This window comes from Caballeronia glebae, assembly GCF_001545035.1.
In the GTDB taxonomy this organism is placed as follows: domain Bacteria; phylum Pseudomonadota; class Gammaproteobacteria; order Burkholderiales; family Burkholderiaceae; genus Caballeronia; species Caballeronia glebae.
The window spans coordinates 114,801-172,471 of the sequence record NZ_FCOJ02000008.1; the positions used below are offsets into that span (position 1 = coordinate 114,801).

At 62.7% G+C, this 57,671-nt stretch carries 42 protein-coding genes, 1 tRNA gene, 1 pseudogene and 2 riboswitches (2 of these 46 cut by a window edge); of the genes and pseudogenes, 30 read left to right on the forward strand and 14 right to left on the reverse strand.

Features of this window, described 5'->3' with window-relative positions; genetic code table 11:
- From AWB82_RS07895 to AWB82_RS07960, 14 genes are all read left to right on the forward strand, one after another.
- Positions 1-767, forward strand: partial view of a ParA family protein gene (locus AWB82_RS07895; RefSeq protein WP_086966592.1) — the 3' portion only. The gene continues 13 nt to the left of window position 1, outside the view; only the last 767 of its 780 coding nucleotides appear in the window; its start codon lies beyond the left edge, outside the window; it ends in the stop codon at positions 765-767.
- A gap of 44 nt (positions 768-811) precedes the next feature.
- Entirely contained in the window at positions 812-1,714 is a 903-nt protein-coding gene (locus AWB82_RS07900; RefSeq protein ID WP_086966593.1) for a ParB/RepB/Spo0J family partition protein, read from the forward strand.
- Between the two features lie 12 nt (positions 1,715-1,726).
- Complete coding sequence (locus AWB82_RS07905) at positions 1,727-2,863, forward strand: SLC13 family permease (RefSeq protein WP_086966594.1); 1,137 nt, start codon at positions 1,727-1,729, stop codon at positions 2,861-2,863.
- 211 nt (positions 2,864-3,074) lie between these two features.
- Complete coding sequence (locus AWB82_RS07910; RefSeq protein WP_086966595.1) at positions 3,075-3,620, forward strand: ATP synthase subunit I; 546 nt, start codon at positions 3,075-3,077, stop codon at positions 3,618-3,620.
- Positions 3,621-3,797: 177 nt separating this feature from the next.
- A complete protein-coding gene (gene atpB / locus AWB82_RS07915; RefSeq protein WP_086966596.1) occupies positions 3,798-4,649 on the forward strand; it encodes a F0F1 ATP synthase subunit A in 852 nt (283 codons plus the stop codon).
- 89 nt (positions 4,650-4,738) lie between these two features.
- Entirely contained in the window at positions 4,739-5,008 is a 270-nt protein-coding gene (atpE, locus tag AWB82_RS07920) for a F0F1 ATP synthase subunit C (protein WP_007180033.1), read from the forward strand.
- Between the two features lie 133 nt (positions 5,009-5,141).
- On the forward strand, positions 5,142-5,612 hold the full coding sequence (locus AWB82_RS07925; RefSeq protein ID WP_086966597.1) for a F0F1 ATP synthase subunit B: 471 nt from the start codon (positions 5,142-5,144) through the stop codon (positions 5,610-5,612).
- A 2-nt stretch (positions 5,613-5,614) separates the two neighbouring features.
- Positions 5,615-6,157, forward strand: a complete 543-nt coding sequence (locus AWB82_RS07930; protein ID WP_086966598.1) for a F0F1 ATP synthase subunit delta — start codon at positions 5,615-5,617, stop codon at positions 6,155-6,157.
- Between the two features lie 68 nt (positions 6,158-6,225).
- Positions 6,226-7,767 (forward strand): F0F1 ATP synthase subunit alpha, encoded by a 1,542-nt coding sequence (gene atpA / locus AWB82_RS07935; protein ID WP_086966599.1) that lies wholly within the window; start codon positions 6,226-6,228, stop codon positions 7,765-7,767.
- A 64-nt stretch (positions 7,768-7,831) separates the two neighbouring features.
- A complete protein-coding gene (gene atpG, locus AWB82_RS07940) occupies positions 7,832-8,716 on the forward strand; it encodes a F0F1 ATP synthase subunit gamma (protein WP_086966600.1) in 885 nt (294 codons plus the stop codon).
- A gap of 44 nt (positions 8,717-8,760) precedes the next feature.
- Positions 8,761-10,155 (forward strand): F0F1 ATP synthase subunit beta, encoded by a 1,395-nt coding sequence (atpD, locus tag AWB82_RS07945; RefSeq protein WP_086966601.1) that lies wholly within the window; start codon positions 8,761-8,763, stop codon positions 10,153-10,155.
- A 78-nt stretch (positions 10,156-10,233) separates the two neighbouring features.
- Positions 10,234-10,659 carry a F0F1 ATP synthase subunit epsilon gene (locus AWB82_RS07950; protein ID WP_086966602.1) on the forward strand — a complete coding sequence of 142 codons (426 nt, stop codon included), beginning with the start codon at positions 10,234-10,236 and terminating at the stop codon, positions 10,657-10,659.
- A 281-nt stretch (positions 10,660-10,940) separates the two neighbouring features.
- Positions 10,941-12,671: an AMP-binding protein gene (locus AWB82_RS07955; protein WP_086966603.1), complete on the forward strand. Its 1,731-nt coding sequence runs from the start codon at positions 10,941-10,943 to the stop codon at positions 12,669-12,671.
- 620 nt (positions 12,672-13,291) lie between these two features.
- Complete coding sequence (locus tag AWB82_RS07960; protein ID WP_086966604.1) at positions 13,292-14,239, forward strand: alpha/beta hydrolase; 948 nt, start codon at positions 13,292-13,294, stop codon at positions 14,237-14,239.
- Positions 14,240-14,242: 3 nt separating this feature from the next.
- Here the strand turns inward: AWB82_RS07960 and AWB82_RS07965 are convergent, their stop codons facing one another.
- Entirely contained in the window at positions 14,243-15,040 is a 798-nt protein-coding gene (locus AWB82_RS07965; protein ID WP_096031423.1) for a transporter substrate-binding domain-containing protein, read from the reverse strand.
- 224 nt (positions 15,041-15,264) lie between these two features.
- Here AWB82_RS07965 and hemE point away from each other — a divergent pair, with 224 nt between their 5' ends.
- The 4 genes from hemE to AWB82_RS07990 all read left to right on the forward strand — a co-directional run bounded on the left by hemE (position 15,265) and on the right by AWB82_RS07990 (position 24,719).
- Positions 15,265-16,362 carry a uroporphyrinogen decarboxylase gene (gene hemE / locus AWB82_RS07970; RefSeq protein ID WP_086966605.1) on the forward strand — a complete coding sequence of 366 codons (1,098 nt, stop codon included), beginning with the start codon at positions 15,265-15,267 and terminating at the stop codon, positions 16,360-16,362.
- 461 nt (positions 16,363-16,823) lie between these two features.
- Positions 16,824-19,070, forward strand: coding sequence for a primosomal protein N' (locus AWB82_RS07980; RefSeq protein ID WP_086966607.1), 2,247 nt, complete (start codon positions 16,824-16,826; stop codon positions 19,068-19,070).
- A 470-nt stretch (positions 19,071-19,540) separates the two neighbouring features.
- Positions 19,541-23,473 (forward strand): trifunctional transcriptional regulator/proline dehydrogenase/L-glutamate gamma-semialdehyde dehydrogenase, encoded by a 3,933-nt coding sequence (putA, locus tag AWB82_RS07985; RefSeq protein WP_086966608.1) that lies wholly within the window; start codon positions 19,541-19,543, stop codon positions 23,471-23,473.
- Positions 23,474-23,573: 100 nt separating this feature from the next.
- Complete coding sequence (locus AWB82_RS07990; protein WP_086966609.1) at positions 23,574-24,719, forward strand: branched-chain amino acid ABC transporter substrate-binding protein; 1,146 nt, start codon at positions 23,574-23,576, stop codon at positions 24,717-24,719.
- Positions 24,720-24,767: 48 nt separating this feature from the next.
- Here AWB82_RS07990 and AWB82_RS07995 read toward each other — a convergent pair whose 3' ends face one another.
- The 3 genes from AWB82_RS07995 to AWB82_RS08005 form a co-directional block, all read right to left on the reverse strand.
- Positions 24,768-25,289 carry a cytochrome b/b6 domain-containing protein gene (locus tag AWB82_RS07995; protein ID WP_235023211.1) on the reverse strand — a complete coding sequence of 174 codons (522 nt, stop codon included), beginning with the start codon at positions 25,287-25,289 and terminating at the stop codon, positions 24,768-24,770.
- A 25-nt stretch (positions 25,290-25,314) separates the two neighbouring features.
- Entirely contained in the window at positions 25,315-25,578 is a 264-nt protein-coding gene (locus AWB82_RS08000) for a PepSY domain-containing protein (protein ID WP_086966611.1), read from the reverse strand.
- A 78-nt stretch (positions 25,579-25,656) separates the two neighbouring features.
- Positions 25,657-27,348 carry a thiamine pyrophosphate-binding protein gene (locus AWB82_RS08005; protein WP_086966612.1) on the reverse strand — a complete coding sequence of 564 codons (1,692 nt, stop codon included), beginning with the start codon at positions 27,346-27,348 and terminating at the stop codon, positions 25,657-25,659.
- A 308-nt stretch (positions 27,349-27,656) separates the two neighbouring features.
- Here AWB82_RS08005 and flhF point away from each other — a divergent pair, with 308 nt between their 5' ends.
- Genes flhF through AWB82_RS08020 form a run of 3 tightly spaced genes read left to right on the forward strand, consistent with a single transcriptional unit; the run spans position 27,657 to position 31,086 of the window.
- The gene (gene flhF / locus AWB82_RS08010; protein ID WP_086966613.1) at positions 27,657-29,426 is read left to right on the forward strand and encodes a flagellar biosynthesis protein FlhF; all 1,770 of its coding nucleotides are present in this window, start codon (positions 27,657-27,659) and stop codon (positions 29,424-29,426) included.
- Positions 29,419-30,336 carry a MinD/ParA family ATP-binding protein gene (locus AWB82_RS08015; protein WP_086966614.1) on the forward strand — a complete coding sequence of 306 codons (918 nt, stop codon included), beginning with the start codon at positions 29,419-29,421 and terminating at the stop codon, positions 30,334-30,336. The genes flhF and AWB82_RS08015 overlap by 8 nt, the downstream gene beginning before the upstream one ends.
- Positions 30,337-30,354: 18 nt before the next feature.
- A complete protein-coding gene (locus AWB82_RS08020) occupies positions 30,355-31,086 on the forward strand; it encodes an RNA polymerase sigma factor FliA (RefSeq protein ID WP_086966615.1) in 732 nt (243 codons plus the stop codon).
- Between the two features lie 18 nt (positions 31,087-31,104).
- Here AWB82_RS08020 and AWB82_RS08025 read toward each other — a convergent pair whose 3' ends face one another.
- Positions 31,105-32,199 carry a GGDEF domain-containing protein gene (locus AWB82_RS08025; RefSeq protein ID WP_086966616.1) on the reverse strand — a complete coding sequence of 365 codons (1,095 nt, stop codon included), beginning with the start codon at positions 32,197-32,199 and terminating at the stop codon, positions 31,105-31,107.
- A gap of 222 nt (positions 32,200-32,421) precedes the next feature.
- Between AWB82_RS08025 and AWB82_RS08030 the strand changes: the two genes are divergently transcribed.
- Positions 32,422-33,423, forward strand: coding sequence for an aromatic ring-hydroxylating oxygenase subunit alpha (locus AWB82_RS08030; protein ID WP_235023212.1), 1,002 nt, complete (start codon positions 32,422-32,424; stop codon positions 33,421-33,423).
- Positions 33,424-33,464: 41 nt separating this feature from the next.
- Here the strand turns inward: AWB82_RS08030 and AWB82_RS08035 are convergent, their stop codons facing one another.
- The 7 genes and pseudogenes from AWB82_RS08035 to AWB82_RS08060 form a co-directional block, all read right to left on the reverse strand.
- Entirely contained in the window at positions 33,465-34,181 is a 717-nt protein-coding gene (locus tag AWB82_RS08035) for a M48 family metallopeptidase (RefSeq protein ID WP_086966618.1), read from the reverse strand.
- Entirely contained in the window at positions 34,181-37,303 is a 3,123-nt protein-coding gene (locus AWB82_RS08040) for a type I restriction endonuclease subunit R (protein WP_086966619.1), read from the reverse strand. The genes AWB82_RS08035 and AWB82_RS08040 overlap by 1 nt, the downstream gene beginning before the upstream one ends.
- Positions 37,300-39,171, reverse strand: a complete 1,872-nt coding sequence (locus AWB82_RS08045) for a DUF262 domain-containing protein (protein ID WP_086966620.1) — start codon at positions 39,169-39,171, stop codon at positions 37,300-37,302. The genes AWB82_RS08040 and AWB82_RS08045 overlap by 4 nt, the downstream gene beginning before the upstream one ends.
- Before the next feature lie 9 nt (positions 39,172-39,180).
- Positions 39,181-40,425, reverse strand: coding sequence for a restriction endonuclease subunit S (locus AWB82_RS08050; RefSeq protein WP_086966621.1), 1,245 nt, complete (start codon positions 40,423-40,425; stop codon positions 39,181-39,183).
- The gene (locus tag AWB82_RS08055) at positions 40,416-42,506 is read right to left on the reverse strand and encodes an N-6 DNA methylase (RefSeq protein WP_235023213.1); all 2,091 of its coding nucleotides are present in this window, start codon (positions 42,504-42,506) and stop codon (positions 40,416-40,418) included. Before AWB82_RS08055 ends, AWB82_RS08050 begins: the two co-directional genes overlap by 10 nt.
- Before the next feature lie 247 nt (positions 42,507-42,753).
- Positions 42,754-42,843 (reverse strand): annotated as a pseudogene (locus AWB82_RS39135) (hypothetical protein); the annotation flags it as partial.
- A 565-nt stretch (positions 42,844-43,408) separates the two neighbouring features.
- Positions 43,409-43,484: transfer RNA gene (locus AWB82_RS08060), tRNA-Arg, on the reverse strand.
- A 314-nt stretch (positions 43,485-43,798) separates the two neighbouring features.
- On the opposite strand from AWB82_RS08060, the gene AWB82_RS08065 reads away from it, so the two are divergent.
- A complete protein-coding gene (locus AWB82_RS08065) occupies positions 43,799-44,698 on the forward strand; it encodes a c-type cytochrome (protein WP_086966622.1) in 900 nt (299 codons plus the stop codon).
- Between the two features lie 76 nt (positions 44,699-44,774).
- On the opposite strand, the gene AWB82_RS08070 is transcribed toward AWB82_RS08065, so the two are convergent.
- Positions 44,775-46,862: a UvrD-helicase domain-containing protein gene (locus tag AWB82_RS08070; RefSeq protein WP_086966623.1), complete on the reverse strand. Its 2,088-nt coding sequence runs from the start codon at positions 46,860-46,862 to the stop codon at positions 44,775-44,777.
- Between the two features lie 144 nt (positions 46,863-47,006).
- Here AWB82_RS08070 and AWB82_RS08075 point away from each other — a divergent pair, with 144 nt between their 5' ends.
- The 7 genes from AWB82_RS08075 (at position 47,007) to AWB82_RS08105 (ending at position 56,588) form a co-directional block, all read left to right on the forward strand.
- Entirely contained in the window at positions 47,007-48,047 is a 1,041-nt protein-coding gene (locus AWB82_RS08075) for an oxidoreductase (RefSeq protein ID WP_086966624.1), read from the forward strand.
- Between the two features lie 26 nt (positions 48,048-48,073).
- The gene (locus tag AWB82_RS08080) at positions 48,074-48,928 is read left to right on the forward strand and encodes a hypothetical protein (protein WP_086966625.1); all 855 of its coding nucleotides are present in this window, start codon (positions 48,074-48,076) and stop codon (positions 48,926-48,928) included.
- 87 nt (positions 48,929-49,015) lie between these two features.
- Positions 49,016-49,119, forward strand: a riboswitch (glycine riboswitch).
- Between the two features lie 11 nt (positions 49,120-49,130).
- Positions 49,131-49,270, forward strand: a riboswitch (glycine riboswitch).
- 117 nt (positions 49,271-49,387) lie between these two features.
- A complete protein-coding gene (gene gcvT, locus AWB82_RS08085; RefSeq protein WP_086966626.1) occupies positions 49,388-50,518 on the forward strand; it encodes a glycine cleavage system aminomethyltransferase GcvT in 1,131 nt (376 codons plus the stop codon).
- A gap of 62 nt (positions 50,519-50,580) precedes the next feature.
- Positions 50,581-50,961, forward strand: coding sequence for a glycine cleavage system protein GcvH (gene gcvH / locus AWB82_RS08090; RefSeq protein ID WP_086966627.1), 381 nt, complete (start codon positions 50,581-50,583; stop codon positions 50,959-50,961).
- A 55-nt stretch (positions 50,962-51,016) separates the two neighbouring features.
- A complete protein-coding gene (gene gcvP / locus AWB82_RS08095) occupies positions 51,017-53,947 on the forward strand; it encodes an aminomethyl-transferring glycine dehydrogenase (protein ID WP_086966628.1) in 2,931 nt (976 codons plus the stop codon).
- A gap of 183 nt (positions 53,948-54,130) precedes the next feature.
- On the forward strand, positions 54,131-55,177 hold the full coding sequence (locus tag AWB82_RS08100; RefSeq protein ID WP_235023217.1) for an alginate lyase family protein: 1,047 nt from the start codon (positions 54,131-54,133) through the stop codon (positions 55,175-55,177).
- Between the two features lie 22 nt (positions 55,178-55,199).
- A complete protein-coding gene (locus AWB82_RS08105) occupies positions 55,200-56,588 on the forward strand; it encodes an L-serine ammonia-lyase (RefSeq protein WP_086966630.1) in 1,389 nt (462 codons plus the stop codon).
- A 27-nt stretch (positions 56,589-56,615) separates the two neighbouring features.
- Here AWB82_RS08105 and flhA read toward each other — a convergent pair whose 3' ends face one another.
- Positions 56,616-57,671, reverse strand: partial view of a flagellar biosynthesis protein FlhA gene (gene flhA, locus AWB82_RS08110; protein WP_086966631.1) — the 3' portion only. The gene runs 1,050 nt beyond the window's last position; 1,056 of the gene's 2,106 nt are visible here — the last part of the coding sequence; the start codon falls outside the window, past its right edge; the stop codon is at positions 56,616-56,618.

Genomic DNA, 57,671 nt, shown 5'->3' on the forward strand with positions numbered 1-57,671 from the left:
TCTGCGTCGCAAATCAGAAGGGCGGCGTTGGAAAGACCACGACAGCGGTCAATCTCGCGGCGAGCCTCGCGGGGCTGGGTCAGCGCGTGCTGCTGATCGACCTTGATCCGCAGGGCAACGCGACGATGGGTAGCGGCATCGACAAGTCAGCGTGCGAGAACACCGTCTACGAAGTGCTCGTCGATGGCGTGACACTGCGCGAGGCGCGCACGCGTCCGGAGGCGCTCGGTTACGACGTGCTGCCGGCCAACCGCGAACTCGCGGGGGCAGAGGTCGAACTCGTGGGTGTGGAGAACCGCGAGCGCATCCTTCGTGCCGCCATCGCCGAAGTAGTCGATGACTATGACTTTGTGCTGATCGATTGCCCGCCGGCGCTTTCGCTGCTGACGCTCAACGCGTTGTGCGCGGCGCACGGCGTGGTAATTCCGATGCAGTGCGAATACTTCGCGCTGGAAGGGCTCTCGGACCTCGTCAACACGATCAAGCAGGTTCACGCGAATCTGAATCGCGACTTGAAAGTCATCGGCCTGCTGCGCGTCATGTTCGATCCTCGGATCACGTTACAACAACAAGTGTCGGATCAATTGAAAGAGCACTTCGGCAGCAAATTGTTCGATGTGGTGATCCCGCGCAACGTGCGTCTTGCCGAGGCGCCGAGCTACGGGCTGCCGGGCGTCGTGTTCGACAAGTCGTCGCGCGGTGCCCAGGCATATATCCAGTTCGGCACGGAAATGATCGAGCGTGTGCGCGCGCTCGACGTCAACTAAGCAAACCCACTCGATGCGGCAGGAACGCCGATGGAGGAACCGAAATGAGCGCTGTAATGAAGAAGAAGGGTTTGGGCCGAGGCCTGGATGCATTGCTCGGCGGCAGCGTCGACATTACGGAAGCCGTGCGCGGTGAGGGCGCACCCTCGGTGTTGCCGCTCGACAAGTTGCAGGCCGGCAAGTATCAGCCGCGCACGCGCATGGACGAGGGCGCACTTCAGGAACTCGCGGCGAGCATCCGCGCGCAAGGGCTGATGCAACCGATCCTCGTGCGCTCCGTCGGCGGCGATCGCTATGAAATCATCGCGGGCGAGCGACGTTTCCGCGCCGCGCGCCTCGCCGGTCTCGACGAAGTTCCGGTACTCGTCAAGAACGTGCCGGATCAGGCCGCGGCCGCGATGGCGCTGATCGAAAATATCCAGCGGGAGGACCTGAATCCGCTGGAAGAGGCACAGGGCATCCAGCGCCTGCTCGACGAGTTCAGTTTCACGCACGAACAGGCAGCCGAGGCAGTCGGCCGCTCGCGCAGCGCCGTGTCGAACCTACTGCGTCTTTTGAACCTCGCCACGCCCGTCCAGACGATGCTCCTCGCCGGCGACCTCGACATGGGCCACGCACGCGCGCTGCTCGCCGTCGACGCGGCTACCCAGATCCAGCTGGCCAATCACGTCGTCAATCGCCGCTTGTCGGTGCGTGAAACGGAGCGTCTCGTCGCGGCGACGACCAAGGAAGCGCCTGCGACAAAAGCGCGCGCCGCAAACGACGGCGGACGTGATACGCGTCGTCTGGAAGAAGAGCTGTCGGATCTGCTTTCGGCCAACGTGAAGATCAAGCTGGGCGGAAGAGGGCGCGGCAAAGTCACCATCGATTTCGGCGATCTCGACTCGCTCGAAGGCATTCTGACGAAGCTGCGCGGCAGCATCGAAATGCCGACTCCCACGGTCTGATTCACGCGCATCTTGTCCGAATTCGACGTTAAACGCACACGCTCCGACTTTCTCGCGCGTATCTGGAGAGCCGTCTCGAAAGAGCCGGTTCTCGCGATCCTCGTCTTCGCGTTCGTCGTGCTCCAGATCGCCCATCCACGGCCTTGGATGTCGCTGCCCGGTCTCGTCGACTGGCAGACAGTGCTCACGCTCGCCGGTCTCCTGATCCTGACCAAAGCCATCGAATTGTCAGGATTCCTGATGTGGGCCGCGCATCGGCTAGTGCACCACATTCACGGCGAGCGCACCCTGGCGCTGCTGCTCGTGGCGCTCGCCGCGGGTCTCTCGACCGTGCTGACCAACGACGTCGCGCTTTTTGCCGTCGTGCCGCTCGCCTTGTCGTTGCACAAACTCGCGCCCTTGCCGATCAAACGACTCGTCATCGTGATCGCGCTCGCGGTCAACGCAGGCTCGATTCTCACGCCGCTCGGCAATCCCCAGAACCTGTTCCTCTGGCAGACGAGCGGCGTCGGCTTCCCGGCCTTCGTGTGGGCGATGCTGCCGCTGTGCGCCGCGTTGATGGCGCTGCTCGGCATTGTCACGTTCGCCATGTTCCGTGCCGAGCCGCTCGATTTGTCCGGCGATGCCGACGAGCATCGCGTCGATCGCGTGCTGTGCGGCGTGAGCGTGCTCGCATTCGCGGCGTTCGTGGCGCTCGCCGATGCGCATCATGCCGGCCCCGCGCTCGCCGTCCTCGCGCTCGTCTTCTTGTTATGGCGCCGTGAGGTCGTCTTCAAGATTGACTGGCTTTTGCTGCTCATCTTCGTGATGATGTTCATCGTGCTGCGCAGCGCGGCTGCGTTGCCGTCGATTCACGCCGGCATTGCTCATATCGGCGTCGGCACACCGATGCGCGCGTATGCGGCGGGCGCCTTGCTGTCGCAGGCGATCAGCAACGTGCCGGCGGCCATCGTGCTTGCGGAATTCTCCAAAGACTGGCGTGCGCTCGCGTTCGGCGTGAGCGTGGGTGGTTTCGGCATCGCGATCGGCTCGCTGGCGAATCTCATCGCCGTCCGGCTCTCGGGTGAAAAGGGCATGTGGATGCCATTTCACATGGTGTCGATCCCATTCTGGATCGTGGCAATGGCAATCGGTTGGGCGCTTATTTGACGCTCGGCCGGGGCTCCGGCATCGGCTGAAAATCTCCTTGCAATTGCAAGGAAAGTCTCGCTTTTGAGACCGATTTTTAAGGTTCGTTTCCGTGGTTTTTGACGCGCCTAAACTATTGAATCTGTGACAACAATCGCTTACAATCGCCCGGATTTATCAGCTAGGCCACCTCGAAAGCGCAGCGAAAGCGCAGGGTGATTTTCCCGGACTTTTGGTGGAAGGTGGGAACACGGTGCGAGAGGAAAATCGAGCGCCGGACGCTCACGCAACCGGCGATGAAAACGCCCCCGGAAATCAGCCGCGCCGTTCGTCGAGCGAGTCGTGGGATGCCGAAGCGCAAGATAACAATATCGTTCCGCTCACGCGGGACCAGGCACAAAAGCTGTTTGGGCCCGAGGTGAGTCGTCCATCGCGTGTCACGCCGTTCAAGGTGGTGGCAGCGCAAATGGTTTTGTCCCTGGGTGCGACGCTACTGTGGTGGCTGTTCTACAAGCCGCCGGGCGATGCTGCGCTGTCCGCATTTCTGGGGGGAGCAATCTGCTGGGTGCCGAGCGCCTTGTTCGCCTCGCGTCTGAAGGCAAAGAGCGGCGCGGAGACGATCATGAGTTGGATGATCGGCGAGGCGCTCAAGATGGGAGCGACGATCGCCATGTTCGTGGCGGTCGCGTACTGGTACAAGAGCGCGTTGTGGTTGCCGCTGCTCGTCACGTACATCGTCGCTCTGAAGACTTACTGGGTTGCAATGGCGCTTCGGTGACGATTCTTGACGTCACAGGTAAGTGCCCGCAGCGCGGGTTGTAAGTAGCATCACATATGAACAGGTGCGGACCGTGTACCGCACCCGGACCTCTCGACCCGGAGCCGCAACGCGAAGCGGTGGCTCGGAGACGACAGGCAGCGAAAGATTTTTGACAATTTGGGTGGCTTTAACGATATGGCAGCTAGCGAAGGAACGCACGCTCTGGATCCGTCCGAGTACATTGCGCACCACTTGCAGAATCTTTCCACGCACGCGCAGACGTCGATTTTCGACATCCACGTCTGGAATCTCGACACGTTGTTCTGGTCGATCGTGTGCGGTCTTGTAACCATCCTCATTCTCGGCCTTGCGGCGCGCAAGGCGACGTCCGGCGTGCCCGGCCGTTTCCAGTGCGCCATCGAGATGCTGGTCGAAATGGTCGAAGACCAGTCGAAGTCGATGATCCACGGCAGCCGCCGCTTCATTGCTCCGCTGGCGCTGACCGTGTTCGTCTGGGTCGCCCTGATGAACGCGCTCGACTTCATCCCCGTGGATCTGCCGGGCCGCGTGATCGGCTGGCTGGGTCTTTCGGAAGTCATTCCGCATCATCGCATCGTGCCGACGGCCGACCTGAACGGTACGCTCGGCATCGCGCTCGGCGTGTTCGCGCTGATGATCTACTACAACATCAAGATCAAGGGCGCTGGCGGCTTCGTGCACGAGCTGCTGTCGGCTCCGTTCGGCGCGCATCCGCTGCTGTGGATTCCGAACCTCGCGCTGAACATCATCGAGTTCGTCGCCAAGACGGTTTCGCTCGGCATGCGGCTTTTCGGCAACATGTACGCCGGCGAACTGCTGTTCCTCCTGATCGCCCTTCTGGGCAGCATGTGGACGTTCGGTGCGGACGCTTCCGTGCTCGGTTTCCTCGGTCATGTGGTCGCGGGCACGGTTTGGGCGATCTTCCACATTCTGATCGTGCTGTTGCAGGCGTTCATTTTCATGATGCTGACGCTGGTGTACCTCGGCCAGGCGCATGACACACACTGACGCGTGACGGCACGTTCCGGAATCGTTCAGGTTTTAGGTTTTCGTTTTTTATAAATCCAGTTCCAAAGTCTTTAATCAAAGGAGTGATCATGCAAGCTTTCATCGCCAACATCCAGGGTCTGACCGCCATCGGTATCGGCATCATCATCGGCCTGGGTGCAATCGGCGCCTGTATCGGTATCGGTCTGATGGGCGGCAAGTACATTGAAGCATGCGCCCGCCAGCCGGAACTGATGAACCCGCTGCAGACCAAGATGTTCCTGCTGGCTGGTCTGATCGACGCGGCGTTCCTGATCGGCGTTGGTGTGGCAATGCTGTTTGCGTTTGCGAACCCGCTGCTCTCGAAGCTCGCAGGCTGAGGTTCCTCGGAACTGTGCGTCTGACTTTTAAAGACGCCTGAACGGAACGGGTGAGGCGCTGATCGAGCTCAACAAGCCGATGAGCGCCTTTTAACCGTTTCACCTCCGATCAAGCAACGTTTAAGGAAACACCGTGAATCTCAACGCAACCCTGTTTGCGCAAATGGTCGTGTTTCTGATCCTCGCGTGGTTCACGATGAAGTTCGTGTGGCCGCCGTTGATCAACGCCCTCGACGAGCGCTCGAAAAAGATTGCCGATGGCCTCGCCGCCGCCGACAAGGGCAAAGCGGAACTCGAAGCAGCGCACAAGCGTGTCGACCAGGAACTCGCGCAAGCGCGCAACGACGGCCAGCAACGCATCGCCGACGCCGAGAAGCGCGCCGCCGCAGTCGCAGAAGAAATCAAGGCCAACGCCCAGGCCGAAGCCGCGCGCATCGTCGCGCAAGCCAAGGCGGACGCCGACCAGCAAGTCGTGAAGGCTCGCGAAACGCTGCGTGGCGAAGTCGCGGCGCTGGCTGTGAAAGGCGCTGAGCAGATTCTGAAGCGCGAAGTCGATCAGAAGGCTCATGCCGATCTGCTGAATCAACTCAAAACCGAGCTCTGATCATGGCCGAACTTGCAACCATCGCTCGTCCTTACGCAGAAGCGCTGTTCCGCGTAGCCGAAACCGGCGATCTCGCGGGCTGGTCCACCTTCGTCGAGGAGTTGGCACAGGTTGCGCGTCTGCCCGAAGTGGAAACGGTCGCTTCGAGCCCGAAGGTGAGCCGCCAGCAAATCGTCGATCTCCTGCTCGTCGCAGTGAAATCGCCGCTCGCGCAGAGTAATGCTCAGGCGAAGAACTTTGTCGGCATGCTTGTCGAGAATCATCGACTCTCGCTGCTGCCGGAAATCGCCGTCCAGTTCGACGAATTGAAGAACGCCCGTGAAGGTGCTGCCGATGTTCACATCGTGAGCGCATTCCCCCTCGAAGGCGAACAGTTGAACGACCTCGTTGCTAGCCTCGAACGCAAGTTCCAGCGCAAGCTGAAAGCGGACGTCGAAGTCGATCAGTCGCTGATCGGCGGCGTTCGCGTGACGGTTGGCGACGAAGTGCTCGATACCTCGGTCCGCGCGCGCCTCGCCAGCATGCAGACGGCTCTGACCGCCTAAACGTTTATTAGGCGATCAACCCGTGTCTCTAGCTGGCACGCAACAGAATTGACTATCAGGAGCGAATAATGCAACTCAATCCCTCTGAGATCAGCGAGCTGATCAAGAGCAGGATCCAGGGCCTTGAAGCGAGCGCGGACGTTCGCAACCAGGGCACCGTGATCTCCGTGACCGACGGTATCGTGCGTATTCACGGCCTGTCGGACGTGATGCAGGGCGAAATGCTCGAATTCCCGGGCAACACCTTCGGCCTCGCGCTGAACCTCGAACGTGACTCGGTCGGCGCCGTTATTCTCGGTGAGTACGAGCACATTTCGGAAGGCGACATCGTCAAGACGACGGGCCGCATTCTCGAAGTGCCGGTCGGTCCGGAACTCATCGGCCGTGTGGTCGATGCGCTCGGCAATCCGATCGACGGCAAGGGCCCGATCAACGCAAAAGCAACCGACGCAATCGAAAAGATCGCTCCGGGCGTGATCTGGCGTAAGTCGGTGTCGCAGCCGGTGCAAACGGGTCTGAAGTCGATCGACTCGATGGTGCCGATCGGCCGTGGCCAGCGCGAGCTGATCATCGGCGACCGTCAGTGCGGCAAGACCGCGGTGGCCGTCGACGCGATCATCAACCAGAAGGGCAAGGACCTGTTCTGTATCTACGTCGCGATTGGCCAGAAGGCTTCGTCGATCATGAACGTGGTGCGCAAGCTCGAAGAAACCGGCGCGATGGCGTACACCATCGTCGTGGCGGCTTCGGCTTCGGAATCGGCCGCGATGCAATACCTCGCGCCGTATGCCGGCTGCTCGATGGGCGAATACTTCCGCGACCGCGGGCAAGATGCGCTGATCGTTTATGACGACTTGACCAAGCAAGCGTGGGCGTATCGCCAGATCTCGCTGCTGCTGCGCCGCCCGCCGGGCCGCGAAGCGTATCCGGGTGACGTGTTCTATCTGCACTCGCGTCTGCTGGAGCGCGCGGCTCGCGTCTCGGAAGAGTACGTCGAGAAGTTCACCAACGGCGAAGTGAAGGGCAAGAGCGGCTCGCTGACGGCGCTGCCGGTCATCGAAACGCAAGCCGGCGACGTGACCGCATTCGTTCCGACGAACGTGATCTCGATTACCGACGGCCAGATCTTCCTGGAAACCGACCTGTTCAACGCCGGTATCCGCCCTGCTATCAACGCGGGCGTGTCGGTGTCGCGCGTGGGCGGTGCGGCTCAGACCAAGGTCATCAAGAAGCTGTCGGGCGGTATCCGTACCGACCTGGCGCAGTATCGTGAACTGGCTGCGTTCGCGCAGTTCGCGTCGGACCTCGACGAAGCCACCCGCAAGCAGCTGGAGCGCGGCCGCCGCGTGACGGAACTGCTGAAGCAGCCGCAATATCAGCCGCTGCAAGTGTGGGAACTGGCTGTCGCGCTGTTCGCGGCCAACAACGGCTATCTGGACGATCTCGAAGTTTCGCAAGTGCTGGCGTTCGAAAAGGGCTTGCGCGAATTCCTGAAGGCCAGCCACGGCGATCTGATTAAGCGCATCGAAGACAACAAAGACTTGTCGAAGGACGACGAAGGCGCACTGCATGCCGCGCTGAAGGACTTCAAGAAGTCGGGCGCTTATTGATCGGGATAGAGAAGTAACGCGCGATGTCATCGGGCATCGCGCGGCTTCGATCAAGGAGTAAGCAATGGCTGGAATGAAGGAAATTCGCGGCAAGATCAAGAGCGTGCAGAACACGCGCAAGATCACGAAAGCGATGGAAATGGTCGCCGCATCGAAGATGCGCCGTGCCCAGGAACGCATGCGTTCCGCCCGTCCGTATGCCGATAAGGTCCGCGCGATCGCATCGCACATGAGCAAGGCGAACCCGGAGTATCGCCATCCGTTCATGGTCGAGAACAAGGGCGCGAAGACGGCCGGCCTGATCCTTGTCACGACCGACAAGGGTCTGTGCGGCGGCATGAACACGAACATCCTGCGTGCGTCGCTCGTCAAGATCAAGGAACTCGATCAGAGCGGTGTCCAGCTCGAGGCTTCGGCGATCGGCGGCAAGGGGCTCGGCTTCCTGACTCGCCTGAAGGCCAAGGTCGTGTCGCAAGTCACGCAATTGGGCGACACGCCGCATCTGGAAAAGCTGATCGGCGCGATCAAGGTGCAGCTCGACCTGTATTCGGAAGGCAAGATCAACGCGGTGTACCTCGCGTACACGCGCTTCATCAACACGATGAAGCAGGAAGCGGTGATCGAGCAGTTGCTGCCGCTGTCGGTGGATGATTTCGACGCGAAGGACGAAGACGGCGTTACTCCGAAGACCTCGTGGGATTACATCTACGAGCCGGACGCGCAAAGCGTGGTGGACGAGCTTCTCGTTCGCTACGTCGAAGCGCTCGTCTATCAGGCGGTCGCGGAAAACATGGCGTCGGAGCAATCCGCGCGCATGGTCGCGATGAAAGCCGCGTCGGACAACGCGAAGACCGTGATCAACGAACTGCAGCTCGTGTACAACAAGAGCCGCCAGGCCGCGATTACGAAGGAATTGTCGGAAATCGTCGGCGGCGCCGCAGCGGTCTGATTTTGCTGACCGCGTGAAAGAACACAGTATCTAAAGGAAATGCGATGAGTACTACTGCTTTGGTAGAAGGCAAGATCGTACAGTGCATCGGCGCCGTTATCGACGTGGAATTCCCGCGTGCGCAAATGCCGAAGATCTACGACGCGCTCATTCTGGAAGGCTCGGAACTGACGCTGGAAGTCCAGCAACAGTTGGGCGACGGCGTGGTGCGTACCATCTGTCTGGGTGCGTCCGACGGTCTGCGCCGCGGCACGATTGTCAAGAACACGGCCAAGCCCATCAGCGTGCCGGTCGGCAAGCCGACGCTCGGCCGCATCATGGACGTGCTCGGCCGTCCGATCGACGAAGCGGGCCCGATCGAATCGGAAACGTTGCGCTCGATCCACCAGAAAGCGCCGGCGTTCGAAGACCTGTCGCCGTCGACCGAACTGCTCGAAACGGGCATCAAGGTTATCGACCTGATCTGCCCGTTTGCAAAGGGCGGCAAGGTCGGTCTGTTCGGCGGTGCGGGCGTGGGCAAGACCGTGAACATGATGGAACTCATCAACAACATCGCGAAGGAGCACGGCGGTTACTCCGTGTTCGCCGGTGTGGGTGAGCGTACCCGTGAAGGGAACGACTTCTACCACGAAATGAAGGACTCGAACGTTCTCGACAAGGTCGCGCTGGTGTACGGCCAGATGAACGAGCCGCCGGGCAACCGTCTGCGCGTTGCGCTGACCGGTCTGACGATGGCCGAGCATTTCCGTGACGAAGGTCTCGACGTGCTGTTCTTCGTCGACAACATCTATCGTTTCACGCTGGCGGGTACGGAAGTGTCCGCTCTGCTCGGCCGTATGCCTTCGGCAGTGGGTTATCAGCCGACGCTGGCTGAAGAAATGGGCAAGCTGCAAGAGCGTATTACGTCGACCAAGACCGGCTCGATCACGTCGGTTCAGGCCGTGTACGTCCCTGCGGATGACTTGACCGACCCGTCGCCGGCTACGACCTTCGGCCACTTGGACGCAACCGTCGTGTTGTCGCGTGACATCGCATCGCTGGGTATTTATCCGGCAGTGGACCCGCTCGATTCGACCTCGCGTCAGATCGACCCGCACGTGATCGGCGAAGAGCACTACACGATCACGCGTGGTGTTCAGCAGACGCTGCAGCGCTACAAGGAACTGCGCGACATCATCGCGATTCTGGGCATGGACGAACTGTCGCCGGAAGACAAGCTGTCGGTCTCGCGCGCGCGCAAGATCCAGCGTTTCCTGTCGCAGCCGTTCCACGTCGCTGAAGTGTTCACGGGTTCGCCGGGCAAGTACGTGCCGCTGAAGGAAACGATCCGCGGCTTCAAGATGATCGTCGAAGGCGAGTGCGATCATCTGCCGGAGCAGGCGTTCTATATGGTCGGCACGATCGACGAAGCCTTCGAAAAGGCCAAGAAGATCCAGTAAAGGTCGGGTGTTTTTCCAGAGGACGCCAGCGCGAAGCGTTGGCGTTCACGAATGACACTGACCCAGGAGTCGACACAAATGGCAACCATCAAGGTAGACGTCGTCAGCGCGGAAGAGCAGATCTTCTCGGGCCAGGCGAAGTTCGTCGCGCTGCCGGGCGAAGCGGGTGAGCTGGGCATTCTGCCGGGCCACACGCCGCTCATCACGCGCATTCGTCCGGGCGCGGTGCGCATCGAGGCGGAAGACGGCTCGGAAGAGTTCGTGTTCGTGGCCGGCGGGATTCTCGAAATCCAGCCGGGCGTCGTGACCGTGCTCGCCGATACCGCCATCCGCGGCGCCGATCTCGACGAAGCGAAGGCAGAGCAGGCGAAGAAGCGTGCCGAGGAAGTGATTCAGAACAACACCTCGGAGCTTGAGTACGCGACCGCGCAAGCGGAACTCGCATACGCAACGGCTCAACTCGCGGCGATCCAGCGTCTGCGCAAGGCGCACGCGAAGCACTAAGCGAGCGACGCGCCTCAAGCAGCGTTCAGCAGTTCAAAAGAAGCAGCCTTCGGGCTGCTTTTTTTTTATGCTCCTAATCGGCAAATCGCGCGGGTAAATCTGCATATCGGTTATGTGGCGCTCACGCCATTTTGGGTAAGCCATTGATTCGAGGCGTGTTTTGGCGACTGCGTGAAACCCGCATTGCGGGGAAACACTCAATGCCCGCACGCGCCTTGCGATGCACAATGGCCTCCAATCAGCCTTCATCGGGCGGCGATTCACATTGGCGGAGACCATCGATGGCAACAGAACCGACCCAGGCCGGCGCGCAGATCGAACCGCGCGACGGTCTTTCCCATGTTCGCGGCGCGACGGACATCCCACTGAGCGACGCGACCGTTTCGCGCCTGCTTCTCGAAACCGCCGGCCGATTCGCCGATCGCCCGGCTGTCGTGTTCCGCGAGCAGAACATCCGCTGGACGTGGCGCGAGTTCGCGCATCAGATCGACGTACTCGCGAGCGGACTGCTCGCGCTCGGCATTCAGGCGGGCGATCGCGTCGGCATCTGGTCGCCGAACCGCATCGAATGGCTGCTCACGCAGTTTGCGACCGCGCGCATGGGCGCGACGCTGGTCAACATCAATCCGGCGTACCGGCTGTCCGAGCTCGAATATGCGTTGAACAAGGTCGGCTGCAAGGCGATCGTCGCGGCCGAGCAGTTCAAGTCGTCGAAATATCTGGAGATGCTGCAAACGCTCGCGCCCGAACTCGCTCGCGCCGAGCCGAACGCGCTCGACGCCGCGAAGTTGCCCGACCTGCGCGCCGTGATCCGCATGGGCGCGGACAAGACGCCCGGCATGCTCAATTTCGACGATGTGATGCGCATCGGCCGCGAACGGCTCGATGCGACGCCGCTCGACGCGCTCGAAGCGAAGCTGAGCGCGGACGAGCCGATCAACATCCAGTTCACGAGCGGCACGACCGGCAATCCGAAGGGCGCGACGCTCACGCATCGGAACATCGTCAACAATGCGCGCTACATCGCGATCGCGATGCGCCTGACCGAGCAGGATTCGCTGTGCATTCCGGTGCCGCTGTATCACTGCTTCGGTATGGTGCTGGCCGTGCTCGCGTGCGTATCGACGGGTTGCACGATGGTGTTCCCCGGCGAAGCGTTCGATCCCGGCGCGACCCTCGCCGCCGTTCACGAGGAACAATGCACCGCGCTACACGGCGTGCCGACGATGTTCATCGCCGAACTCGATCACCCCGACTTCGCGAAGTACGACCTGAGCCGTCTGCGCACGGGCATCATGGCGGGTTCGCCGTGTCCGATCGAGACGATGAAGCGCGTGGTGTCGAAGATGCACCTGAGCGAGATCACGATCGCGTATGGCATGACGGAAACGAGTCCTGTGTCGTTCCAGAGTTCGACGACCGATCCGCTCGACAAGCGCACCACGACCGTCGGACGCATACAGCCGCATCTGGAAGTGAAGATCGTGGACGCGCTGGGGAGCATCGTGCCGGTCGGCGAAACCGGCGAACTCTGCACGCGCGGCTACTCGGTGATGAAGGGCTACTGGGGCGACGACGCGAAGACGCGCGAGGCGATCATCGACGGCTGGATGCACACCGGCGACCTCGCGACCATCGACGCGGAAGGCTATTGCAACATCGTCGGCCGCCTGAAAGACATGCTGATTCGCGGCGGCGAGAACATCTATCCGCGCGAGATCGAGGAATTCCTGTTCCGTCATCCGAAGGTGCAATCGGTGCAGGTGTTCGGCGTGCCGGATCAGAAATACGGCGAAGAAGTTTGCGCGTGGATCGTGGTGCGTCCGGGCGAGCAGGCGAGCGAGGACGAAATCCGCGAGTTTTGTCAGGGGCAGATCGCGCACTACAAGATTCCGCGCTATATCCGCTTCGTCGACGAATTGCCGATGACCGTCACCGGCAAGGCGCAGAAGTTCGTGATGCGCGCGCGCATGGTCGACGAACTGAAGCTCGCCGAGGCCAAAACCGCCTGAAATTCGGCGCGGCCGATTCCATGAAACGACAAAGGGAGCGCTGCGGCGCTCCCTTCTGTCATGGGACGAAACGTTCGAGCTTTGCGTTGCGCAAAACGCAAACGTTTGTCCAAGCGAAAAAAAAGCGGGCCTGGAGCCCGCTAAAAACCACACGCTACGGGGTTAGCGCGAGGAGACCAAACGTGGGATGTTTCGAATGCCTTACATTCGAATAACGACCCCAACACCGATGTCCCAAATATGAGAGCTTCGGCCACCAGCCTGCCATCGGATCGCGTTGTTTTCACACGAGGCAACCCGATACATCCGTGTTGAAACCGTTTGAACAGATTGTGGGCGAATTGATTCCGGATCGCCGTAACAAAGTGTTTCAGGTTGTAACCCGCGTCCCATAAGGCTCAGGGGAAATTTTCTCGCGCGATTCTCCTGATTTTCACGGATATATTGTCTGTTATTCCGATCATTAATTCGATCGGCCTCGCGCGACACCCAAATACGGATTTTCGGACTCATGCGATTATTCTAGTTTTTCGCGAAAATCGAACGTGCGGACGCATGAAATCGATGCGCAATTTTTCGCCGCAACCAATATCGCCGTCACAACCGCTATGGAGACACGCATGACCATTGACGCAGCCTTGCTCCGCTACTACAGCGCCGTCGAGGAGGCTTTTCCGGCGCTGCCGCCCGACGCGGAAGCGCGAGCGATCCGCGAGCGCTTCAGCAAGGTCGCTCAAGCTTACGCCAGAGAGCGCGACGAAGCCGTGACGGCCGACGATATCCAGCTCGACCTCGAAGGCCGCACGCTGGCCGCGCGCATCTACAAGCCGAAACACGCGCGCGGCCCGCTGCCGCTGATCGTGTACTTTCACGGCGGCGGTTGGGTGGTCGGCGATCTCGACACGCACGATGGGCTCGTCGCACGGCTTGCGCGCGATTCGCAATGCGCTGTGGCAAGCGTCGATTACCGGCTGGCGCCCGAGCATCCGTTTCCCGCGCCGTGCGAAGACGCGTTCGACGCGCTGATCTGGCTCGCCGAGCATCGTTCGCGGCTCGGTTTCGCGACGGACCGGCTGGCTGTCGGAGGCGACAGCGCAGGCGCGCACCTGGCGCTCGTCGCGGCGCGCGGCGCCAACGAGCGCGTGGCTGGCATCGTCGGCTTGCAATTGCTGCTCTATCCCGTAATGCGTCGTCAGTTCGAGAGTCCGAGTTGCATCGCCAACGCGAACGGTCCGGGTCTCACGAACGACGAAATGAAGTGGTACTGGACCCAGTTCCTGTCGGGCGAAACGCCGCGCGAGCATGACGTGCGCGCTTTTCCGCTCGCCGAGCCGTTCGAGCGCACGCCGGCGCCCGCGATCGTGGTCGCGGCTGCCTTCGATCCGCTCTACGACGACGCCGTCGAACTCAAACGCTTCCTGGAAGCGAGCGGCGGCCGCGTCGAGATGATCGACGCGCGCGACATGACGCACGGATTTGGCCGCATGCATGGGCAGTCGGAGGCGGCGCTGGGCTGGCTGCGCGGGATCGGCGAGCGCGCGGGCGAGTTGCTGCGCGCCGGGCGCTGAGCGTTACTTCAGCCACTTGTCGTACACGGCCTGGAACTCGCCCGACGAACGGGCGAGATGCAGCCACTGATCGACGTATTGCTGGAACGGCACGTCGCCGCGCGGCAGCAGATACGCCTTCTCGCCGAACTGGAACGGTTTGTCGGGATGCACCGAGCACAAACCGGGGTTGAGCTTCTGCTGGAGCAACGTTTCGGAGGCGTCCGTGACCATGACGTCGGCCTTGCCGTCGAGGATCTGCTTGAAGATCGTCACGTTGTCCGGATACTCGATCAACTGCGAGTGCGGAAAGAACTGCTTCGCGAATCGCTCGTTGGTGCCGCCCGGATTCACGATCGTGCGCACGTTCGGCTGATCGATCTGCGCGACGGTCTGATATTTCTCCACATCGTCGCAACGAACGATAGGAGTCTTGCCGTCTTCCATGTACGGCGCGGTGAAAAATGCGCGCTTCTGCCGTTCTAGCGTGGTCGAGACGCCGCCCACGGCGATATCGCATTTGCCGATGAAGTCGTTCATCAGGTTCGACCACGACGTTTTCACATACTCGGCCTTCGCACCGAGCGACTTCGCGAGACCCTCCGCCAGATCGATGTCGATGCCCTCGAACTGCCCGTCCGCGCGCAGGAAGGAATACGGTTTGTAATCGCCCGTTGTGCAGACGCGCAACGTGTGACGCGCGAGGATGTCGTCGAGGCGAGAGGGCGCCGCGACGGGCGCGGACGCGGCGGGCTTCGCGCCCGCGACGGCGCCGGCCTGAATCGTTTGAGCGTGCGCCGCGCTCACAAGCGCGAGCGACATCACAAGGGCAGCGGCGGCGAAACTGACAGACGTGCGTTGCATCGATTCTCCTGGTTCTAGTTGTGTAAGCACGTCGATCATAACGAGGGCAACGGCCGCCCGAAACCCGGCCAAACGACATAGGCCGCGCGACATCGCACCGCCCGAATTGCCGGGCTCAGTCGGCGTAAACGTTCGACCGCTCCGGTAGAATGGGCGATTCTCTGCCTTAAGCATCGAGCGACGTGGCACACACTCTTCTGAACGACACCTTCCTGCGCGCGCTGCTGCGCGAGCCGACCGACTACACGCCGATCTGGCTCATGCGCCAGGCAGGACGCTATCTGCCGGAGTACAACGCGACGCGCGCTCGCGCGGGCAGTTTTCTCGGCCTCGCGAAGAATCCGGATTACGCGACCGAAGTGACGCTTCAGCCGCTCGAACGCTTTCCGCTCGACGCCGCGATTCTCTTCTCCGACATCCTCACGATCCCCGACGCGATGGGCCTCGGCCTTAACTTCGTGCAGGGCGAAGGTCCGCGTTTCGAGCGCACCGTGCGCACCGAGGACGATGTGAAGCGCCTCGCCGTGCCGGACATCGGCGCGACGCTTTCCTACGTCACCGACGCCGTGAGCCAGATTCGCCGCGCGCTCACCGACGCGCAAGGCCGCCAGAAAGTGCCGCTGATCGGCTTCTCCGGCAGTCCGTGGACGCTCGCGTGCTACATGGTCGAAGGCGGCGGCTCGGACGACCATCGCACGGTCAAGTCGATGGCTTACTCGCGGCCGGACCTGATGCATCGCATCCTCGACGTGAACGCGCAAGCCGTGACCGCCTATCTGAACGCGCAGATCGAAGCGGGCGCGCAGGCCGTGATGATCTTCGACACCTGGGGCGGCGCACTCGCGGACGGCGCGTATCAGCGCTTCTCGCTCGAATACATCTCGAAGGTGGTCGCCGGTCTGAAACGCGAGCACGATGGCGCGCGCGTGCCGGTCATCACATTCACCAAGGGCGGCGGACTGTGGATCGAGGAAATCGCCGCGACCGGCGTCGATGCGGTCGGTCTCGACTGGACCATGAATCTGGGCCGGGCGCGCGAGAAGGTCGGCTCATGCGTGGCGCTGCAGGGAAATATCGATCCCAGCGTGCTGTTCGCGCCGCCGGCGTCGATCCGCACCGAAGCGCGCGCGGTGCTCGAAAGTTTCGGGAATTTCCCGGGCCACGTTTTCAATCTGGGCCACGGCATCTCGCAATTCACGCCGCCGGAGAGCGTCGCGGAACTGGTCGACGAGGTGCATCGCCATAGCCGTGCGATGCGTGCGGCGCAGGCCGCTCGGTAACATGCGTTCGAAAGCCCGCTTTACGGACGCGTGCTGCGGCGCAATATCGGTGCGCCCAGGCACGTAATCAGCGACGGGACGATTCCGTCCGGATCGCCCACGTCAGGCGGCGCTCCCCGATGTCAAGACCGAACTTATGCACAATTTGTTCGCTGCGGCGCGCCATCAGACGTATGGCCTCCGGGAACCAATAACATGTCGCTATATGTGCTTTAAGCCAATGATTTTTAAGCATTTTCGAGAGCTTTGTCCGAAATGTGGGTTAGCGCACATAAGGGATTCGTGACATTGTTTGCGGCGATCACGGACGCACTTCTCAACAAAGTTATCCACAGGCCTGTGGAAAGCATCGGAAATCCAAAAATAATCGGCGGCTTACAGACGATTCTGATGTTTCACTTTAACTTCCCCCGGCTCAAGTGCGTCCGAGTGCCGAACCGTGATACGCGGGGCCGCGCGCGGTGACGAATCTTTTCGTGCGCGTCGCCGTCGATCAGCCGATGGCTGTGCTGTTCGATTACCGCTACACGCTGGCGGACGCGCCGGTCGTCGGCATGTTGGTGCAGGTTCCGTTCGGGCGACGCGAAGTCGTCGGGCTGATCTGCGAAATCGCCCATTCAAGCGACGTGCCCGCCGGCAAGCTGCGCGACGTCACGTCAATTTGCGACAGGTGTGCTCCGCTGTCCGAAGCCTGGATCGCGCTGACGAGCTTCGCCGCCGATTACTATCAGCGCGGTCTTGGCGAGGTCGCGCTGCCGGCGCTGCCTCAGGTACTGCGTGACGCCTCGCGCTGGGATCGTCTGTTCGCCGTCGAGCCGCATTTCCGGATTCTCCCGGGTGGCCGCGCGCAGCTTCCCGACGCGCTGCCCGCACGCGCCAGCGCCCTGCGGCGTCTCGCCGATGCCCTCGCGGAACAGCCGTCGCTGGCCTTGTCCGATGCCCGCGCGCTGCATCCCAAAGCGAGCGCGACCTTCGACGACTGGCTCGCGCACGGCTGGATCGAAACGGTGACGGCGAACATCGCCGAGCATGATGCGAACGCGCCAGCGCTCCCGACCGGCGCCGCGCCGCTGCCGCTGCTCACGGACGAGCAACGCGACGCCGTCGATGCCATTTCCGGCGCGCGGGAATTCGCTCCGTTTCTGCTTCACGGCGTGACGGGCAGCGGCAAGACCGAGGTGTATCTGCACGCGCTCGCCGCGCTGCTCGCCGCCCGGCCGGACGCGCAGGCGCTCGTTCTGGTTCCCGAAATTAATCTGACGCCGCAATTCGAAGTGGCATTTCGCGCGCGTTTCGCGGCGCTCGCGGACGGTTCGATCGTCACGATGCACAGCGGCCTCGCCGAAGGCGAGCGCGCGCGCAACTGGCTCGCGGCGCACACGGGCAGCGCGCGGATCGTGCTCGGCACGCGTCTCGCCATCCTCTCGTCGATGCCGACGCTTGCGATCATCGTCGTCGATGAAGAGCACGATCCCGCGTACAAGCAACAGGAAGGCTTGCGCTATTCCGCGCGCGATCTGGCGGTTTATCGCGCGAAGCAACTGGATATTCCGGTCGTGCTCGGGTCGGCAACCCCATCGCTCGAAACCTGGTGGCAGGCGGAACAGGGCCGATACACGCGGCTCACGCTCACGCGCCGCGCCGTTGCCGACGCGGCGCTGCCGAGCGTCAGGCTCATCGATCTGGAAGAGGAGAGACAGCGTGGCCGCGCATCGGTCGATGGTCTCGCGGGGCCGCTGATCGCCGCGCTGAAGTTGCGTCTCGAACGCGGCGAGCAAAGTCTCGTGTTTCTGAACCGGCGCGGCTATGCGCCGATTCTGTCCTGCGACGCGTGCGGCTGGGTCGCGGGCTGTCCGCGTTGCAGCGCCTATGCCGTGCTGCATAAGCCGGAGCGCGCGCTGCGCTGCCATCATTGCGGCTGGGAATCGCGCATTCCGAAGTCGTGCCCGGAGTGCGGCAACATCGATATCGCGCCGATGGGCCGCGGCACGCAGCGCGTCGAGGAGACGCTCGCGAGCGTGGTGCCGGGCGCGCGCGTGTTGCGCATCGACGCCGACAGCACACGTCGCAAAGGCAGCGCGCAAGCGCTTTTCTCCGATGTCCACGCGGGCGAAGTCGACATTCTCGTCGGCACGCAGATGATCGCGAAGGGCCACGATTTCCGGCGCGTGACCCTCATCGGCGTGCTGAACGCCGACACCGCGCTCTTCTCCCACGACTTTCGCGCGAGCGAGCGGCTCTTCGCGCAACTGACGCAGGTGAGCGGGCGCGCCGGACGCGCGGGCTTGCCCGGCGAAGTGATGATCCAGACGCGCTATGCGCGCCACGCGCTGTATCAGGCGCTAGGGCGGCAAGACTATGTGGGTTTCGCCAACTCGACGCTCGCCGAACGGCGCGACGCCCGCTTGCCGCCGTTCGTCTATCAGGCGATGTTGCGCGCCGAGGGCCGCACGCTGGAGGCAGCGCTCAAGTTTCTGGAGGAAGCGGCGGCGGCGTTCGCGCCTTTGCCTGGCGCGGATCGCGTGACTGTGTACGACGCGGTGCCGCTCACCATCGTGAAAGTGTTCAATGTTCACCGCGCGCAACTGCTGCTGGAAAGCGCGTCGCGGGGCGCGCTGCAGGCTTCGCTGCACGCGTGGCAACCGGTGCTGCGCTCGCTCAGGGGCGTGCTGCGGTGGAACGTGGAAGTCGATCCGCTCGACGTCTGAGTCAGGCTTCGCTTCGGGGAACGTCGCTGGCCGCGAGTTCGTCCCGGCCGGAAGCATCATCGGACCGATGCACGTGCGGCGACGCGCCTCGCACGAACAATACGACGCACACCGCGAACATCGTCCAAACGCTGGTCACCACCATCCAAGTGCTCATGTTCCCCGTTCTCCCCGTAACCGCGGTGCATCGACCGCGAAGGCAGCGCCGTCTACGGCGCATAGCGTTTATATCGGCGCTGCCGGGGTGATTACTTAGGGGCAATCCCAAAAATTCCGGATTAGGGAAAATACTAGGCGACAAGCGCCATCCGCCAGTCGGCGGTGCACCGCTCAAAGCCTTGTGCCACAAGGGTTTCATTGTGGTGCAACCCTAGCGAAAATCTCGGTTGCACCTTTTAAATCAGCGGGGTACGATTCGCCAACTTTTTAGGTCTCTGGCCGGGTAGAAACGACCGGCAAACGAAGGAAATATGGCGAGCACAACCCTAGGCGTGAAAGTCGACGATCTGCTGCGTTCCCGGCTCAAAGATGCCGCGACGCGCCTCGAACGCACTCCCCACTGGCTGATCAAGCAGGCGATCTTCGCCTATCTGGAGCGTATCGAGCACGGTCAGCTTCCGCCCGAACTGTCGGGCGCGAACGGCGCGTCGGAAATGGCCGATGCCCCTTCCGTCGACGGCGACGAAGAGGGCGTCCTGCACCCGTTCCTCGATTTCGCGCAGAACGTGCAGCCGCAATCGGTGTTGCGCGCTGCGATCACGGCGGCGTATCGCCGGCCGGAGCCTGAGTGCGTGCCGTTCCTGATCGGTCAGGCGCGTCTGCCTTCGAATGTGGCCGCGGAGACCGAAAAGCTCGCGACCCGGCTCGTCGAAGCGCTGCGCGCGAAAAGCTCGGGCGGCGGCGTCGAAGGGTTGATCCACGAGTTTTCGCTGTCGAGTCAGGAAGGCGTCGCGCTGATGTGTCTCGCCGAAGCGCTTCTGCGCATTCCCGACCGCGCCACGCGCGACGCGCTGATTCGCGACAAGATCAGCAAGGGCGACTGGAAATCGCACATGGGCCAGGCGCCGTCGCTGTTCGTGAACGCGGCGACGTGGGGTCTGATGATCACCGGCAAGCTCGTGACGACGAACAGCGAAGCGGGCCTTTCGTCGGCGCTGACGCGTCTGATCGGCCGAGGCGGCGAGCCGCTGATCCGCAAGGGCGTCGATATGGCGATGCGCCTGATGGGCGAGCAGTTCGTCACCGGCGAGACGATTTCCGAGGCGCTGGCGAACAGCCGCAAATACGAGGCGCGCGGTTTCCGCTACTCGTACGACATGCTCGGCGAAGCTGCGACGACGGAAGAAGACGCGCTGCGCTATTACGCGTCGTACGAGCAGGCGATCCACGCGATCGGCAAGGCGGCGGGCGGGCGCGGCATCTACGAAGGCCCCGGCATTTCGATCAAGCTCTCCGCGCTGCATCCGCGTTATTCGCGCGCGCAGCAGGAACGCACGATGAACGAGTTGCTGCCGCGCGTGCGCTCGCTCGCGCAACTGGCGCGCCGTTATGACATCGGCCTGAACATCGACGCCGAGGAAGCCGATCGTCTCGAAATCTCGCTCGATCTGCTCGAAGCGCTGTGCTTCGATCCGGAACTCGCGGGCTGGAACGGCATCGGCTTCGTGGTGCAGGGTTATCAGAAGCGCTGCCCGTTCGTGATCGACTATCTGATCGATCTCGCGCGCCGCAGCCGTCATCGTTTGATGATTCGCCTCGTGAAGGGCGCGTATTGGGACACGGAAATCAAGCGCGCGCAAGTCGACGGGCTCGAAGGTTATCCGGTCTATACGCGCAAGATTTATACGGACATTTCGTATCTGGCGTGCGCGAAGAAGCTGCTCGGCGCGCCGGACGCGGTCTATCCGCAATTCGCGACGCACAACGCGTTCACGCTTTCCGCGATCTATCACCTCGCGGGGCAGAACTACTATCCCGGCCAATACGAGTTCCAGTGCCTGCACGGCATGGGCGAGCCGCTCTATGAAGAAGTCACCGGCCGCGACAAGCTCAACCGTCCGTGCCGCGTCTACGCGCCGGTCGGCACGCATGAAACGCTGCTCGCGTATCTCGTGCGCCGTCTGCTGGAGAATGGCGCGAACACGTCGTTCGTGAACCGCATCGCCGATGAATCGATTCCGGTGAAGGAACTCGTGCGCGATCCGATCGACGAAGCGCAAGCGATCACGCCGCTCGGCGCGCCGCACGCGAAGATTCCGCTGCCGCGTCAGTTGTACGGCAACGAGCGCTTCAACTCGATGGGCCTCGATCTGTCGAACGAACATCGGCTGGCGTCGCTGTCGTCGGCGTTGCTGGCGAGCGCGCATCATCCGTGGCGCGCCGAGCCGATGCTCGAAGGCGGCACGATCATCGAGAACGGCAAGCCGGCGCGCGATGTGCGCAATCCGTCGGATCTGCGCGATCTCGTCGGCACGGTCGTGGAAGCGTCGCCGGAGCAGGTGAGCGCGGCGATCGCCAACGCGGTCGCCGCCGCGCCGATCTGGCAGGCGACGCCCGTCGAAGACCGCGCCGATTGCCTCGCGCGCGCCGCCGATCTGCTCGAAGCGCAGATGAACACGCTGATGGGCCTCGTCGTGCGCGAAGCGGGCAAGTCGCTGCCGAACGCGATCGCGGAAATTCGCGAGGCCATCGATTTCCTGCGCTACTACGCGTCGCAGATTCGCGCGGAATTCTCGAACGACACGCATCGCCCGCTCGGTCCGGTGGTGTGCATCAGCCCGTGGAATTTCCCGCTCGCGATCTTCATGGGCCAAGTTGCCGCCGCGCTCGCCGCGGGCAATCCGGCGCTCGCGAAGCCCGCGGAGCAAACGCCGCTGATCGCCGCGCAAGCCGTGCGCATTCTGCGCGAAGCGGGCGTGCCGGCGGGCGCGGTGCAACTGCTGCCGGGCAATGGCGAAACGGTCGGCGCGGCGCTCGTTGCCGATCCGCGCACGCGCGCCGTCATGTTCACCGGTTCGACGGAAGTCGCGCGCCTCATCAACAAGACGCTTTCCGAGCGACTCGATCCGGACGGCCGTCCGATTCCCTTGATCGCGGAAACCGGCGGCCAGAACGCGATGATCGTCGATTCCTCGGCGCTCGCGGAGCAAGTCGTCGCGGACGTGCTGCAGTCGTCGTTCGATTCGGCCGGACAGCGCTGCTCGGCGCTGCGCGTGCTGTGCCTGCAAGACGACATCGCCGATCGCACGCTCGAAATGCTGACCGGCGCGATGAATCAGCTCGCGCTCGGCAATCCGGACCGCCTGTCGGTGGACGTCGGCCCCGTGATCGACGCCGACGCGAAGCGCGGTATCGACGCGCACGTCGCCGGCATGCGCGACAAGGGCCGCAACGTCACGCAACTGCCGCTGCCCGACAACTGCGCGCAGGGCACCTTCGTGCCGCCGACGCTCATCGAGCTCGACAGCATCGACGAACTCAAGCGCGAAGTGTTCGGACCGGTGCTGCATGTGGTGCGATACCGCCGTTCGAACCTTGATAAACTCCTCGACCAAATTCGCTCGACGGGTTACGGCCTCACGCTCGGCATCCATACACGTATCGACGAAACCATCGCGCATGTGATTTCGCGGGCGCATGTCGGCAACATCTATGTGAACCGCAATGTGATCGGCGCCGTGGTCGGTGTGCAGCCGTTCGGCGGCGAAGGGTTGTCGGGCACGGGTCCGAAGGCGGGCGGCGCGCTGTATTTGCAGCGTCTCTTGGCCAAGCGCCCGACCGGTTTGCCGAAGTCGCTCGCGAGCACGCTCGTCGTCGATCAGGTTGCGTCGAAGGACACGCCCACTGCCGCGCTCACCGCATTGCGCGACTGGACCATCGGCGAACGCGATCCGCAGACGGCCGCGCGCTGCGACGGTTATCTGCAGCACGTGATGGCGGGCGCGACGACGGTGCTGAGCGGCCCGACCGGCGAGCGCAACACCTACACGCTCGGCGCGCGCGGCACGGTGCTGTGCGTGGCGGCGACAGCGAGCGGCGCGCGCGCGCAACTGGCCGCCGTGCTGGCGACGGGCAACAAGGCGTTGTTCTCCGGTTCGGCGGGCGAGGAACTCGCGGCATCGCTGCCTGCGTCGCTCAAACCGTATGCGATGGTCAGAAAAGCGGCGGAAGATTTCGACGCCGTTTTGTTCGAAGGCGACAGCGATGAACTGCTGTCGCTCGTGAAGGAAGTCGCGAAGCGCCCGGGGCCGATCGTATCGGTGCAGGGCGTGGCTGCGGGAGCGTTTGCCGACGCTGGCCACGACGGCGAAGACTACGCGCTCGAACGTCTGCTGACGGAACGCTCGGTGAGCGTGAACACGGCGGCGGCCGGCGGCAATGCGAATTTGATGACGATCGGTTGAGACATCCCTCGAACGCTCGATTCAAACGAATTCAAACAATCGGCAGCAGGCACGGCGATCCCGGCACAAGCTGCCATCCACACTGGAACCAGGAGAAGCTATGAAGCACACGATGACCAAGCTGGCGGCAGCCATGACGCTCGCCGGCCTGTTCGCGGGGACGGCGGTCGCACAACAGGCAGACGACGTGAAGGTCGGCTACGCCGGCCCGCTGACCGGCGCGCAGGCGCACTACGGCAAGGACATGCAGAACGGCATCACGCTCGCTGTCGAAGACTTCAACGCCACGAAGCCGGTGATCGGCGGCAAGCCGGTGCGCATCGTGCTGGAATCGGCGGACGATCAGGCTGACCCGCGCACGGGCACGACGGTGGCGCAGCGCCTCGTCGACGACGGCATCAAGGGCATGCTCGGCCACTTCAATTCGGGCACGACGATCCCGGCATCGCGCATCTACGCGAACGCGGGCATTCCCCAGATCGCGATGGCGACGGCGCCCGAATACACGACGCAAGGCTTCAAGACGGCCTTCCGCATGATGACCTCGGACACGCAGCAAGGCTCGGTCGCGGGCGAGTTCGCGGTGAAGAATCTGAAGGTCAAGAAGATCGCGATCGTCGATGACCGCACGGCTTACGGCCAGGGTCTCGCCGACCAGTTCGAGAAGGCGGCGAAGGCGGCGGGCGCCACGATCGTCGACCGTGAATTCACGAACGACAAGGCCGTCGACTTCAAGGCGATTCTCACGAAGATCAAGTCGACCAATCCGGACCTCGTGTACTACGGCGGCGCCGATTCGCAAGCCGGCCCGATGGTCAAGCAGATGAAGACGCTCGGCTTCCGCGCGCCGCTGATGGCGGGCGAAATGGTGAAGACCGACACGTTCCTGAAGATCGCAGGCGACGCGTCCGACGGCACGGTGGCATCGCTCGCCGGCCTGCCGATGGACGAAATGCCGGGCGGCGCGGATTACTCGGCGAAGTACAAGAAGCGCTTCAGCGAAGACGTGCAGACGTACTCGCCGTACGCCTACGACGGCGCGATGGCCATGTTCAACGCGATGAAGGCGGCGAACTCGACGGACCCGGCGAAGTACCTGCCGTTGCTCGCGAAGACCGACATGCAGGGCGTGACGGCGAAGCACCTGTCGTACGACTCGAAGGGCGATCTGAAGAACGGCGGGATCACGCTGTATAAGGTCGTCGGCGGGAAGTGGACGACGCTGCAAAGCGTGGGCGGCAAGTAAGCGCTCTCAGCCAAGCTGCCAAGCTGAAAAAAAGCCTCGTGATTCAGGTCACGAGGCTTTTTTGTTTTGTGCGTCGCGTTTCTCGCCCGTCACCATCGCGCGGACGAGATTCTCCCGCGTCCACACGCTCATCAGCACGGCCGCGGCCACATGCACGCAAACGCAAACCTCGACCGCGATGGCTAGCCACGCGTGAATCTCCTGAGGCCAGTCCTCGCCCCAGAACGCGTCGAGCCGCATGATCCAGCCGGACACCGCGAGCGCGAGAATCAGAAACCACAGGACGAGCGCCATCAAAGCGCCGAGCGGATTGTGCGACACGTGATGGATCGGCTTGCCCTTGGTCAGCGATCTCAGATAGTCGAAGAGATGCGAGCGCGTCGGCCACCACGCCGAAAACCGCGCGTGACGCGAGCCGACGAAGCCCCAGACGATGCGCGCGAGAACCAGCCCCGCCGCGATATAACCCAGCAGCCGATGCGTGGAATCCGTCGGCCCGAACAGATTCCACAAGACGATGCCCGCGACGGCCCAATGCGTGAAACGGACCCAGATATCCCAGACTTTCACGGGCGTCGCCATCCAATAACGACGCTTATTCGACTTCCGACTTCACGACTGCCAGCGTTTTCGTGTCGTAATAAATCTCGACCTTCTTGCCGTTCTTGTCGTGGCCGTAGATTTCGTAGCAGTTGCCGTCGACCTTGAACTTGCGAATCTTGTAGCCCTGCGCTTCAAGCTGCGCCTTGGCATCCGACTCCTTCATCCATTCGCTCTTCGGATGCGCCGCGCAGTCGGCCTTCGCGAACGCCGCGCCCGAAAAACCCAACGCCAATGACAACGCCAGAACCTTAAGCATCGCTAACTCCCGGTGGTTTCGAACTGGCTACTCTACTGCCACCGGAAGTGCGTCGCAAGCAGATTGAAAGTTTGTCCTTTAGCGCTGGCCTTGCTGGCGAATTTGTTCGAGTGTCGCGCCCGGCGTGCTCTGATCCTGCGGAATGCGAATTTCGATCACCGCGGGCAGGCCGGAATTGCGCGCCCGCTCGAACGCAGGCATGAACTGCTCCGTCGTTTCGACCAGCTCGCCGTGTGCGCCGAACGCGCGCGCGTACGCGACGAAGTCCGGATTCGTGAGCTCCGTTCCATGCACGCGGTTCGGATAGTGCTTTTCCTGATGCATGCGGATCGTGCCGTACTGCGCGTTGTTCACGACGATGAAAATCACCGGCAGCCGATATTGCATCGCCGTGGCGATTTCGTGGCTCGACATCATGAAGCAGCCGTCGCCCGCGAACGCGATCACCGTCCGGTCCGGATACAGCGACTTCGCGGCGATCGCGGCGGGCACGCCGTAGCCCATCGCACCGCTCGTCGGCGCGCACTGCGACCGGAAATGCCGATACGAATAGTGCCGATGCAGCCACGTCGCGTAATTGCCCGCGCCGTTGGTCAGAATCGAGTCGGCGGGAATGTTCCCAGCGAGCTGACGCATGATTTCGCCGAGCTGGACATCGCCGAGCATCGGGCGCGGCTTGCGCCATTCGAGATACGCGGCGTGCGCGGTTTCCGCCTCGCCCTTCCACGCGATGTCGGACGGCGGCTGCAGCGCGGCGAGCATCGACGCGATCTCCGGCATGCCCGAGACGATGGGTAAATCCGCACTGTAGACGCGCCCGAGTTCCTCCGCGCCCTGATGCACGTGGATGAGCGTCTGCTTCGTCTTCGGGATATCGAGCAGCGTGTAGCCGCCCGTCGTCGATTCGCCCATGCGCGGGCCGAGCACGAAGAGCACGTCGGCATCGCGCACGCGCGCGGCGAGCGCCGGATTGATGCCGAGGCCGACATCGCCCGCGTAATTCGGATGCTCGTTGGAGAGCGTGTCCTGATAGCGGAACGCGCAGCCCACCGGCAGTTTCCATTGCTCGGCGAAGCGCGCGAAGTCCTGCGTCGCCTCCGTGGTCCAGCCGCTGCCGCCCGCGATCACGAACGGCTTCTTCGCGTGCGCCAGCAATTCGCGCAGGCGTTCGATCTGCGCCGCCGAGGGCGACGCCGCCACGCGCTGATAACGCGGCGCGGGCGCTACGGCGTCGATGGTTTCGGTGAGCATGTCCTCCGGCAGCGCGAGCACGACCGGACCCGGACGGCCCGACATCGCGGTGTGAAACGCGTGGCTCATATATTCAGGCACGCGGCGCGGATCGTCGATCTGCGCGACCCACTTCGCCATCTGCCCGAACATGCGCCGATAGTCGATTTCCTGAAACGCCTCGCGATCCATGTGATCCCGCGCGCATTGGCCGATGAGCAGGATCATCGGCGTCGAATCCTGAAACGCGGTGTGCACGCCGATCGACGCGTGCGTGGCGCCCGGACCGCGCGTCACGATCGCCACGCCCGGCTTGCCCGTCAGCTTGCCGACCGCCTCGGCCATGTTCGCCGCGCCCGCTTCGTGGCGGCACACGATCGTCTGAATTTGCGAGGTTTCGTCGCGCAGCGAATCGAGCACGGCCAGAAAGCTTTCGCCGGGCACGCAGAACACGCGCTCGACGCCGTGGTCGACGAGCGCATCGACGACGAGTCGCGCGCCGGTTGTTTGATCCTGTGAGGAAGGGACAGCGGACGTCATGCGAAGAGATCTCCTTTGATTGTCCGGCGCGGCCGGAATGCGCCCAGGCCGTGGGCGAATCGCCCTAAAGCTTACGCCGTCGCGCCCACGCGCGGAAACGGGCGAAGCGGAATCTTTTTCCGGCGACCGCGCGCGCTCGCGACGCGCCGCCCATTTCCATCAGCCGAAATACCCCTTTTTCTCACCCCTTATCCAGCGATGGACGAGGGCTCAAGTTCGCAATAATGGCTTCACTGAAAAGCGGGCACGGCAAAGAGTCAAGCGGCCCGCTGGCTATAGATCGCAGTTTCACCTCATCGGGGGCAGGTTTGAACATTCGTAAATTCATCGGCGCGAACAGCCGAGACGCACTGCGCCAGGTTCGTGAAGCGCTCGGCCCCGATGCCGTGGTGTTGTCCAATCGCACGCTCGACGACGGCTCCGTCGAGATCGTCGGCGTCGCGGACAGCGACATCGCGTCGATCTCGCCCGCCGCGAAGGAACAGGCAGTGCGCTCGGCCGGCACGTCGCGCGCCGCGCTGGCGGCCGCCGCCGCCGCGATGCCGGTGAAGCAGTCGGCCGCGAATCCTTACGCGAGCGGCGACGTGTTTTCGTCGGTCTTCGGCGCGAACACCGACGCCGACGATGAAGCCGGGTTCACGCACGAACACGAAGCCGCATTCGGCGACGAAGCGCCGCGCACGATGGGCGATTCGAATCCGTGGCTGATCGAGCATGCTAAGCGCATCGCGCAACAGGCGTCGATGCCGTCGAACCGTCCGCTGACGGCGTCGGCCGCGATCGCACGCGGAATGGGCGTGCCGGTTGCCGTGGCCGCGCAGGAGCCGCGCGTCGAAAAGACCGCCGAATCGGCCAAATACGCGATGCGTCAGCAAACGAAGCGCGCGGAAGCAACGGTCGAGCAGAAGGTCGAAACGCCCGACTGGGCGCGCGAAGCCGCGCAAGTCGCCGCGCGCCGCGCCGCGCAGAAGATCAACACGAGCGCGCCGCACGCCGAGGCGCCGGCCGCGAACGCCGCGCCGGCAAGCGCTTTCGAAGGCTTGCCCGCGAACGCGGCGGCTGTCGTCACCGAGGCGATCCGCGCGCGCATGGAGCAGGTCGTCAACGAAACGGTGATGAGCGAGCTCTCGTCGATGCGCTCGATGATGGAAGAGCAGTTCTCCGGCCTTCTGTGGGGCGAGCGCCAGCGTCGCAATCCGACGGGCGGCTTGCTGACGAAGCGTCTTTTCTCCGCCGGTTTCTCCGCGCAACTCGTCCGCATGATGGTCGACAACATGCCGGAGATGGAGAACGTCGAAGGCGCGCTCGAATGGGTGCAGCAGGTACTCGAATCGAATATTCCGGTGATGGACAGCGAAGACGCGCTGATGGAGCGCGGCGGCGTGTTCGCACTGATGGGCCCGACGGGCGTCGGCAAGACGACCACGACGGCGAAGCTCGCGGCGCGCTGCGTGATGCGCTTCGGCGCCAGCAAGGTCGCGCTGCTCACGACAGACAGCTACCGGATCGGCGCGCACGAGCAACTGCGCATCTTCGGCAAGATTCTCGGCGTGTCGGTTCACGCGGTGAAGGACGCCGCCGACCTGCAACTCGCGCTCTCGGAGCTGCGCAACAAACATATCGTGCTGATCGACACGATCGGCATGAGCCAGCGCGATCGCATGGTCTCGGACCAGATCGCGATGCTGTGCGGCGCGGGCCATCCGGTGCAGCGCATTCTGCTGCTCAACGCGACGAGCCACGGCGACACGCTCAACGAAGTCGTGCAGGCCTACAAGAGCGCGGCGGATCAGCCGCCGCTCGCGGGCTGCATCCTGACCAAGCTCGACGAAGCGACGAATCTCGGCGGCGTGCTCGATACGGTGATCCGCTACAAGCTGCCCGTGCATTACGTGTCGACCGGCCAGAAAGTGCCGGAGAACCTGTACGTCGCGACCAAGCGTTTTCTCATCAAGAGCGCGTTCTGCATTCCGCGCGACAACTCGCCGTTCGTGCCGCAAGACGAAGAAGTGCCCGCGCTGCTGTCCGCATTGTCCGCGCGCGCCACGACCGAACTGCATGGGGTGCATTTTGGATAAGTTCGTGCTCGACCAGGCGGAAGGTCTGCGACGGCTGCTCACGCGCGCCGGTTCGCGCGTGGTGGCGATCGTGGGCGGTCCGGCGGGCATCGGATGCACGTCGGCGGTGGCGAATCTCGGCGCGGCGCTGTCCGTGCACGGCAAGGATGTGCTCGTGATCGACGAGCATCGGAACGCGGGATCGGTCAGCCGGCTCGTCGGCATCGAAGACGCGGGCGCGCTCGCCTCGGTGATCTCGGGCCGCCGCATGCTCACCGATGTCGTCGAGCGCACGCCGTTCGGCTTCTCGCTGATCGCCGCGCCGCGCGACGAACGCATCGTTCACGATGCCGCGCAATGCCGCGCGTTGCTCGACGGCCCGGCGGACATCGTGCTGATCGATGCACAGCTCGATCGCCACGGTGCGCTGTCGTCCCTCGCGGCGCAGGCGCATGACTTTCTGATTGTGACGCGGGTGGCCGCGTCGGCGATCACCGAGGCGTATGCGTGCATGAAGCGTCTGCATTACACCCATGCGATCGGCCAGTTCCGCGTACTTGTCAATCACGTGCAGAACCCGGCCGACGCGGCGGTCGCGTTCGACAACCTGTCGGGCGTCGCGAGCCGGTATCTGGCCGTGTCGCTCGTGCAGGCGGGTTATGTGTCCGAGGATGCGCGCGTCGCTCGGGCGAAGGAGCTTTCACGCTGCGCAGTCGAAGCGTTCCCGGCCACGGCCGCGGCGCGCGACTACCGCGCGATTGCGGCGGAACTCCTGCACTGGCCGATGCGCCCCGCGCCATACATGCGCGCGGCGGATGGCCAGGCAGACGCGCGAAATCCGGTTAGCGACTCTGTACAGGGCGCGCGGGAGGCGTCGCATCGTGCGGCTGCGCTTCACGACTTTGCATTCAGCAGCACGGCGTCGATGTGATCAAGATAGGTGACCAAGATGTATAACGCCCAAGGCAAACTCTCGCAGTCGGACGTGCTGACGAAATACGCACCGCTCGTTCGCCGGCTGGGGCTTCAACTCGTCGCCAAGATGCCGGCGAGCGTCGATCTCGACGATCTCATCCAGGCCGGCATGATCGGTCTCCTCGACGCGGCAAGCCGCTACAAGGAAGATCAAGGCGCGCAATTCGAAACCTACGCGAGCCAGCGCATTCGCGGCGCGATGCTCGACGAGCTGCGCGCGAACGACTGGTTGCCGCGCAGTATGCGCAAGACTTCGCGCGAGGTGGAATCGGCGGTGCACAAGGTCGAGCAGAACCTCGGCCGTTCCGCGAGCGAGATGGAGATCGCCGAGCACATGAAGATGCCGCTTGACGAATATCAGTCGATGCTCCAGGACTTGCACGGCAGCCAGTTGATCTATTACGAAGACTTCGACCGCTCCGCCGACGACGAACCGTTCCTCGACCGCTATTGCGTCGATCGCTCGGACCCGCTTTCGGCGCTGCTCGACGACAGTCTGCGTGGCGCGCTGATCGAAGCCATCGACAAGCTGCCCGAGCGCGAGAAGCTCCTGATGAGCCTCTACTACGAACGCGGCCTGAACCTGCGCGAAATCGGCGCGGTGATGGAAGTGAGCGAGTCGCGCGTATGCCAGTTGCACAGCCAGGCGGTCGCGCGTCTGCGCACGAAACTGCGCGAGCAGGAGTGGACGGGCGTCGCGGCCTGATCGACGAAGCGGGGCCGCTCAGTTCGTTTCGAAGTCCCGCGTCTCGGCGAAGACGGTTTTCCCTTCGCCGAGACTTTTTGCCCGATACATCGCGCGGTCGGCGGCGCGCAACACGGCGGTCATGCCGGATTGATGCGCGGACACTGCGCTGGAAAGCAGGCACGCGCCGATGCTCGCCGATACCGACACCGGCCGATCCTGCACCGACGTGATTGCGTCGAGCACAGAATGGATGTTGTCGGCCACCGACAGCACCTCCGCCCGGTCGCGCACCTGATGCGCGAGCACGACGAACTCGTCGCCGCCCAGACGCGCGATGGTGTCCGACTTGCGCATGCGCTTTGCGAGCGATTGCGCGAAGGCTTGCAGAAGCAGGTCGCCGACGGCATGGCCGTAGGTATCGTTCACTTCCTTGAAGCCGTCGAGATCGATCAGAAGGAGCGCGCTGGCGTGATCGCCATTGGCTTCGGGCGCGGTCATCGCGTGATCGACGATCTTTTCGAGCGCGTACCGGTTCGACAGACCCGTGAGCGGATCGGTCGATGCCTGACGCGCCAGATCGCGATTCGCGTTGCCGAGCCGATCGACGAGCACGCTCAAATACACCGATGCGCCCAGCACGCTCAGCCCCAGCCCGATCGCGGCGGGCAGGTTCGCGCGCCACCACGGCTGCCAGATCGCCATCGCCATGACGATGATGAGCGCCGTCGCGCACGACACGGCGAGCGTACGCTTGCCGTAGCGGCATCCCGAACCGATCAGAAACCAGAACATCACCCAGATGAGCGGCAGCGCGATTGCGCCGCCCGCGGCGAGCGCGAGCCCGAGCAGCGTCTGATCGGCGATGGTGGTGACGGTGAGACGCTTCTCCGAAGGCGCGCTCATGCGGCTCACGATCAGAAGCGTGATTCCACCGTAAGCAACGTAGAGCGCGACGAGGCGCGTGACCAGCAGTGCATCGTGCGAAGGGCGCAGCCACGCGAAAATGCCGTAAGCCAGAAGAACCGCCGCTCCCATCCAGACCCGCAGCGTGGCCTGCTCGCGTTCGGGATTCCGGTGCTCGGACCATGCGAAGGCATAAGCCCGGCGTGCCGGTTGATGCGCCTGCTCCATACTGAACCCCTGGATGGTGATTTCTTTCTTTTATCTTGCTGTTATGTACTGCGGCCCCGTCGCGCGGCATCGGTTGAATGGCGTTGTATCGAGTTGCGTCGAGTTGCACCGAGCGAGCGATCCGCTATTTTGCAACGTTTTGCGAAGACGCTGTGTTTCGTGTATGAACGGCTTTCGAACTACTTTTGCTGATTCACGGCGATGCGCGACGAATCCATTTCTTTGACTGCCGAATGGCTGCCGATTTGCAATAGCGAAGACGTGCCGGAAGGCGGCGTGCGTGGGTTCATCGTCGCCGACGAGCGCATTGTCGTGTGGCGCGACAGCATCGGCGCGGCGCATGTTTGGCGCGATTACTGTCCGCACCGGGGCGCGCAGTTGTCGCTCGGGCACGTGATGCGCGATCAGATCGTGTGTCCGTATCACGGCTGGCGTTACGACATCGAAGGACAGTGTTTGCGGATTCCGTCGAATCCGTCGTTGCGTCCTTCGAAGCGCGCGTGCGCGACGACTTTCGTGTGTGAGGAGAAATACGGTGTCGTATGGATGTGCTTCGGTGAGCCCGCCTATGCGCTCGATTTCTTTCCCGAAGCCGCGATTGCCGGTGGCCGGCGAATCAACCTCACGCCGCAGACGGTGAAGTCATCGGCGCCGCGCATCGTTGAGAATTTTCTGGATATGGCGCATTTCTCGTTCGTGCATGCGGGCATTTTGGGCGAAGAGACGCATACGGAAGTGCCGGATTATGAAGTGGTCGCGAGCGCTGAAGGTCTGGAAGCGCGGCAATGCCGATACTGGCAGCCCGCTGGAATGCCGGGGCAAGGCGGCGGCGCGATGATCGATTATGTGTATCGCGTGAAGCGGCCGTTGATCGCGAGTCTCACGAAGATGGCGTCGGGCGGGCAGGGCGCGCTGCATATCATGCTGGCGGCGTCGCCGGTTACGCAGACGGAGACGCGCGCGTGGCTCGTTTCCATTCACGAGGACGATTCCACGCATTCCGATCAGGCGCTTTACGACTTCAATATGGAGATCCTGATGCACGACACGCCAATCGTGGAGTCGCAATGGCCCCGGCGTCTGCCGCTCGATCTCGATGCGGAGTTGCATCAGAAGTGCGATCGGATGGCGGTGGCTTATAGACGGTGGCTGGCGGGGATGGGGTTTGGGTGGGGGACGGTGAGGGGCGAAGCGGCTGAGTCGGATATTGTTGGGGAGGGCTGAGTCGTCGAAGCGGGCGATCAAGGCGCCTTGATAACTGGATGTCACTCGCTCCAGCTCTGGTGTCCCAACGGCAGAGCGTTCAACTCAGCGCGCGACTCGCGCCATTGTGGCCAGTACTGGTCGATCAGTGCGACAAAGCGACCGCTGTGTGTCGGCTCTAGCAGGTGCAGCATCTCGTGCAAAACGACATACTCAACAAGATCCTTGGGCTTCTTCACCAATTCGGTGTTGAGACGGATGTTGCCTGCGCGGTGATTGCAGCTGCCCCACTTGGTCTTCATGCGTTGCAAGAAGTAGCTCGAAACGTGCACACCGAGCTTCGGCTCCCATTTGGCGATCAATTGCGGCACCAGTGCATGCATCAAGGACTTGTGCCAGGCGTGCATCACCTCGGCGCGTTTGGCTAGGTCGTGGCCCGGACGCACCGAGAGCGTGATGCGCTTGTGGTCCAGCTTGACGAAGGGCTTCACGTCCACCTCCACCACGGTCATCAGGTGGCGGCGGCCCCATAGCTCGTGAGTCTCACGCTCACGGAACTGGCGCGGTGTCTCGCGAGCCTGGGCTTTCAGCGTTTTTTGCTGCTGGCGAATCCACGCGAGCTTGGAGATCGCATAGGCCCGCGCCACTTCCGTGCGGGTACTCAGCGGCGCCACCAAGGTCACGCGCCCCTCGGGAGGGTGCACGGTGAGGTGCACGTTCTTTACGTCTTTGCGGATCAGATCGATCCGTAGCGGACCCAAGGTAATCTCTTCGCTCATCAATATCCTGGCTGGTTCTTGATAATCTCGAAGATGGCCATGGTGGCGGCCTTGTTCCTCTTCATGATCGGGTAGATGGCGTTCAGCACCTGGGCCTCCCGCGTGGAGTCGCCTTTCCAGCCTGCCGGCGCTTTTTCACGAATAGTCTTGTCAAGCATCAGTGCCAAAGCCAGATACTCGTCGCCATAGGTTGGCGTAGGTTCCGCAGCGGTGTTTTCCGGCACAGCGGCGGCCAGCACGCTGGGTAAGTTGTTGTAGAGAACGCCCGCCTCCTTGTTGCCATGCAGCGCGGTCGGCAGCTTCTTGCTGTCTTGCTCTTGATTGCTCAATTTCTTGGCCAGAGCCTCGGCGTCCTTCAAAAACTGCTCGTAGCTATCGGTGTCGTCACGTTTCTGCTGAATCAGGTCTTCCAGCAACGTGGACATCTGCTCGTAGTACTTCGGGTCGGTCAACTGATCTCGGATGATGGTCTTGCGAACGTTGTTGATGATGCCTTCCGCAATCGCGTTACGTGACAGCTTGCCCTTTTCGTTGAGTTTTCTGGCAATTGCATCGTGGATGCCCGTCTCGATGATCAGTTCGGTCAAGGACAGCGAACTCAAGTCGCCCAGCAAATCTGCCGGATCGGCCTGGATGTATGTGTCAATGAGGTGACGCATGTCAGCTTCGAAGGGCTTCGTGTCCAATTCTTCGCCAGAGTGATTCTTGATCGCAGCGCGCACCTCGCTGTAGAAAGCCGTTTCCTTCTCGAAGATCTCGATTTGCGGCGCGCTGTAGCCTGCTTCATCCAAGTTCTGTGCCAGATCTGCATAGGCACGCACGTAGGCTGCCACTGCCTTGTAGAAGGCAATGCGCAGCGGTTCAGTGTCGTCCAAGGCAGCGGCGTCTGCCGCATTGCCGCAGAAGTAATGAATGTGCTGCTCGATACCTTGCGGTTGCTTGACCGGCGCACAAAGGTAGATCAGCCCTTCGCGTGCCGCATCGAGCTTGGCCTTGCCCTCGTCGCGCCAGTCCTTGACGATCGGGTTGCCGTCGTCGCCACAGGACTCTGTGTCCAGCTCATCCGAGGTGTAGACCGCAATCGCGTCCTGCACCTTGCTGAACAGCTCCTTGTAGTCGACTATGTAACCGTAATCCTTGTCCTCGCCGTCCAGCCGGTTCGTGCGGCAGATAGCCTGGAACAGGTTATGTTCTCGCAGCTCGTTGTCCAGATAGATGTAGGTGCAGCTGGGCGCGTCGAAGCCGGTCAGCAGCTTGCTCACTACGATCAGCAATTTCAGGTTGGCCGGCTCCTCGATAAACCGGCGCTTCATCTCTGTCTCGTACTGCGTGGTGGTCTGTTTCGCCTTAAGCACGTGCCGGGTGTACGTGTCGAATTTGTAGCGTTCGTCACTGTCCTTGGGCTCTTGCGAGATGGCGTTGTGCTTCGGCTCAAACGACGTGATGATGCCGCAGTGCTTGCCAAAGTTCGTGTTCTGAAACAGCCGGTAGTAGTGGCAGGCGTCGTAGATCGAGGCCGCCACCAGGATGGCCGTGCCGCGATCGTTGTTTAGCCTGGGCCGAACGCCAAAATCGTGAATGATGTCCGCCAGGATGCGCTGCTTGCGCTCGCCCGAGCTCATTAGCTCTTCGAGCGTGGCCCACCGTTTGCGCAGCATCGACTTCTGGTAGTTGTTGAGGCCCTTGGCGGCCTTCTCGAACCACTCGTCCACCGCTTTGGGTGAGGTCAGGCGCTGCGGCACCGCACGGGCCTCGTACTTCAGGTCCAGCACTACCTTGTCGGCCACCGCCTCGTTGAACTTGTAGGTGTGGATGAAGCTGCCAAACACCTCGCGGGTCGTCTGCCTGTCGCGGCGCAATAGCGGCGTTCCGGTGAAGCCAATGAAGATCGCAGTGGCGAGCCAGCGCTTCATCTGCTTGTTCATGTCGCCACCCTGTGTGCGGTGGCATTCGTCCACGAACACATAAAAGCGGCCCGCTACCTCGGGGGGCTCGCCCTTCAGGTTGGTTGCATCGATCTTGTGAATCAGCGCGCACATTAGCCGCGGCGATGCGGAGCCAAGCTTTTCCACCAGATCTTTGCGCGACTGGATGCGGGGCGACGGCGCCTCCGCGCCGATGACGCCGGCGTTCCTCATGACGCCCTCGATCTGCTTGTCCAGTTCATCGCGGTCCGTCACCACCAAAATGCGTGCATCCGGGTCGTGTTCCAGCAACCACTTGGCGATCAACACCATCAGGATGCTCTTGCCGCTGCCCTGGGTGTGCCAGATCACGCCGCCTTCCTGCTTCTTGATGCGCACCTGCGCCGCCTTCACACCTTCGAATTGATGCAATCGTGGGACCTTTTTCTGACCCGCGTCGAAGATCACGAAGTTGCGAAGCAGGTCCAGCAGCCGAGCTGGGTCCAGCATTTGACAGAGCGGCCCGTCGAGCAACTCACCTTCGGATGGTTCGGTACTTTCACCGCTTAATTGGTGATGCTTCCATTCGACGAAGAACTTCTCCGGTGTGCCCGTGGTGCCATAGCGCAGACCCTGCGAATCACTGCCAGCCAGCACCAACTGCACCGTGCTGAAGAAGCCCAGATTGAAGATATCTTCCTGGTTGGTGATGAGCTGGCGGATACCGTTGGCCATGTCCACCGAGCTACGTTTAAGTTCCACTACCGCCAGCGCTATCCCATTCACGTAAAGCACAATGTCGGGGCGCCGCTCGTGCCCACCTTTCAGGGTGACCTCCTCGGCCAGTGCGAAGTGGTTGTTCTCCGGTGTGGCCCAGTCGATCAGGTGAACCGTCTCATGCGGCACGCCTGCCGCCACTTGCACCGGCACGCCGTAGCGCAAAAGCTGGTAGGTCCGCAAGTTGGCTTGATAGAGCGTGATGCCGGTGGCGTCCGCCGCAGCCATCAGCATCTGGATCGCTTGCGAGATATGAAGGTCCGAATAGCCGCGCGCCTTCAAATTATCGCGTAGGTACGCTGATTCGATGCATCGATTTTCCGCCCGCTTGCTCCAATTGCCCAAGTTGGCGTAGCCCAGGCCACCAACCGGCACTGACGCGCAGATCCGCTTGACGATGCGGTTTTGAGTGATCCGTTCGGGACGAAGCGGCTGGATCATATGGCCGCCTCGCGCAATCGCTTAGGTGACCATACGTGTTCCATCAAGGCTGCCACCAGATCGCGCCTCGCCTGCTGTTCTTTCTTGGTGAATTGGTCAAAAGCTTTGAACGGTAGATGGTGGACAGCAGCGAACTGCTGAAACTGCGGCTGATGCAGGTACGCGCTGGCGTCGAGGCTGGCCGCATAGAAATTCTGCTTGGCGTAATGTGCGCGCTTGCCGGCGAACGGCTTGGCCTGCAGGCTGCGGTTCACGTCGGCAGGCAGCAACAGCAGCGAGGCGACGTGGTCGCGCCACTCCTGGAACTCCTGCTCGTCTGCAAAGTGCCCCTTTACTGCCTCGAAGTCGTCGGCCCAGATGTGCTCGATGTCGAACGGGTTCTTGACCTCGCGGTTGACCAACTTGTCGAACGACTCAGTGCGTCCCGCACCGGCCTCGGTCGCGGCGGTCAGGCGCGCCAACAGGTGGACGATGTAGCGGCGGCTGAACTGGTTCAGGCCCAATCCGTCGATGCCCGTGCGGCCTCGGGCTGAGCTGCCCGCAAAGGTTACGTCGTCCTCGGCCAGCTTGTGGGTCAGGACCTCAACAAGTTCGGTCAAAGGCTTGCGACGGATGTCGCGGCACAGCAGCCACATGGCATACGACACGCTCGAATATCCGACTCGAATGTAATTCACCACGCGACGCATCAGCCAGATGTCCAGATAGGTGGCCGTCACGGCCAGCTTGCGGCGCATGGCGTCATCGTCGTCTGTCTCCACCAGCGGTGCTAGCAGCACCGTGCCCTGCCAGGTGAAATCGTTGTGGGCGTTGTAATAGATCGCCTCGAGCCCCGGTGTGTAGTGTCGACTGGCGTCGAGGATGCGCCGGTAGGCCTTGGCAAAAAACGGGAAGCTCTCGGTCATCAGCTTCTGGTTGGCCTGTGCGTTGCCCAAGCCGAGTTGCACGCTGTGATCGCGTACCCAGCGGTGAAAGACCGAACCGATCAGCTCCCAGTCCTTGTCTACGGCGCCGGCCTTGCGTTCGCGCATGGTCTCGGCGAACTGCGCACGCAGCCAGGCCTTGATGCAGTTGGCGTCGCGCTCGGGCTCGTGGCCGCTGCCCCAGGAGATCAGCTCCAGCACCTGCTGCTTCCAGGTCTGGTTGGCCTGTACGCGGGCCTGAGGCTCGTCGATGGGAGCCAGCAGGTAAGCCTTGAGCATGTCCACGGGGCTCAACGGCTTGCCCCGGTCGTTCATGGTTTCGAAGATTGCGTAGGCGTAGTTGTCGTTATCGGTGGCGATTTCGATCAACCCCACGCGCGTCAGCAGCCAGTAGATGAAGTGCGGCAGCGCGTCGCCGAGATCGACCAACAAGTCGTTGGCCTCGATGTCGCCGTAACGGGCGTACATCGTCTGAATGGACTCGTCTTTGCCTTCCGGGTTGTAGTCCTTGCCCTGGAACAACGCCTGGATGACGGGTAAGCGCTCGGGGATGTCGAGGTTGAACTTGGGCTGGCCGAGGTTGTCACTGAAAATCAGCGGCGCCATGGTCTTGGACACCGGCAAATCCTGGGCTTCCGCGGCACGGTACAGGCAGATCAGCAGCAGCGTCAACGAGGTCACCCGCTGCTGGCCATCGATTAGGTAGTTCTTGCCATTACGCTTGCTGACGATGATGGAGCCGAGGAAATACTCGCCATAGCCGCTGACCGCAGGGGTCTCGTCGCCCAGCTTGTATTGACTGAAGAACTTGGCCTGCAGGTCCGACAGCAGTTCGTCGATATTCTCCTTTTCCCACTTGTACTCGCGCTGGTACTCGTCGATGGAGAACGACTGGCTTTGCAATAACTGTTGCACGCTGCGGTAATGCGGTGTGATGGCGCTCATGGCGTGTCCTCACGCGTCTTGGCTTTGTGTCTCGGGCTTCTTTGGGGCTGTCTCGTGGGCGATACCTACGAGGCGCGTTCTGCCGGTCAGCAGCTCTTGCATCATCCCTTGCTTGATGGCGCGGGTTTTGGCAAGGCGGGATTCGAGGGTGGAGAGGTCCGCGTCCATGTCTGTGAGGATGGCTGCGATGGCTGCCTGCTCTGCTGGGTCGGACGGCAGTGCAACGATTGCATTGGCCACGTCCGTTGAATTCACGGAATCAAAAGTCGAGCCTTTCGACATTCGAGACCATCTTGGTTCCAGGTTGATAAGCGCGTGATATAGAAAGTCGTTCGGGAATCGAATCGCGCACACCCCCCGGCCTAAGCAGCAGTCAAAAGTTGCACGCGAAATCTCACCGACCGGGGCTCGTACTGACATCAACACGTCTCCCTTGCGCCCTCGCTTGGTAACCTGAGTAGTGAAAATTCGCTTAATCGTCCGACGCTTCCTCACGTCGGCGTTGCCTTGAATCAGTGGCAGGCCCTCTCGGCGAACGTTGTAATTTACAGAACTCGGAGATTGCCCCATTTCTATTTGGGCGATTTCTTCCAAGCATGCCTCCACCCACTCTCCACTGAAGCCCGGTAGGCGGGTACGGCCGGCCAGGAGTTGCTGCATCGCGGCCTGTTTGATGTCGCGTTTTTTGGCGATCAGCCGCTCCAGCCCGGCTATCAGGTCATCGACGTCGGACAGGGCGTTGGCGATGCGTTCCTGTTCAACTTCCTTCTTGGGCCAAGCCAACTGCAGATCAGCGAATCTAGATACGCCCAAGTGTGCAACCGAGGTTGTCTGCAACGCAATCTTCGCGAAGCTCCCCGTTTTCTGGCAATTTCTAAAGACGTAGGAAGCGAACTGTGCCGAAACTCCAGGCTTTGCCCGGAATCGCAACAATGCGTTCTGAATCGCGCAGGGCTCTGGATACTCTTCCGCATAAATTGAACACCGGCCAACCAACTCAAGACTTTGCCCTTCGTTCAATAACACATCGCCTTTTCGAATCCGAAACGTTTCGAACTGTTCATCCGTCATCGGCATTTCGAGAACGTCGTCAACAACGATTCGACCATCGAAGACATTCTTCGTGCGCAGATACGGGCGCATGTGTCCAGGCGCCGTTGCAGCCAGAGCTTTGCCGGCAATGACTTCGCCCAACTCCCGAACCGCCCGGACCTCCCAGCCGTCGGGACAATGCGACTCTGACTTCATTCCCATACCACCCCCATTCGCGTCAAGTGGCCATCCACCTTGGTTGACAAGGACGCCACCGCGTCCATTTGGGCTGGCAGTGGCACGGCATAGCGCTCCGCCAGCTCGCGAATCCGCCGAGTCACCGTCTGACTGACGCGGTCAAGTTCAGCTTGCAAATCGTCGGCGAGGCGGGCGAGCCACTTGTCATTCACGACCAGCCTCTGGATGTCAATAGCGATAAGCTTGTCGTACTGGTCATGAGCCAACTGGTCCAGCTCGGCATCCAGCTCCTTGACTGCTTTCTTTAAGGTCGCTTCATCGCCGGTGAGCTTTAGCCAGTCTTTCAGCACCTTCAGTTCTGCGGCGCCGTCCGGGTCATCACCGACCTCCTTGATGCGATCCTTCACAGCAGCCACATTGATCTTCTCGAAGCTGCCAAACACGGCGTCTTCACCGCTGTGTTCTTCTTCCAGCGCAGTGATCGCGCTGCCCACCGAATCCAGCTCGGCCTGCTTGGCATCCAGCGCCGCCTGCTCCGCGGCGAAGTAGTGCGCCACAATGAGAGGCTTGGGAACCAGCTCGCAGGCCCAGCCCTTATCTTTCTTCTTGCCCTTCTTGTCCGTCTCGATGATGCGCGCCGGCTTGGCCACCCAGCCGTCCAGGGCAATCGTGTAGGCATCGTCCTGCATCGCTTCCGCCCAGTAGTCCATCAGGTGCTGATAAACGCTGTAGGCGTCGATTAGCGGCGCGGACTTGACACTGACCAGCAGGTCTTCCGACAGCAGTTCAAGGAATGCCTTGGGATGGTCGCCGATCTTGAAGCCCTTCATGCGCGGCTCATTGCGAGCTTGCCAGTCGGCAAAGCGCTGGGTCACGGTGGCCTGGAAGGCGCTGAACTCGGCATGCCCGAGAATCGCGGACTTGACCTCAGCCACAGGCTGCTGGAGTTGGCTGTAGCCCTCTCGCAGCGGCGCAAACAATGTGGTCCGTAGCGCGGGCATTACCTGCCAGTAGGCGGCCAGAACGCTGGTGGCGCCAACGATGTCGCGGTCCGGAATGCCCCCATTCAGATGGGCGCTGAGGTCCTGGATGTCTTCGGCTTCCGTGTTGTCGATGTAGCGCGGCAGATTGAGGTTGTAGCCGTTCTTCTCGCTGGCGATCTCGCTGACCGACACCATGCGGGCGTAGCCGGGCACGTCGTCCAGCTTGTGGAAGCTGTCGACAATGCGGTGCAGGTCCTGTTCGCGCAGGCGGTTCTTGTTGCCGTCCTTGATGAAGCCCTTGCTGGCGTCGATCATCATCACGCCCTTGCGCGCGTCGGCGTTCTGCCTGTCCAGCACCAGGATGCAGGCAGGGATGCCAGTGCCGTAGAACAGGTTGGCCGGCAGGCCGATGATGCCCTTGAGGATGCCGCTGCTCACCAGTTGCTTGCGGATGACGGCTTCCGCATTACCGCGAAACAGCACCCCATGCGGCAGGATGCAGGCCGCCTTCCCGCTGGCCTTCATACTGCGGATGATGTGCAGCAGGTAGGCGTAGTCGCCCTGTTTGGCGGGCGGCGCGCCCCAAGTGAAACGCTTGTAGGGATCGTCGGTGGGGGTGAGGCCCGTGCTCCAGGCCTTGTCGGAAAACGGCGGGTTGGCCACCACATAGTCGTAGGTGCGCAGTTGCTCACCATCCTTGAACTTCGGATTGGCCAGAGTGTTGCCGCTGAGAATGTTGGCCGTGGGGAAGTTGTGCAGGATCATGTTCATCCGCGCCAAGCCGGCGGTGGTCACGTCCTTCTCTTGGCCTTCCAGCGTGATGTGCTTGCCGGCCTCGGCGGCCACCTTCAGCAGCAGCGAGCCCGAGCCACAGGTGGGGTCGTAGGCGGTGGTGCTGGCCTTGGTGTTGGCGGGCGAGATGCCGATGACCTTGGCGATGACCCGGCTGACTTCGGACGGCGTGTAGAACTGGCCCTTGCTTTTGCCACTCTCGGTAGCGAAGTGGCGCATCAGATACTCGTACGCATCCCCCAGGATGTCGTCGTGCTCGGCACGGTTTTGCGAGAAGTCCAGCTCGGGTTTCTGGAAGATGCTCACCAGGTTCGTGAGGCGCTCCACCATCTCGGCGCCGGTGCCTAGCTTCTCGGGATCGTTGAAATTGGGAAAGTCGCTGCGCGCAAGCCGGCTGTTGGCATCGATCAGCGGCTGGATAATCTGGGTGTTGATCCTGTCGCCGATGTCGCTCTTGCCCGAGCGCGATCATGTCTTTGAAGCTGGCGCCCTTGGGGATGATAACCGGCGGCGCAAAGTCGTCGCTATCGGCGTACTTGTCGCTGATGTACTTGATAAACAGCATGAACAGGACGTAGTCCTTGTACTGGCTGGCATCCATGCCGCCGCGCAGTTCGTCGCAAGAGGCCCAAAGAGAGGAATATAGGTCTGATTTCTTGATGGCCATGGCGTTCGTTTTCGAGCATTAATCCGGTTCCGCGTCAGCGCAAATTTTACCCTGCAGGGGGCGGACAAAAGAACGATACGGCTACGCAGTTTGAAAGGGAATTTCTGCCGCTATCGATTCTGTGTAAGAGACTTCGCGATCTCCTTCCGCCAATTTTCTCTGACCGCAGATCCGAGGCCGGTTTGCGCAGTTGCCGTTTCGGCTCAGTTGCACTTCGTTCATCGTCTTTTGCCCACGTGCTTTTATCGTTTATTGTGAGACTTGACCGGCTTATGAAACATGACATGCCGTCGCATATCCGCATCAGCAGACACGTTCCAAACTTCGAATTTTGAGATTTCGGCGAGACGGCCGTACGACAGGCCGAGTTATCCCTCGTTGCTTCAAGGACGCACTCGGCAAGCTGGGATTGCGACAGCATCGCCGGTGACGATTGCCTTTCGACTGAAATTAGCGCGCTCTGCCACGATGGCGCTGATGATCAGGACAGCAAGGCTTGATTTTCTATACGCAGCGGACGAAGAGACCGAGAAATTGCGCGAACCCTAACTAGGTACGGCGATATTGGTGCGCCCGGCTGGGATCGAACCAGCAACCCCTGCCTTCGGAGGGCAGTACTCTATCCATTGAGCTACGGGCGCATCGGAGATAAGGCTTGCGGAAGAAAGACACACGCCGAAAGACGGCTGCAAGCCCCATGCGAATCCGAGAGGATACCTGTTTTCCGTGACGTCGTCCATCGCGCGGGCCTGAGCGCCCTTCGCAGAGCGAGTCACAAAGCATCACACGATTCGGGTAAACGCCCGCTCTACCGCGCCGGCTACCTCGCGCCGACAGTTAAGCGTTCCGTCTATAATCGACCGTGCCTTTCCCCAAGGCGCGCCTTAGCGCACTGCCGTAGCTGTCACGCTGTCACTGAACCGACTCACACCAAAAAACGGGAGACGAGACAAGCATGAGCGAAGCACCCCACGGAGCCCCGATCAAGACACCCGGCCAACTCATCGCCGCGGTCATTGCGGGATTCGGCATCCCGGTCGCCATCATCATTCTGCTCGCGGTGTACGTGAACAATTCCACGCGCACCGGCGCGGGCACGGATATCGAGCAGTCGGTCAAGGAGCGCATCGCGCCCGCCGCGCAGGTCGATATCCGCGACGCCAACGCGCCGCGCGTCTACAAGTCAGGCGAGGAAGTCTTCAAGGCCGTCTGCTCCGCCTGTCACGCGACAGGCACCGCGGGCGCGCCCAAGTTCGGCGATGCCGGCGCATGGGCCGCACGCATCGGCGAAGGTTACGACACGCTGCTGCACAACGCGCTCAACGGCAAGGGCGCGATGCCCGCGCGCGGCGGCACGAGCCCCGACGACTACAGCGACTTCGAAATCGCGCGCGCGGTCGTCTATATGGCGAACGGCAGCGGCGGCAAGCTCGCGGAACCGGCGCAACCCGCATCGGGCGCGGCGGCGAGCGCGGGCGCATCGGGTGCGGCGGCGGCTCCCGCAGGCGCGAGTTCCAACGAAAACGCCCAGGCGGCGGCGGCCGTCGCGGCGCTCGCATCCGTGCCGCAGGCTGCATCGGCGGCGCCGGCTGCAGGCGCGCAAAGCGCCGACGCCGCCCAGGCCGGCAAGGCGCTCTACGAACAGGTCTGCCAGGCGTGTCACGCGGCGGGCGTGCTCGGCGCGCCGAAGTTCGGCGACAAGGCCGCGTGGGCGCCGCGCCTGAAAGAGCCGATGGACACCGTCTACAACTACGCGCTGAAGGGCAAGGGCGCGATGCCGCCGAAGGGTGGATCGAACGCGTCGGATGCGGATGTGAAAGCCGCCGTCGATTACATGGCGAACGCGGCGAAGTAACGCTTCTTTCGGCCGCAAAGAAAAAAACCCTGCGATGCCTTCGCAGGGTTTTTTCATTTGAAGCGTGCAGAAAGAATCAGGTTTTCTGCAACATCGCCTTGAGCATCGCCATGCGATCTTTCGGCGACAAGGGCGCTTCTTCGGCCGTCGGCGGCGGCGCATCGTCGAGCAGCATCTCGGGAATGAACCGCGACGGCTCGCACACCACCGTCTCCCGCGCGCGTTTTCTCTTCTTGCACCAGTTCAGATGCAGACTGCGCTGCGCCCGCGTGATCGCCACGTACATCAGGCGGCGCTCTTCCTCGATGCGCGAATCGTCGACCGGCGCGTCATCGTCCGAGCTGCCGCGATGCGGCATGATGCCTTCCTCGACGCCCACCAGAAACACGTGCGGATACTCCAGTCCCTTCGACGCATGCACGGTCGACAGGCGCACCGCGTCCGGATCTTCCTCCCTGCCTTCGAGCATCGACATCAGCGCGACGGTCTGGATCAGGCCGAGCAGATTCTTGCCTTCATCGGCGAAACCGTCGGCGGTGTCGAAGCCGGTCTGCTCCGCGCCGGGCGCGGCGTCCGGCTTCGTGCCCTTGCGCTTGAGCCATTCGAGAAATTCGAGCACGTTCTGCCATTTCGACTGCGCCTGACGCTCGTCGTACGCATCGTAGAGATACGACTCGTAGTGGATGGCTTCCATCATGTCGTCGAGGACTTCGGTCGCGGGATCGCGCGCGGCGCGGTCCGACAATCGGCGAATCCATTCGCAGAACGTGCGCAGCGGCTCGACCTGCCGAGCCGAGAGCCGCGCCTCGATGCCGCCCATGAACACCGCCTCGAACAGCGACACCTTCGCTGCGCCCGCGAACGCGCCGAGCGCTTCGAGCGTCGTGTTGCCGACACCGCGCCGCGGCGTCGTGATCGCGCGGATGAACGCGGGATCGTCGTCGGGATTGGCAATGAGCCGCAGATACGCGATCAGATCCTTGATCTCGGCGCGATCGAAGAACGACTGTCCGCCCGACAGCACATAAGGAATGCGCTCGCGCCGCAACACCTGCTCGAAAATGCGCGCCTGAAAATTGCCGCGATAGAGAATCGCGTAATCGCGAAACTGCGCGCGGCGCTCGAACTTGTGCGCCGAGAGCCGGAACACGACGGATTCCGCTTCGTGCTCCTCGTCGTTGCAGCCGGTGACGCTGATCGTGTCGCCCATGCCGTGCTCGGACCAGAGCTTCTTCTCGAACAGTTTCGGATTGTTCGCGATGACGTTGTTCGCCGCCGTCAGAATCCGCACCGTCGAGCGATAGTTCTGCTCCAGCTTGACGACGTGCAGCTTCGGGAAATCCTTGCCGAGTTGCGCCAGATTTTCGATGGTCGCGCCGCGCCAGCCGTAAATCGCCTGATCGTCGTCGCCGACCGCCGTGAACGCCGCGCGCGGGCCGGCCAGCAGCTTCACCAGTTCATACTGGCACGTGTTCGTGTCCTGATATTCGTCGATCAGCAGATAGCGCAGGCGGTTCTGCCACTTGTCGCGCACCTGCTCGTTCTGAGCGAAAAGCTGCGCGGGACGCAGAATCAGATCGTCGAAATCGAGCGCCTGATACGCGTGCAGCGTCGCCGCATAACTGCGATAGACGATCGCCGCCTGATGTTCGTCCTCGTTGCTCGCGAGCACGGACGCCTGATCGGGCGAGACCATCGAGTTTTTCCACAGCGAGATGATCGACTGGATCTTGCGGATCAGGCCTTTGTCCGTCGTGCCGAGTTGTTCCTGAACCATGCCGAAGCAATCGTCGGAATCCATGATCGAGAACTGTGGCTTGAGTCCGACGTGCTCCGCCTCTTGCCGCATGATCTGCACGCCGAGCGAGTGGAACGTGCAGATCGTCAACTGATTGACGGGAATCCTGCGGCCTTCCTTGCCCGGCGTCGTGAGCGTCTTGCCTTCGAGCAGCTTGCCCGTGCGCTCGCGCATTTCGAGCGCGGCCTTGTTGGTGAAGGTGAGCGCGGCGATGTGCTTCGGCTCGAAGCCGCGCCCTTCGATCAGGTGCGCGATCTTCTGCGTGATCACGCGTGTCTTGCCGCTGCCCGCGCCGGCGAGCACGAGACAGGGACCATCGAGATAGCGCACGGCTTCGCTTTGCGCGGCGTTCAGACCTGCGGACATCGTTCTGGATTCTGGAGTTTGGGTGCGCTTAGCTGCTGCCTGTGCGCGGAGAAGAGCGCGATGTTAACACGATCGCGGCGGCGCGGTTCCGGCCCCTGTTCGTGCCACAATATCCGGTCAACTCCACGACAGGACGATGCCCGCATGAGTTCAGCACTGAAAGTCGGCGTTATGGGCTATGGCCTCGCCGGCGCGACGTTTCACGCGCCCGTCATCGAGCACTGCGGCCGCGCCGAAGTGACGGCCATCGCGACGAGCCAGGCCGAGCGCGCGCAGGCCGATTATCCGGGCGCGCAGATCGTCGCGGACTTCGACGCGCTGCTCGCCGTCGAAGAACTCGAATGCGTCGTCGTCGCGACGCCGAACGATACGCACTTCGATCTCGCGCATCGCGCGCTGTCGGCGGGCAAGCATGTGGTCGTCGACAAACCGGTGACGCTCTCCGCGCGCGACGCACGCACGCTCGCCGATCTCGCCAAGCAGAAAGGACTCGTGTTCGCGCCGTTCCACAACCGTCGCTGGGACGGCGATTTCATGACGGTGCGCGCGCTCATCGAAAGCGGGCGGCTCGGGCGCGTCACGCATTACGAATCGCATTTCGACCGTTTCCGCCCGAAAGTGCCGCAGCGCTGGCGCGAGGAAGCGGAACGCGGCGGCGGTTTGCTGTTCGATCTGGGGCCGCATCTCATCGATCAGGCGCTGACGCTGTTCGGCGCGCCGCAGACGGTGACGGCGTTCGTGAAGGCGCATCGCGATCACGCGCACGCGCCGGATTACGTTCATCTCGTGCTCGGCTACGACGACAAGGAAGTGATCCTGCACGCGAGCGCGCTCGCGGCGCTGGAGCCGCCGCGTTTCGCCATTCACGGCACGCGCGGCAGCTATGTGAAGAGCGGGCTCGACACGCAGGAAGACCAGTTGCGTGCCGGCATGCGGCCAGGCAATCCGGAGTTCGCGAAGAATCCGCCGGGCGCGTTGCGCGAAGTCGATGGCGATCTCGATCTGCGTCACGAATTCGCCACGAAAGATGGCGCGTATGTCGAGTTTTACCGGGCGCTGGCGGCGGCCATTCAGGATGGCAAGCCGTTTCCGGTTTCGCCGCAGGACGCGGTCGATACGATGACGATCATCGAACTGGCCATTCAGAGCGAGAAAGAAGGGCGGCGCGTGCCGATGCCCCGCTGATTCGCGGCACGTATCGCGCAGAAATCATGAAATGCAATATCAGACATTCCGGCCAGTTGGGCGACATCGTTTATGCGCTCCCGGCTATGCAGGCGCTGGCCCGCCGCAACGGCGCCGCGCGCGTGTCGCTGTACGTGCCGAGCGACAACGTGGCGAGCTACGGACCGGAGATGAAGCACGCCGGCGGCGGGCAGATGGTGAGCCGGGCGTTGTTCGACTTCATCGCGCCGCTGCTGCTCGCGCAATCGTATGTCGACGCGGTGCATTTCGTGCCGTCCGGCGAAATTCCGGCTGATGCGATCGATTTCGATGTCATTCGCGGCGGCGGAATCCACGTGCTCGCGGGCAATCTGAAGGACCACTACTACAAGGCGTTTGCCGTGCTCGCCGATTCGCCGTGCCGCTGGCTGGAACCGAGCGCGGCGGTGGCGGCCGCTCCGCCGGATTTCGATATCCTGATCGGCCGGTCGATGCGCTATCTCAATCAGGCGATCGACTACGGCGTGCTGGCGCCGCTCGGTTTGCGCCTCGGGTTCGTCGGACTGGAGAGCGAATTTGATGAATTTCGCGCGCGCTTTCCGAATCTTCCGATGGATCACGTGCCGGTCGCCAATGCGCTCGATGTCTGCGACCGGATCGCTTCGGCGTCGCTCTATATCGGTAATCAGTCGTTCTTTTTCGCGATCGCCGAAGCCTTGCAGACGAACCGCCTGCTCGAAGTATTCGAGCCCATACCCAACGTGGTTCCCTCCGGCGGGCGCTGTGGGCAGTTTTTGACGACCTACGGCCTGCGCGCGCTGGTCGGCACATTCTTTTGCCGCGTGGTTCCGGCCCGCGACGGCACCGGCGATCTGAACAGCGAGTACGTCAAATGCGTGTGACCGCGACGTAAATCCGAAGGTAGCCGGAAGCGCAATCGGTTGCATCCCAATCCGTTTGACAACCCCAATTCGGTCGCGTAAATTCTGCCGCACGCGTCGGGAGAGCGCGTGGTCGTCGCGCATGCAGCGCGGGCCGCGCCGCCGAAGGGGCATACCCGCAAACTCTCAGGCAAAAGGACCGACGGCGTCGAGGAACGAAGTTTCCTCGCACTCTGGAGAGCGGCAGCGGTTTCATCGAAAAACGATGAAGCCAGTTGCCCACCGAAGGGGCGCGCGATGAACCGCTGCACGACCGTGCACGGTTCGCGCAATCTCTCAGGTACCGAGGACAGAGGGGTCACGCATCGCATCCGCTCAGCGGCATGAGCCTTGCGCGCTGCTTCAGGCAGCACGAAAGGCGCATCCGGCGAGCGAAATGTGCGCTGCGTGGCCTTTTTTGTTTCGCGAACCGAGGCCCCGATGACTTCTCTTCAACATACGCCCCTGCACGCCGCTCACCTCGCGCTCAACGCGCGCATGGTCGATTTCGGCGGCTGGGACATGCCCGTGAACTACGGTTCGCAGATCGACGAGCACCGCGCGGTGCGCACCGACGCCGGCATGTTCGACGTGTCGCACATGCGCGTCGTCGATTTCGAAGGCGAGGCCGTCCGCGAATTCTTCAAGTACGCGATCGCCAATAACGTCGACAAGCTCACGACGCCGGGCAAGGCGCTCTACTCGTGCCTGCTCAACGGCGACGGCGGCGTGATCGACGATCTGATCGTGTACTACTTCTCCGAAACGCGTTTTCGCGTCGTCGTGAACGCGGGCACGGCGGAGAAGGACATCGCCTGGTTCGGTCAGTTGAATGCCGAGGGCGAATTCAACCTTTCTATCTCGCCGCGCCGCGATCTCGCGATCATCGCCGTGCAAGGCCCGAACGCGCGCGAAAAGACGTGGCAAGTGCTGCCGGATACGCGCGCGCAAACTCAAGACATCAAGCCGTTCAACGCGGTGGTTTTCCCGTCGACGCAGAATTCGCAGTACGGCGAGTTGATGCTCGCGCGCACCGGTTACACCGGCGAGGACGGTTTCGAGATCGTCGTTCCGGCGACGCACGTCGAAGCGCTGTGGAACGCGCTGGCCGCCGCTGGCGTGAAGCCCGCCGGCCTCGGCGCGCGCGACACGCTGCGTCTCGAAGCGGGCATGAATCTGTACGGCCAGGACATGGACGATACGGTTTCGCCGCTCGACGCCGGCCTCGCCTGGACGGTCGATCTGAAAACGGAACGCGATTTCGTCGGCCGCAGCGCGCTCGAAGCGCACGGCTCGAAGGCGAACTTCGTCGGGCTCGTGCTCATCAAGGAAAACGGCAAGGCTGGCGGCGTGCTGCGCGCGCATCAGAAAGTCGTCACGGAACACGGCGACGGCGAGATCACGAGCGGCACGTTTTCCCCGTCGATGCAGGAGTCGATCGCGTTCGCCCGCGTGCCCACGGCGGTCGCCGTCGGCGACGCGGTGCAGGTCGTCATCCGCGACAAGCAACTTCCGGCGCGCGTGGTAAAACTTCCATTCGTGCGCAACGGCCAGGTTTTGGTCGCTCTCTAACGCCGTCGCGCCCGTTTCCTCCGATCAAGAACCTCACGAAAAAACCACGCAAGGAGCATCCAATGAGCATCCCGGCCGATCTGAAATACACCGAATCGCACGAATGGGTCCGCACCGAATCCGATGGCACGCTGACCATCGGGATTACCGATCACGCGCAGGAAGCGCTCGGCGACATCGTCTTCGTCGAGCTGCCCGCTGCGGGCAAGACCGTTGCGGCGGGCGACGCGATCGCCGTGATCGAATCGGTGAAGGCCGCATCCGATATTTACGCGCCGGTTTCGGGCGAGATCGTCGCCGCGAACGACGCGCTGACTTCGGCGCCCGATCAGGTCAACGGCGCGCCCTACGAAAGCTGGCTCTTCAAGATCAAGCCGGCCGGCGACGCCAGTCTCGACAAGCTGCTCGACGCCGAAGGCTACGGCAAGTCGATCGGCGAATAACTCATCTCAATGACGATGGCGGCTCCTTCAAGCGAGCCGCATCGCAGGAATTCACATGAAGCTCGAACACCCGGATCACCTGATGAACCGCACCTCCCTGTCACTCGCCGCGCTCGAATGCCACGACGCATTCGCCGAGCGGCACATCGGTCCCGATGAAGCCGACCAGCGCGCGATGCTCGACGCGCTCGGTTTCGCGTCGCGCGCGGCCTTCATCGACGCGGTGATTCCTGAATCGATCCGCCGCAAGGAAACGCTGCCGCTCGGCGCGTTCACGCAGCCGAAGAGCGAGGCGGAAGCGCTCGCGTCGCTGCGCCGGCTGGCGGACGAGAATCTGGTGTTTCGAACTTACATCGGCCAGGGTTACTACGGCACGCACACGCCGGCCGTGATCCTGCGCAACGTGCTCGAAAATCCGGCGTGGTACACGGCGTACACGCCGTATCAGCCGGAAATTTCGCAAGGGCGTCTGGAAGCGCTGCTCAATTTCCAGCAGATGGTGATGGACCTCACGGGCCTCGCGATGGCGAACGCCTCGCTGCTCGACGAAGCCACCGCCGCCGCCGAAGCGATGACGCTCCTGCAACGCATCGGCAAGCCGAAGTCGAACGTGTTCTATGTCGCCGAGGACGTGCTGCCGCAGACCATCGAAGTGGTGAAGACGCGCGCGAAGCCGGCGGGCATCGAAGTGAAGGTCGGTCCGGCCGCCGATGCCGCGGGCGCGAACGCGTTCGGCGTGCTGCTGCAATATCCGGGCGCGAACGGCGACGTGCGCGACTATCGCGCGCTGGCCGAAGCGATTCACGCGGCGGGCGGCCATGTCGTCGCGGCGGCGGATCTGCTCGCGCTGACGCTCATCACGCCGCCGGGCGAATGGGGCGCGGATGTCGCGATCGGCAATACGCAGCGTTTCGGCGTGCCGGTCGGCTTCGGCGGCCCGCACGCGGCGTACATGGCTGTGCGCGACGAATTCAAGCGCCAGATGCCGGGCCGTCTCGTCGGCGTGACCGTCGATGCGCAAGGCAATTCCGCGCTGCGTCTCGCGCTGCAAACGCGCGAGCAGCACATCCGTCGCGAGAAGGCGACGTCGAATGTCTGCACGGCGCAGGCGCTGCTCGCGATCATGGCGAGCATGTACGCGGTCTATCACGGCCCGCGCGGACTCAAGACGATTGCGTTGCGCGTGAATCGCGTGGCGTCGGTGCTTGCGGCGGGTTTGCGCAAATTGGGCTACACGCTCGCCAACGAAACGTTCTTCGACACGGTCACGATCGACAGCGGCGCGAGCACGACCGCGCTGCATCAGGCGGCCTACGCGGCGCATGTCAATCTGCGCCGTGTGAGCGCCACGCAAGTAGGCGTTTCGCTCGATGAAACCACCACGCGCGACGACTTGCTCAAGCTCTTCGCGCTGTTCGCCGAAGTGGCGGGCAAGACCGAAACCTTCGACATCGACGCGCTCGACCAGGCCGCATCGGATTCGCTGCCGCAAGAACTGCGTCGCACGAGCGATTACCTGACACATCCGGTTTTCAATCGCCATCACTCGGAGCATGAAATGCTGCGCTATTTGCGCAGTCTCGCCGACAAGGATCTCGCGCTCGACCGCACGATGATCCCGCTCGGCTCATGCACGATGAAGCTCAATGCGACGTCCGAAATGCTGCCGGTCACGTGGCCCGAGTTCGCGCAGATTCACCCGTTCGCGCCCGCCGAGCAGACGGTCGGCTATCGCACGATGATCGATCAGCTCGAACAGATGCTCGTCGCGTGTACGGGTTACGCGGCCGTGTCGCTGCAACCGAACGCCGGTTCGCAAGGCGAGTACGCCGGCTTGCTGATCATTCACGCGTATCACGAGTCGCGCGGCGAAGGGCATCGCAATGTGTGTCTGATTCCGGCGTCCGCGCACGGCACGAATCCGGCGTCGGCGCAGATGGCGGGCATGCAGGTCGTGGTCGTCGCGTGCGATGCGAACGGCAACGTCGATATCGAAGATCTGAAGGCGAAGGCCGGCAAGCATTCGGCGAATCTCGCGGCCATCATGATCACGTATCCGTCGACGCACGGCGTGTTCGAGCGCAATGTCCGCGAAATCTGCGACATCGTGCATTCGCACGGCGGCCAGGTGTATGTCGACGGCGCGAACATGAACGCGATGGTCGGTCTCTGCGCGCCGGGCCAGTTCGGCGGCGACGTATCGCACCTGAATCTGCACAAGACGTTCTGCATTCCGCACGGCGGCGGCGGACCGGGCGTCGGTCCGGTCGCGGTCGGCGCGCATCTGGCGAAGTTCCTGCCGAATCAGACGTCCACGGGTTACGAGCGCGATGAAGCCGGCATCGGCGCGGTGTCGTCGGCGCCTTACGGCTCGGCGGCGATCCTGCCGATCTCGTGGATGTACATCGCGATGATGGGCGCGAGCGGCCTCACCGCCGCCACGGAGACCGCGATTCTCGCGGCGAACTACGTCGCGAAGCGTCTCGCGCCGCACTATCCCGTGCTGTACAGCGGCGCGGGCGGACTGGTCGCGCACGAGTGCATTCTCGACGTGCGGCCGATCAAGGAATCGAGCGGTATCTCCGTGGAAGACGTCGCCAAGCGCCTGATCGACTACGGCTTTCACGCGCCGACGATGAGCTTCCCGGTTCCCGGCACGCTGATGGTCGAGCCGACGGAATCGGAATCGAAGGAAGAACTCGACCGCTTCATCGACGCGATGATCGCGATCCGCGAGGAAATTCGCGCGGTGGAAGAAGGCCGCGCCGATCGCGAGGACAACGTGCTGAAGCACGCGCCGCATACGGCGTCGGTCGTCGCGTCGGATGCATGGGCGCATGCGTACACGCGCGAAGCGGCGGCGTATCCGTTGAAGTCGCTCATTGCGCGCAAGTACTGGTCGCCGGTCGGCCGCGCGGACAACGCTTATGGCGACCGCAACCTGGTGTGCTCGTGCGTGCCGATCTCGGAATACGCCGACGAGTAAGCCTTCGCGCAAGTTCCTGAGCGAGCGCCGCCCGGAAAGCGTCAAGCTTCGTCGGGCGGTTTTGCGGCGCGTTCGAGAACGGCTAACATCTCACCCCGGACCAAAAAGCCAAAATAGGGAGTTCACATGGCGCTCAAGGTGCGAGAGGTGAGAAGGGCGAAGCGCGCGTGCGCCGCGCTGGCGATGCTCGGGGCGATGTCGATCGCAGCATCGTCCGCGCACGCCGCGATGAATTTCTGCGCCGCGCCCGCGATGCAGACGAGCGAGCGCACCAATGCCGATCCCGGCGTGAAGGCGCTCGTGAAGATGGTGCAATCGCACGTGAGCGATCAGCCGAAGGCGCGCGCGCGGCTGCACACCGAAGGCACGCTGCCGCACGAAGGCATTTACGACGAAAGCGTCGAAGCGGAGAAGGATCTCGGCCTGATGCGCGACGCCGCGCTCGCGTGGCGCGCGACCGGCGACGAGCGCTATCTGCGTCTCGTCGATCGCTTCCTGCTCGCGTGGACGACCACGTACCAGCCGAGCTTCAATCCGATCGACGAAACGAATTTCGAATCGCTGATTCTCGCGTATGACCTCACGGCGAGCGCGCTGCCGGTCAAGACGCGCAACGCGGCGAACGCGTTCATCACGAAAATGGTGAGCGGTTATGTCGCCGACATGGACAAGCAGCCGCGGCCGCTCACCGGCAACTATCGCAACAACTGGCAGAGCCATCGCGTGAAGCTGGTGGCGATGGGCGCGTTCACCATCGACGACCGCAAGTTGATCAACGCGGCGCAGCGGCTGTTCGTCGAGCATATCGGCGACAACATCGCGCCGGACGGATCGACGGTCGATTTCGCCGAGCGCGATGCGCTGCGCTACGTCACCTACGATCTGCAACCGCTCGTGACGGCGGCGCTCGCCGCGCGACGGCACAACCGCAACTGGCTGCCGGAGCGCGCGCAGTCGGGCGCGACGCTGGCGGTTGCGCTCAACTGGCTCACGCCGTATGCGCTCGGCACGAAGACGCACGATGAATTCGTGAAGTCGTCGGTGGCGTTCGACGCCAAGCGGCGCGAAGCCGGCTTGCCGGGTTTCTCGGGTCGATGGGACCCGAAGAACGCGGCGGAACTCTTTCATCTGGCGGCGCGGCTGGACGGCCGCTACGCGCCGGTCGCGCTGCGGCTCGCACCGACGCCGCCCGCGTGGCTCGCGGTGTGTCTGCCGCTATCGGCGCGCTAATTTTCCAAAGGCGGGAACCATCATGGCAGTCAGCGTATTCGACCTCTTCAAGATCGGCATCGGACCTTCGAGCTCGCACACCGTTGGACCGATGCGCGCCGCGTTGATGTTCGCGCAAGGGCTTGAGCGCGACGGCCTGCTGGAATCGACGGCATCGGTGAAATGCGAGTTGTACGGCTCGCTCGGCGCGACGGGCAAGGGACACGGCACCGACCGCGGCGTGATGCTCGGTCTGATGGGCGACGCGCCCGACACCGTCGATGCTTCGAGCATCGTGCCGCGTCTGGAACAAGTGCGCGCGGCGAAAACGCTCGCGCTGCTCGGCGTGCGCGAGATTCCGTTCACGATCAAGGAGAACATCGCGTTCTATCGGCAGGCGTTGCCGGAGCATCCGAACGGCATGAAGCTGCACGCGTTCGATGCGAGCGGCGCGCTGCTGCGCGAGGCGACGTATCTGTCGGTTGGCGGCGGGTTCGTCGTGACGGCGGGCGCGGCGAATACGGCGGTGCTGACCGCGCACGAGCACTTGCCGTATCCGTTTCATACCGGCGACGAACTCATGAAGATGTGCGCCGACTCGGGCAAATCGATCGCGCAACTGATGTGGGAAAACGAGCGCGTCTGGCGCAGCGGCGACGAGATTCGCGCTGGACTTTTGCGCATCTGGGACGTGATGCAGGATTGCGTCGCGCGCGGATGCGGCATCGGCAATCCGGCGGCCGAAGGGCATCTGCCGGGGCCGTTTCAGGTGAAGCGGCGCGCGCCGCAGCTCTACAAGGCGCTGACGGGCAAGCCCGAGCAGGCGCTGCGCGATCCGTTGTCGATGATCGACTGGATCAACCTCTACGCGATCGCCGTGAACGAGGAGAACGCGATCGGCGGGCGCGTGGTCACGGCGCCGACCAACGGCGCGGCGGGCATCATTCCGGCGGTGCTGCACTACTACGATCGGTTCGTGCCGGGCTCCAACGCTCAAGGCGTGGTGGATTTTCTGCTGACGGCGGCGGCGATCGGCATTCTGTACAAGATGAATGCATCGATTTCCGGCGCGGAAGTGGGATGTCAGGGCGAAGTCGGCGTCGCGTGTTCGATGGCGGCGGGCGCGCTGGCCGCGGTGCTCGGCGGGACGCCGGCGCAGGTCGAGAATGCCGCGGAGATCGGCATGGAACATAACCTTGGGCTGACGTGCGATCCGGTGGGCGGCATGGTGCAGATTCCGTGCATCGAACGCAACGCGATGGGTTCGGTGAAAGCCGTCAACGCTGCGCGCATGGCGATGCGCGGCGATGGATCACACTACGTTTCGCTCGATTCGGTCATCAAGACCATGCGCGAGACGGGCGCGGATATGAAGACGAAATATAAGGAAACGTCGCGCGGTGGGTTGGCGGTGAATATCGTGGAGTGTTGAGGGATCGATGCTTTCTGGCGGAAAGCATCAAGCCCCGATCAGATTCACCACCTTCACATTCCGCGTATCCGGCACTTCGGCATACGAAATCACCTTCAATTGCGGCAGACTCCGCCGCAGGAACCTCGCCAGCATCGCGCGCAGCGAATGCTGCACGAGCAACACCGGCGGCAAGCCCAGATTCTGCTGACGCATGATCGCGTTCTGCGTCGAATTCATGAGCGTCTGCGCGAGTCCCGGCTCAAGCCCCGGGTTCGGACCCGTCGACAAAGCCTGCGACAGCACGCGCTCCAGCGTCGGATCGAGGCCCATCACCTGCAGATCATCAGCGCCCGGATACCACTGCTGCGTGATCGCGCGGCCCAGCGCGAGACGTACCGCAGCCGTGAGATCGTGCGGATCGGACACGCGCGGCGCGTGCTCCTGCAGCGCGTCGAGAATCGTGCGCATGTCGCGGATCGGCACGCTTTCGTCGAGCAGATTCTGCAGCACCTTTTGCAGCGTCGTGAGCGACAGCACCTTCGGTACGAGATCGTCGGTGAGCGAAGGCGTGTCCTTGCCGATACGCTCCAGCAGCGCCTGCACCTCCTGGCGACCGAGCAGTTCGGCGGCGTGCGTCACGACGAGGTGATTCAAATGCGTCGCGACCACGGTGCTGGCATCGACGACCGTGTAGCCGTAGACCTGAGCCTGCTCGCGCAGATTCGTGTCGATCCACACGGCCGGCAGACCGAACGCCGGATCGTGCGTCTGCGTGCCGGGCAGCGCGGCCGACACCTGTCCCGGATTGATCGCGAGCCACTGACCGGGAAACGCTTCGCCCACGCCCACTTCCACGCCCTTCAACGCAATCCGATACCCATTCGGCCGCAGTTCGAGATTGTCGCGAATGTGAATGACCGGCGGCAAAAAGCCGATTTCCTGCGCGAACTTCTTGCGAATGCCCTTGATCCGCTTGAGCAACTCACCGTCGCTGTTGCGATCGACGAGCGGAATCAGGCGATAACCCACTTCGAGTCCGAGCGGATCGATGAGCGCCACATCCTCCCAGCTCGCCTCGGCATTTTCCGCCGATGCGGCCGC

Coding starts and splice junctions, on each gene's coding strand:
- AWB82_RS07955 (WP_086966603.1), top strand. CDS start 10,941: ATGGCAACAGAACCGACCCAGGCCGGCGCGCAGATCGAACCGCGCGAC.
- AWB82_RS08040 (WP_086966619.1), bottom strand. CDS start 37,303: ATGATCCAGCCGCTTCGTCCCGAACGGATCACTCAAAACCGCATCGTC.
- AWB82_RS08080 (WP_086966625.1), top strand. CDS start 48,074: ATGAAATGCAATATCAGACATTCCGGCCAGTTGGGCGACATCGTTTAT.
- AWB82_RS07930 (WP_086966598.1), top strand. CDS start 5,615: ATGGCCGAACTTGCAACCATCGCTCGTCCTTACGCAGAAGCGCTGTTC.
- AWB82_RS08100 (WP_235023217.1), top strand. CDS start 54,131: ATGCTCGGGGCGATGTCGATCGCAGCATCGTCCGCGCACGCCGCGATG.
- AWB82_RS08075 (WP_086966624.1), top strand. CDS start 47,007: ATGAGTTCAGCACTGAAAGTCGGCGTTATGGGCTATGGCCTCGCCGGC.
- AWB82_RS07965 (WP_096031423.1), bottom strand. CDS start 15,040: ATGTCGCTCGCGCTTGTGAGCGCGGCGCACGCTCAAACGATTCAGGCC.
- gcvH (WP_086966627.1), top strand. CDS start 50,581: ATGAGCATCCCGGCCGATCTGAAATACACCGAATCGCACGAATGGGTC.
- AWB82_RS08020 (WP_086966615.1), top strand. CDS start 30,355: ATGTATAACGCCCAAGGCAAACTCTCGCAGTCGGACGTGCTGACGAAA.
- AWB82_RS08045 (WP_086966620.1), bottom strand. CDS start 39,171: ATGAGCGCCATCACACCGCATTACCGCAGCGTGCAACAGTTATTGCAA.
- atpE (WP_007180033.1), top strand. CDS start 4,739: ATGCAAGCTTTCATCGCCAACATCCAGGGTCTGACCGCCATCGGTATC.
- AWB82_RS08000 (WP_086966611.1), bottom strand. CDS start 25,578: ATGCTTAAGGTTCTGGCGTTGTCATTGGCGTTGGGTTTTTCGGGCGCG.
- atpB (WP_086966596.1), top strand. CDS start 3,798: ATGGCAGCTAGCGAAGGAACGCACGCTCTGGATCCGTCCGAGTACATT.
- atpA (WP_086966599.1), top strand. CDS start 6,226: ATGCAACTCAATCCCTCTGAGATCAGCGAGCTGATCAAGAGCAGGATC.
- AWB82_RS07960 (WP_086966604.1), top strand. CDS start 13,292: ATGACCATTGACGCAGCCTTGCTCCGCTACTACAGCGCCGTCGAGGAG.
- AWB82_RS08050 (WP_086966621.1), bottom strand. CDS start 40,425: ATGGGAATGAAGTCAGAGTCGCATTGTCCCGACGGCTGGGAGGTCCGG.
- AWB82_RS07990 (WP_086966609.1), top strand. CDS start 23,574: ATGAAGCACACGATGACCAAGCTGGCGGCAGCCATGACGCTCGCCGGC.
- AWB82_RS08055 (WP_235023213.1), bottom strand. CDS start 42,506: ATGGTGGAGCGCCTCACGAACCTGGTGAGCATCTTCCAGAAACCCGAG.
- gcvP (WP_086966628.1), top strand. CDS start 51,017: ATGAAGCTCGAACACCCGGATCACCTGATGAACCGCACCTCCCTGTCA.
- atpG (WP_086966600.1), top strand. CDS start 7,832: ATGGCTGGAATGAAGGAAATTCGCGGCAAGATCAAGAGCGTGCAGAAC.
- AWB82_RS08035 (WP_086966618.1), bottom strand. CDS start 34,181: ATGAGCGAAGAGATTACCTTGGGTCCGCTACGGATCGATCTGATCCGC.
- AWB82_RS08070 (WP_086966623.1), bottom strand. CDS start 46,862: ATGTCCGCAGGTCTGAACGCCGCGCAAAGCGAAGCCGTGCGCTATCTC.
- AWB82_RS07900 (WP_086966593.1), top strand. CDS start 812: ATGAGCGCTGTAATGAAGAAGAAGGGTTTGGGCCGAGGCCTGGATGCA.
- AWB82_RS08005 (WP_086966612.1), bottom strand. CDS start 27,348: ATGACGTCCGCTGTCCCTTCCTCACAGGATCAAACAACCGGCGCGCGA.
- AWB82_RS08065 (WP_086966622.1), top strand. CDS start 43,799: ATGAGCGAAGCACCCCACGGAGCCCCGATCAAGACACCCGGCCAACTC.
- AWB82_RS08105 (WP_086966630.1), top strand. CDS start 55,200: ATGGCAGTCAGCGTATTCGACCTCTTCAAGATCGGCATCGGACCTTCG.
- AWB82_RS07950 (WP_086966602.1), top strand. CDS start 10,234: ATGGCAACCATCAAGGTAGACGTCGTCAGCGCGGAAGAGCAGATCTTC.
- atpD (WP_086966601.1), top strand. CDS start 8,761: ATGAGTACTACTGCTTTGGTAGAAGGCAAGATCGTACAGTGCATCGGC.
- putA (WP_086966608.1), top strand. CDS start 19,541: ATGGCGAGCACAACCCTAGGCGTGAAAGTCGACGATCTGCTGCGTTCC.
- gcvT (WP_086966626.1), top strand. CDS start 49,388: ATGACTTCTCTTCAACATACGCCCCTGCACGCCGCTCACCTCGCGCTC.
- AWB82_RS08025 (WP_086966616.1), bottom strand. CDS start 32,199: ATGGAGCAGGCGCATCAACCGGCACGCCGGGCTTATGCCTTCGCATGG.